At 63.2% G+C, this 56903-nt stretch carries 53 protein-coding genes (2 of these 53 cut by a window edge); 34 read left to right on the forward strand and 19 right to left on the reverse strand.

Going from position 1 to position 56903, the window contains the following annotated elements; genetic code table 11:
* A protein-coding gene (locus tag HCN58_RS08995; RefSeq protein ID WP_171579528.1) for a [protein-PII] uridylyltransferase crosses the window boundary here: on the reverse strand, positions 1–1140 show its 5' end (the start). The gene continues 1659 nt to the left of window position 1, outside the view; the window shows 1140 of its 2799 coding nt (coding positions 1–1140); it begins with the start codon at positions 1138–1140; its stop codon lies beyond the left edge, outside the window.
* A 210-nt stretch (positions 1141–1350) separates the two neighbouring features.
* Between HCN58_RS08995 and HCN58_RS09000 the strand changes: the two genes are divergently transcribed.
* Complete coding sequence (locus tag HCN58_RS09000; protein ID WP_171579001.1) at positions 1351–1860, forward strand: OsmC family protein; 510 nt, start codon at positions 1351–1353, stop codon at positions 1858–1860.
* 144 nt (positions 1861–2004) lie between these two features.
* The gene (locus tag HCN58_RS09005; protein ID WP_171579002.1) at positions 2005–2799 is read left to right on the forward strand and encodes a hypothetical protein; all 795 of its coding nucleotides are present in this window, start codon (positions 2005–2007) and stop codon (positions 2797–2799) included.
* Between the two features lie 87 nt (positions 2800–2886).
* On the opposite strand, the gene mutS is transcribed toward HCN58_RS09005, so the two are convergent.
* Positions 2887–5619, reverse strand: a complete 2733-nt coding sequence (gene mutS / locus HCN58_RS09010; protein ID WP_171579003.1) for a DNA mismatch repair protein MutS — start codon at positions 5617–5619, stop codon at positions 2887–2889.
* Between the two features lie 312 nt (positions 5620–5931).
* On the opposite strand from mutS, the gene pcaF reads away from it, so the two are divergent.
* The 15 genes from pcaF to HCN58_RS09085 all read left to right on the forward strand — a co-directional run bounded on the left by pcaF (position 5932) and on the right by HCN58_RS09085 (position 20658).
* A complete protein-coding gene (gene pcaF / locus HCN58_RS09015) occupies positions 5932–7140 on the forward strand; it encodes a 3-oxoadipyl-CoA thiolase (protein ID WP_171579004.1) in 1209 nt (402 codons plus the stop codon).
* Positions 7141–7246: 106 nt separating this feature from the next.
* Entirely contained in the window at positions 7247–7948 is a 702-nt protein-coding gene (pcaH, locus tag HCN58_RS09020) for a protocatechuate 3,4-dioxygenase subunit beta (RefSeq protein WP_171579005.1), read from the forward strand.
* Entirely contained in the window at positions 7949–8554 is a 606-nt protein-coding gene (gene pcaG / locus HCN58_RS09025) for a protocatechuate 3,4-dioxygenase subunit alpha (RefSeq protein WP_171579006.1), read from the forward strand.
* 44 nt (positions 8555–8598) lie between these two features.
* Positions 8599–9537: a LysR family transcriptional regulator gene (locus HCN58_RS09030; protein ID WP_171579007.1), complete on the forward strand. Its 939-nt coding sequence runs from the start codon at positions 8599–8601 to the stop codon at positions 9535–9537.
* A 128-nt stretch (positions 9538–9665) separates the two neighbouring features.
* Positions 9666–10556 (forward strand): shikimate dehydrogenase, encoded by an 891-nt coding sequence (locus HCN58_RS09035; RefSeq protein ID WP_171579008.1) that lies wholly within the window; start codon positions 9666–9668, stop codon positions 10554–10556.
* A 51-nt stretch (positions 10557–10607) separates the two neighbouring features.
* Entirely contained in the window at positions 10608–11744 is a 1137-nt protein-coding gene (locus HCN58_RS09040) for an ABC transporter substrate-binding protein (RefSeq protein WP_171579009.1), read from the forward strand.
* 257 nt (positions 11745–12001) lie between these two features.
* A complete protein-coding gene (locus tag HCN58_RS09045; RefSeq protein WP_171579010.1) occupies positions 12002–12877 on the forward strand; it encodes a branched-chain amino acid ABC transporter permease in 876 nt (291 codons plus the stop codon).
* Positions 12874–13872 (forward strand): branched-chain amino acid ABC transporter permease, encoded by a 999-nt coding sequence (locus HCN58_RS09050; protein WP_171579011.1) that lies wholly within the window; start codon positions 12874–12876, stop codon positions 13870–13872. The genes HCN58_RS09045 and HCN58_RS09050 overlap by 4 nt, the downstream gene beginning before the upstream one ends.
* Entirely contained in the window at positions 13869–14612 is a 744-nt protein-coding gene (locus tag HCN58_RS09055; RefSeq protein WP_171579012.1) for an ABC transporter ATP-binding protein, read from the forward strand. Before HCN58_RS09050 ends, HCN58_RS09055 begins: the two co-directional genes overlap by 4 nt.
* An 11-nt stretch (positions 14613–14623) precedes the next feature.
* The gene (locus HCN58_RS09060; RefSeq protein ID WP_171579013.1) at positions 14624–15364 is read left to right on the forward strand and encodes an ABC transporter ATP-binding protein; all 741 of its coding nucleotides are present in this window, start codon (positions 14624–14626) and stop codon (positions 15362–15364) included.
* Positions 15361–17232 carry a bifunctional sugar phosphate isomerase/epimerase/4-hydroxyphenylpyruvate dioxygenase family protein gene (locus HCN58_RS09065; protein ID WP_171579014.1) on the forward strand — a complete coding sequence of 624 codons (1872 nt, stop codon included), beginning with the start codon at positions 15361–15363 and terminating at the stop codon, positions 17230–17232. Before HCN58_RS09060 ends, HCN58_RS09065 begins: the two co-directional genes overlap by 4 nt.
* A gap of 44 nt (positions 17233–17276) precedes the next feature.
* Entirely contained in the window at positions 17277–19106 is a 1830-nt protein-coding gene (locus tag HCN58_RS09070; protein ID WP_171579015.1) for a tannase/feruloyl esterase family alpha/beta hydrolase, read from the forward strand.
* 192 nt (positions 19107–19298) lie between these two features.
* Entirely contained in the window at positions 19299–19622 is a 324-nt protein-coding gene (locus tag HCN58_RS09075; RefSeq protein WP_171579016.1) for an ArsR/SmtB family transcription factor, read from the forward strand.
* Positions 19623–19635: 13 nt separating this feature from the next.
* On the forward strand, positions 19636–20118 hold the full coding sequence (locus HCN58_RS09080; protein ID WP_171579017.1) for an SRPBCC domain-containing protein: 483 nt from the start codon (positions 19636–19638) through the stop codon (positions 20116–20118).
* Between the two features lie 72 nt (positions 20119–20190).
* Positions 20191–20658, forward strand: coding sequence for a GyrI-like domain-containing protein (locus HCN58_RS09085; RefSeq protein WP_171579018.1), 468 nt, complete (start codon positions 20191–20193; stop codon positions 20656–20658).
* Positions 20659–20666: 8 nt separating this feature from the next.
* Here the strand turns inward: HCN58_RS09085 and HCN58_RS09090 are convergent, their stop codons facing one another.
* The 3 genes from HCN58_RS09090 to HCN58_RS09100 are packed head-to-tail and all read right to left on the reverse strand — an operon-like array spanning position 20667 to position 23872.
* Entirely contained in the window at positions 20667–22226 is a 1560-nt protein-coding gene (locus HCN58_RS09090; RefSeq protein ID WP_171579019.1) for an MDR family MFS transporter, read from the reverse strand.
* A gap of 4 nt (positions 22227–22230) precedes the next feature.
* Positions 22231–23400: an HlyD family secretion protein gene (locus HCN58_RS09095; RefSeq protein WP_171579020.1), complete on the reverse strand. Its 1170-nt coding sequence runs from the start codon at positions 23398–23400 to the stop codon at positions 22231–22233.
* Positions 23393–23872, reverse strand: a complete 480-nt coding sequence (locus HCN58_RS09100; protein ID WP_171579021.1) for a MarR family winged helix-turn-helix transcriptional regulator — start codon at positions 23870–23872, stop codon at positions 23393–23395. The genes HCN58_RS09095 and HCN58_RS09100 overlap by 8 nt, the downstream gene beginning before the upstream one ends.
* A gap of 157 nt (positions 23873–24029) precedes the next feature.
* On the opposite strand from HCN58_RS09100, the gene HCN58_RS09105 reads away from it, so the two are divergent.
* Positions 24030–24515 carry a Fur family transcriptional regulator gene (locus HCN58_RS09105; protein WP_171579022.1) on the forward strand — a complete coding sequence of 162 codons (486 nt, stop codon included), beginning with the start codon at positions 24030–24032 and terminating at the stop codon, positions 24513–24515.
* Between the two features lie 51 nt (positions 24516–24566).
* A complete protein-coding gene (locus tag HCN58_RS09110; protein ID WP_235983508.1) occupies positions 24567–25505 on the forward strand; it encodes a DMT family transporter in 939 nt (312 codons plus the stop codon).
* Positions 25506–25639: 134 nt separating this feature from the next.
* On the opposite strand, the gene HCN58_RS09115 is transcribed toward HCN58_RS09110, so the two are convergent.
* The gene (locus HCN58_RS09115) at positions 25640–26515 is read right to left on the reverse strand and encodes a sulfurtransferase (protein WP_171579023.1); all 876 of its coding nucleotides are present in this window, start codon (positions 26513–26515) and stop codon (positions 25640–25642) included.
* A gap of 265 nt (positions 26516–26780) precedes the next feature.
* Between HCN58_RS09115 and ispG the strand changes: the two genes are divergently transcribed.
* From ispG to HCN58_RS09135, 4 genes are all read left to right on the forward strand, one after another.
* Positions 26781–28064, forward strand: coding sequence for a flavodoxin-dependent (E)-4-hydroxy-3-methylbut-2-enyl-diphosphate synthase (gene ispG / locus HCN58_RS09120; protein ID WP_171579024.1), 1284 nt, complete (start codon positions 26781–26783; stop codon positions 28062–28064).
* A 225-nt stretch (positions 28065–28289) separates the two neighbouring features.
* Entirely contained in the window at positions 28290–29183 is an 894-nt protein-coding gene (locus HCN58_RS09125; RefSeq protein ID WP_171579025.1) for a TauD/TfdA dioxygenase family protein, read from the forward strand.
* A 308-nt stretch (positions 29184–29491) separates the two neighbouring features.
* A complete protein-coding gene (locus HCN58_RS09130) occupies positions 29492–30832 on the forward strand; it encodes a Rieske 2Fe-2S domain-containing protein (RefSeq protein ID WP_171579026.1) in 1341 nt (446 codons plus the stop codon).
* A gap of 116 nt (positions 30833–30948) precedes the next feature.
* Positions 30949–31692, forward strand: coding sequence for an N-acetylmuramoyl-L-alanine amidase family protein (locus HCN58_RS09135; RefSeq protein WP_311966790.1), 744 nt, complete (start codon positions 30949–30951; stop codon positions 31690–31692).
* 40 nt (positions 31693–31732) lie between these two features.
* On the opposite strand, the gene HCN58_RS09140 is transcribed toward HCN58_RS09135, so the two are convergent.
* Both HCN58_RS09140 and HCN58_RS09145 read right to left on the reverse strand, forming a co-directional pair.
* Complete coding sequence (locus HCN58_RS09140) at positions 31733–33340, reverse strand: Na+/H+ antiporter (RefSeq protein ID WP_171579028.1); 1608 nt, start codon at positions 33338–33340, stop codon at positions 31733–31735.
* Positions 33341–33741: 401 nt separating this feature from the next.
* On the reverse strand, positions 33742–34116 hold the full coding sequence (locus tag HCN58_RS09145) for a nuclear transport factor 2 family protein (protein ID WP_171579029.1): 375 nt from the start codon (positions 34114–34116) through the stop codon (positions 33742–33744).
* 317 nt (positions 34117–34433) lie between these two features.
* Between HCN58_RS09145 and HCN58_RS09150 the strand changes: the two genes are divergently transcribed.
* A complete protein-coding gene (locus tag HCN58_RS09150; protein ID WP_171579530.1) occupies positions 34434–36182 on the forward strand; it encodes a caspase family protein in 1749 nt (582 codons plus the stop codon).
* Between the two features lie 54 nt (positions 36183–36236).
* Here the strand turns inward: HCN58_RS09150 and HCN58_RS09155 are convergent, their stop codons facing one another.
* Complete coding sequence (locus HCN58_RS09155; RefSeq protein ID WP_171579030.1) at positions 36237–36917, reverse strand: DUF1345 domain-containing protein; 681 nt, start codon at positions 36915–36917, stop codon at positions 36237–36239.
* Between the two features lie 17 nt (positions 36918–36934).
* Positions 36935–37855, reverse strand: coding sequence for a polyprenyl synthetase family protein (locus tag HCN58_RS09160; RefSeq protein WP_171579031.1), 921 nt, complete (start codon positions 37853–37855; stop codon positions 36935–36937).
* 176 nt (positions 37856–38031) lie between these two features.
* Here HCN58_RS09160 and mtgA point away from each other — a divergent pair, with 176 nt between their 5' ends.
* The 3 genes from mtgA (at position 38032) to HCN58_RS09175 (ending at position 39882) form a co-directional block, all read left to right on the forward strand.
* Positions 38032–38709, forward strand: coding sequence for a monofunctional biosynthetic peptidoglycan transglycosylase (gene mtgA, locus HCN58_RS09165; protein ID WP_171579032.1), 678 nt, complete (start codon positions 38032–38034; stop codon positions 38707–38709).
* 153 nt (positions 38710–38862) lie between these two features.
* Positions 38863–39045: a 50S ribosomal protein L32 gene (rpmF, locus tag HCN58_RS09170; protein ID WP_028347701.1), complete on the forward strand. Its 183-nt coding sequence runs from the start codon at positions 38863–38865 to the stop codon at positions 39043–39045.
* Positions 39046–39180: 135 nt separating this feature from the next.
* Positions 39181–39882: a hypothetical protein gene (locus HCN58_RS09175; protein ID WP_171579033.1), complete on the forward strand. Its 702-nt coding sequence runs from the start codon at positions 39181–39183 to the stop codon at positions 39880–39882.
* 1 nt (position 39883) lies between these two features.
* Here HCN58_RS09175 and HCN58_RS09180 read toward each other — a convergent pair whose 3' ends face one another.
* Positions 39884–40171 (reverse strand): hypothetical protein, encoded by a 288-nt coding sequence (locus tag HCN58_RS09180; RefSeq protein WP_235983509.1) that lies wholly within the window; start codon positions 40169–40171, stop codon positions 39884–39886.
* A gap of 233 nt (positions 40172–40404) precedes the next feature.
* On the opposite strand from HCN58_RS09180, the gene HCN58_RS09185 reads away from it, so the two are divergent.
* Entirely contained in the window at positions 40405–42093 is a 1689-nt protein-coding gene (locus tag HCN58_RS09185; protein ID WP_171579034.1) for a putative bifunctional diguanylate cyclase/phosphodiesterase, read from the forward strand.
* A gap of 246 nt (positions 42094–42339) precedes the next feature.
* On the opposite strand, the gene phaR is transcribed toward HCN58_RS09185, so the two are convergent.
* Positions 42340–42939, reverse strand: coding sequence for a polyhydroxyalkanoate synthesis repressor PhaR (phaR, locus tag HCN58_RS09190; protein WP_171579035.1), 600 nt, complete (start codon positions 42937–42939; stop codon positions 42340–42342).
* Positions 42940–43259: 320 nt separating this feature from the next.
* Here phaR and HCN58_RS09195 point away from each other — a divergent pair, with 320 nt between their 5' ends.
* The 3 genes from HCN58_RS09195 to yddG all read left to right on the forward strand — a co-directional run bounded on the left by HCN58_RS09195 (position 43260) and on the right by yddG (position 46343).
* Positions 43260–44438: an acetyl-CoA C-acetyltransferase gene (locus HCN58_RS09195; protein ID WP_171579036.1), complete on the forward strand. Its 1179-nt coding sequence runs from the start codon at positions 43260–43262 to the stop codon at positions 44436–44438.
* Between the two features lie 206 nt (positions 44439–44644).
* Complete coding sequence (gene phbB, locus HCN58_RS09200) at positions 44645–45370, forward strand: acetoacetyl-CoA reductase (RefSeq protein WP_171579037.1); 726 nt, start codon at positions 44645–44647, stop codon at positions 45368–45370.
* Between the two features lie 103 nt (positions 45371–45473).
* Positions 45474–46343: an aromatic amino acid exporter YddG gene (gene yddG / locus HCN58_RS09205; protein WP_171579038.1), complete on the forward strand. Its 870-nt coding sequence runs from the start codon at positions 45474–45476 to the stop codon at positions 46341–46343.
* A 78-nt stretch (positions 46344–46421) separates the two neighbouring features.
* Here yddG and HCN58_RS09210 read toward each other — a convergent pair whose 3' ends face one another.
* Positions 46422–46856: a cupin domain-containing protein gene (locus HCN58_RS09210; protein WP_376701162.1), complete on the reverse strand. Its 435-nt coding sequence runs from the start codon at positions 46854–46856 to the stop codon at positions 46422–46424.
* Positions 46856–47623: a hydroxyacylglutathione hydrolase gene (gloB, locus tag HCN58_RS09215; RefSeq protein ID WP_171579039.1), complete on the reverse strand. Its 768-nt coding sequence runs from the start codon at positions 47621–47623 to the stop codon at positions 46856–46858. The genes HCN58_RS09210 and gloB overlap by 1 nt, the downstream gene beginning before the upstream one ends.
* A 120-nt stretch (positions 47624–47743) precedes the next feature.
* Between gloB and HCN58_RS09220 the strand changes: the two genes are divergently transcribed.
* Positions 47744–48490: a methyltransferase domain-containing protein gene (locus HCN58_RS09220; protein ID WP_171579040.1), complete on the forward strand. Its 747-nt coding sequence runs from the start codon at positions 47744–47746 to the stop codon at positions 48488–48490.
* 145 nt (positions 48491–48635) lie between these two features.
* Here HCN58_RS09220 and HCN58_RS09225 read toward each other — a convergent pair whose 3' ends face one another.
* The 5 genes from HCN58_RS09225 to HCN58_RS09245 all read right to left on the reverse strand — a co-directional run bounded on the left by HCN58_RS09225 (position 48636) and on the right by HCN58_RS09245 (position 55884).
* Complete coding sequence (locus HCN58_RS09225; protein WP_171579041.1) at positions 48636–49373, reverse strand: DUF4167 domain-containing protein; 738 nt, start codon at positions 49371–49373, stop codon at positions 48636–48638.
* 490 nt (positions 49374–49863) lie between these two features.
* Positions 49864–50745: a peptide chain release factor N(5)-glutamine methyltransferase gene (prmC, locus tag HCN58_RS09230; RefSeq protein WP_171579042.1), complete on the reverse strand. Its 882-nt coding sequence runs from the start codon at positions 50743–50745 to the stop codon at positions 49864–49866.
* 163 nt (positions 50746–50908) lie between these two features.
* Complete coding sequence (gene prfA, locus HCN58_RS09235; RefSeq protein ID WP_171579043.1) at positions 50909–51988, reverse strand: peptide chain release factor 1; 1080 nt, start codon at positions 51986–51988, stop codon at positions 50909–50911.
* A gap of 56 nt (positions 51989–52044) precedes the next feature.
* A complete protein-coding gene (gene ptsP / locus HCN58_RS09240) occupies positions 52045–54312 on the reverse strand; it encodes a phosphoenolpyruvate--protein phosphotransferase (protein WP_171579044.1) in 2268 nt (755 codons plus the stop codon).
* 318 nt (positions 54313–54630) lie between these two features.
* Positions 54631–55884 carry an aspartate kinase gene (locus tag HCN58_RS09245; protein WP_171579045.1) on the reverse strand — a complete coding sequence of 418 codons (1254 nt, stop codon included), beginning with the start codon at positions 55882–55884 and terminating at the stop codon, positions 54631–54633.
* A 176-nt stretch (positions 55885–56060) separates the two neighbouring features.
* Between HCN58_RS09245 and HCN58_RS09250 the strand changes: the two genes are divergently transcribed.
* Positions 56061–56540, forward strand: a complete 480-nt coding sequence (locus HCN58_RS09250; protein WP_171579046.1) for a PH domain-containing protein — start codon at positions 56061–56063, stop codon at positions 56538–56540.
* 3 nt (positions 56541–56543) lie between these two features.
* A protein-coding gene (ubiG, locus tag HCN58_RS09255) for a bifunctional 2-polyprenyl-6-hydroxyphenol methylase/3-demethylubiquinol 3-O-methyltransferase UbiG (protein ID WP_171579047.1) crosses the window boundary here: on the forward strand, positions 56544–56903 show its beginning. 408 nt of this gene lie beyond the right edge of the window; 360 of the gene's 768 nt are visible here — the first part of the coding sequence; the start codon lies at positions 56544–56546; its stop codon lies beyond the right edge, outside the window.

The raw sequence follows: 56903 nt of genomic DNA on the forward strand, positions 1-56903 counted from the left end.
CCGCTTGGCGCTGCCCGGCCGCAGCCGCGCCACCATCCGGCTCAGGACCGGCGCCGGCTTGGCCTGCTCGTCCTCCAGCTTGGCGCACAGGATCGCGGTGAGATCGCCGACGTCTTTCGCCACGAGGAAGTAGTGCTTCATGAAGCGTTCGACATCCTGCATGCCGGGATGCGAGGTGTAGCCGAGGCGGACTGCGATCTCGCGCTGCATGTCGAAGGACAGCCGCTCCTCGGGGCGGCCCGAGACAAAATGCAAATTGCAGCGGACCGACCACAGGAAATCGGCGCAGCGGCGGAAGGTGCGGTATTCCTGCGCGTCGAATACGCCGCGCTCGACCAACTCCCCGGTCTCGCGCACGCGATAGACGTATTTGGCAATCCAGAACAGCGTGTGCAGATCGCGCAATCCGCCCTTGCCGTCCTTGACGTTCGGCTCGACCAGGTAGCGCGATTGCCCGGCGCGGCGGTGACGCTCCTCGCGCTCGGCGAGCTTTGCGGTGACGAAATCGGAGGCCGTGCCCTGCACCACGTCCTTGTCAAAGCGTGCGACGAGTTCGTCATAAAGCGGCTGGTCGCCGGTCAGGTAACGTGTCTCGAGAATCGCGGTGCGGATCGTCATGTCGCCGCGCGCCTGGCGGATGCACTCGTCGACCGAGCGCGTGGCGTGGCCGACCTTCAAGCCCATGTCCCAGAGGCAATAGAGAATGGCTTCGGCGACCTGCTCGCCCCAGGCCGTCTGCTTGTAGGGCAGGATGAACAACAGATCGATGTCGGATTCCGGGGCCATCAGACCGCGGCCGTAACCGCCGGTGGCGACCACGGCCATGCGCTCGGCGCCGGAGGGCACATGCGAACGATAGAGATGTCGCGTCGCGGCCGAATAGAGGATGCGGATGATTTCGTCCTGCATGAAGCAGAGCCGCTCGGCGCAGCGGCGGCCGTGGCGATCCCTCAGCAGCACGACCTGCGCAGTCGCCCGCGCCGCGATCATCTCGGCCTTGAGCAATTGCGCCAGCGCCGAGCGAAACACGTCCTCGCGGCCGGCATGTTTTTCGGCCAGCGCATCGACCGCCGCGGTGATCCGCGCGGTATCGAAACGGTCATCCGCCTCGGAGCGGTCCTCTATCACGATGCTGTCCATGATCTCCCCGATATCGGACGGCGCAGGGGCTGTCACGGGCGATTGCAATGCAAACCCCAAGCTATGCCGCGGCCCGGCCGAATTCCAGTCCTAACCTGTTGAAAAGGCTAATGTTGGAGAAGCGTATAGGTGCCCGCGCCAGGCGCGATGATGACATCGCGTCAATCGCCGACTATACCGGGACGCAAAATAAAGTCGGGAGAGAGAAGAATGGACGCCGCCGAACTTCGCGCGCTGCAGGCCCCGATCAAGGAACGCTACAAGTCCGATCCTTCGGCCGCAGTCATTACCCTCAAGGCCAAAGGATCGATCGATAATGAAGGCATCGCCTGCAAGGTCGAGACCGGCCGCGCGCTGGCGGTTGCGGGCCTCCACCCCGCCACCGGCGGCTCCGGACTTGAGCTGTGCTCGGGCGACATGCTGCTCGAAGCACTCGTCGCCTGCGCCGGCGTGACGCTGAAATCGGTGGCCACCGCCATCGAGGTGCCGCTCAAAAGCGGCCACGTCATCGCCGAGGGCGATCTCGATTTTCGCGGCACGCTCGGCGTCGACAAGGAAGCCCCGGTCGGGTTCGAGGAGATCCGCCTGCGCTTCGAGGTCGCAAGCGACGCGCCGCAGGACAAGCTTGATCTGCTGCTGAAACTCACCGAACGCTATTGCGTGGTCTACCAGACCATCAGGAACGGCCCGAAGGTTACGGTGTCGATGAAGCGGGTGTGAGATCCAAACGCCGATGTCGTCCCTGCGAACGCAGGGACCCATAACCACCGAACTGCATTGGTGTGGCAAGTACCAGCCCGCACCGCCCAAAAAATCGAGACGCCGCGGCGTATGGGTCCCTGCTTCCGCAGGGACGACGGATGGATGTCCCACGAACTCGCCTTCATCCTGACGCTCGGCCTGCGCATGGCGATTACCGCGGCGTTCGTGGTGACAGCGTCCATCGTCACCGAACGCGCAGGTCCCGTAATCGGCGCGCTGATCGCGACGCTGCCGATCTCGGCGGGGCCGTCCTACGTGTTCCTCGCGCTCGATCACGACGCGGCCTTCATCGCCGAGGGCGCGCTGGCGAGCCTGCCGATCAATGCCGCAACGATCTTCCTCGGGCTGACTTACGTCGTGCTGGCGCAGCGCCATGGCGCGCTGCTCAGTTGCCTTGCGGCGGTAGCGGTGTGGCTCGCGCTCGCCACCGTCATCCACTCGGTGCAATGGTCGCTCACAGGCGGGCTGATCGCGAATGTCATCGCCTACGCCATCTGCGTGCCGCTGCTTGCCCGGTATCGCCACGCCAAAATGCCGCCGATCCGGCGCCGCTGGTATGACATCCCCCTGCGGGCCTCGCTGGTCGCGACGCTGGTGGCGACGGTCGTCACCACCTCAAGCTGGGTCGGCCCCAAGGTCAGCGGCATGATCGCGCTGTTCCCAGTTGTGTTCACGTCGATGATGCTGATCCTGCATCCCCGCATCGGCGGCCCGCCGACGGCTGCCGTGCTCGCCAACAGCGCCTGGGGATTGATCGGATTGGGAATTGCGATTGCGGTGCTGCATGTCGCCGCACTGCAGTTCGGTTCGGCAATCGGGCTGAGTCTGGCGCTGGCGACGTGTGTGGGATGGAATCTCGGCCTGTGGTGGCTCGGGCGAAGGAAGGTGGCGCGCTGACCGTCATTCCGGGGGATGCGTGGCATCGAACCCGGAATCTCGAGATTCCGGGTCTGGTGCTGACACACCATCCCGGAATGACAGCGACTATTTCGGCAATTTCGCCTTCAGCGCATACAGCGCTTCCAGCGCCTCGCGTGGCGACATCTCGTCGGGGTGCAGCGCCCGCACGGCTTCCATCAATAGCTCCGCCTCACTCGGGGCTGCGGCTTCGGCGGCGGCGCGGGAGAGGACGGCGAACAGCGGCAAGTCGTCGGCGAGCGCGCGCGCCGTCTGGCCCCGATCCTGCGCCTCGAGCTTCGCCAATACCGACTTGGCGCGGGCGATCACCGCGGGTGGCAGGCCGGCGAGCTTCGCGACCTGAATGCCGTAGGAACGGTCGGCGGAACCGGGCAGCACCTCGTGCAGGAACACGACATCGCCCTGCCACTCCTTGACGCGCACGGTAGCGTTGAACATCCGCGGCAGTTTTGCCGAAAGCGCGGTCAGCTCGTGATAATGCGTGGCGAACAGCGCGCGGCAGCGATTGGCCTCATGCAGATGCTCGATCGCGGCCCACGCGATCGACAGGCCGTCGAAGGTCGCCGTGCCGCGGCCGATCTCATCGAGGATGACCAGCGAACGCTCGCTGGCCTGGTTCAAAATCACGGCGGTCTCGACCATCTCCACCATGAAGGTCGAACGTCCCCGCGCGAGATCGTCGGCCGCGCCGACGCGAGAGAACAGCCGGTCGACGACGCCGATCCGGGCGCGTGACGCCGGCACATAGGAGCCGATCTGCGCCATCAGCGCGATCAAGGCGTTCTGCCGCAGGAACGTCGATTTGCCCGCCATGTTAGGACCGGTGATCAGCCAAATCTGGCCGGATTTTTGCCCCGGCCCCGGCGAGAGATCGCAGGCATTGGCAATGAACGGCTGGCCGTCGCGCTTCAGCGCCTGTTCGACGACGGGGTGCCGGCCGCCCTCGACGGCGAAGCCGAGCGAGCCATCGATCTCGGGCCGCACGTAATTGTCGTCGACGGCCAGCTTCGCCAGCGCGGTCGCGACATCGAGCAGCGCGAACGCATGCGCCGCCGCGCGCAGGTCGTCGCTGGCGGCGAGCGCCATCGCAGAGAGCCGCTCAAAAATTTCCAATTCCAGATTCAGCGCGCGGTCACCGGCATTGGCGATCTTGGCCTCGATCTCGCCGAGCTCGGACGTGGTGAAACGAACCTGGCCGGCCAGCGTCTGGCGATGGATGAAGGTCACGTTCAGCGGCGGCGCCATCAGTCTGTCGCCGTGCTGCGCCGTCACCTCGACGAAATAACCGAGCACGTTGTTATGGCGGATCTTGAGCGCCTTGATGCCGGTGTCCTCGGCGTAACGCGCCTGCATCGCGGCGACCACGAGGCGGGAGGCGTCGCGTAAGTTTCGGCTCTCGTCGAGCGCGGCTTCATAGCCTTCGCGGATAAAGCCGCCGTCGCGCTTGATCAGCGGCAGTTGGTCGGCGAGCGCTCGCTCGAACTCGCGCGCCAGATCGCGCGATGGACGGGACAGCGCCTCTATCACGGCCACAATTTCAGATGGCGGCGCTTCGAGCTGTGCGAGCCGCGCCAGCGCCTGATCCGCAGCAAGGATGCCGTCGCGCAGGCCTGCAAGGTCGCGCGGGCCGCCGCGTCCGACCGACAGCCGTGCCAGCGCACGCGACATGTCTGGCGCGGCGCGCAGCGTGGTCCTGATATCGTCACGCGTGGCGCTATCGGCAACGAAGGCTGCAATCGCATCCAGCCGCCGTGCAATCGCCGCGCTGTCGGTGAGCGGCGCCGCGAGACGCTGCGCCAATAGCCGCGAGCCGGCGGCGGTGACGGTGCAGTCGATCGCATCGAGCAGCGATCCGCGTCGCTCGCCGGCGAGCGTCCGCGTCAATTCGAGATTGGCGCGGGTGGCCGGATCGATCGCCATCGTGGTGCCCGCGGCCTCCCGCGACGGCGGCGACAGCGGCGGACGTTTTCCGACCTGCGTGCGATCGATATAGGTGACGGCGGCGGCAGCGGCAGTCGCCTCCAGCCGCGACATCGCGGAAAGCCCGTCCATCGTCGCGACCGCGAAATAATCGCACAGCCGCCGTTCGGCGGTGGCGCCGTCGAAGACGTCGCGGGTCAGCGGCGTTACCGAGGCTAGTTCGCGCAGCAACGGTCCGAGATCAGGATCGCCATAGAGCGCATCGGTGACGATGGCCTCGTTCGGATTGATCCGCGCCAGCGTCGCCGCCAGTTCGGCCGCTGAGCATTCCGTCACCATGAACTCGGACGTGGAAATGTCGATCCATGCCAGCCCGATGCGGTCGCCGCCGGAGGAAGCGCGGGCGCGCGCGATTGCCAGCAGGTAGTTGTTGGTGCGGGCGTCCAGCAGCGTGTCTTCGGTCAGCGTGCCCGGCGTCACCAGCCGCACCACGCCGCGGCGGACCACGCTCTTGTTGCCGCGGGCGCGCGCGGCGGCGGGGTCCTCGGTCTGCTCGCACACGGCAACGCGGTGGCCGGCATTGATCAGGCGATGCAGATAGTCCTCGGAGCGCTCCACCGGCACGCCGCACATCGGGATATCCATGCCCTGATGCTTGCCGCGCTTGGTCAGCACGATGCCGAGCGTCTTCGAGGCGATTTCGGCGTCCTCGAAGAACAGCTCGTAAAAATCGCCCATCCGGTAGAACAGGAGCAGCCCGGGATGGGCGGCCTTGATCTCCAGATATTGTTCCATCATCGGCGTGACGCGGGAAGTTGCGTCGGTCGCAGGCGTGGCCTCGGGTGCCGCGGGGGCGGGGATGGATTGCTGGATCGTCATCAGAGCGTTTTCAAGTGAAGTGGGTACCGGTTCGCGTGAAGAAAACGCGTCAAAACGAGAAGCTGGAGCCGGCCGAGGCTCCAGGGGCCGCAAACTACAGAATTTCGCCGCCCGGTCCTATTCCCATACCTGCGTTGTCAGAGTTTTCCACGCCCGGCGCCGCTCGATTGATTATTCGCCCTGAGCATGCCGGCCCTTCCGCGAAAGTGCCGCGCGGCGGGCATGCCTCAATTGACCTGCCGCGGGCGCGCTCCTAAAACTCGCATCAATTCTGGGTCACCGCCTAAAGCACGGCATTCAGGGAGAGATTCTATGCGTGATGTATTCATTTGCGATGCCGTCCGGACCCCGATCGGCCGTTTCGGCGGCTCGCTCGCCAAGGTGCGCGCCGACGATCTCGCCGCCACTCCAATCAAGGCGCTGATGGCGAAGCATCCCAATCTCGACTGGTCGCAGGTCGATGAGGTGTTTTTCGGCTGCGCCAACCAGGCCGGCGAGGACAACCGCAACGTCGCGCGGATGGCGCTGTTGCTCGCGGGCATGCCGGAGCAGGTTCCCGGGCAGACCCTCAACCGCCTCTGCGCGTCGGGCCTCGACGCGGTTGGCGCAGCAGGGCGAGCGATCCGCGCCGGCGAGATCGATTTCGCGATTGCCGGCGGTGTCGAATCCATGACGCGCGCGCCGTTCGTGATGGGCAAGGCGCCGGAGGCGTTCGCGCGCTCGGCGGAGATTTACGACACCACCATCGGCTGGCGCTTCATCAATCCGCTGATGAAGGCACAGTATGGCGTCGATGCGATGCCGGAGACCGGCGAGAACGTCGCCGAGGAATTCCAGGTGTCGCGCGCCGATCAGGATGCGATGGCGATCCGCTCGCAGCAGCGCGCCGGCGCGGCGATCGCTTCCGGCTATTTCGCCGAGGAGATCACGCCGATCCAGGTGCCCGGCGGCAAGGCCGGCCCGATCACCGTCGACAAGGACGAGCATCCGCGTCCCGAAACGACGCTCGAAGGATTGGCAAAACTGAAGCCGATCGTGCGCAATCCCGGTACGGTCACCGCAGGCAATGCCTCCGGCGTCAATGACGGCGCGGCGGCGATGATCCTCGCCTCCGAGGCCGCCGTGAAGAAGCACGGGTTGACGCCGCGGGCGCGTATTCTCGGCCTCGCGTCCGCCGCGGTGCCGCCGCGCATCATGGGCATCGGTCCGGTGCCGGCGACGAAGAAACTGATGGAGCGGCTGGGCATCAAAATCAGCGATTTCGATTTGATCGAACTCAATGAAGCCTTCGCCTCGCAAGGCATAGCCTGCCTGCGGCAACTGGGCGTCAAGGACGATGCCGACTTCGTCAACCCGCATGGCGGCGCGATCGCGCTCGGCCATCCGCTCGGCATGAGCGGCGCGCGGCTGGCGCTGACGGCGGTGCACGGCATGGAGAAGCGAGGCGGCAAGCTTGCCTTGGCAACCATGTGTGTCGGCGTCGGCCAAGGCGTTGCGGTCGCGATCGAAAAGATCAACTAAGACAACAATTTGGGAAGGCGAAAAATCGCGCTTTCCCAAATTAGTTATGTCATATAATGATCCGGGTGGCGCGGCTCACGAATGCGTTGCGAGGGAGGAATTCGTCATGACATTGGTCTATCCAGTGCAATCGCTCGCGGCGCATCCGCCGCGGCTGTCTCCCGCCTACAAGAGCACGGTCAAGCGTTCGCCCTCGAAGCCGCTGATTCCGATGCGGCATACGCTGTCGGAACTGACGGGGCCGGTCTATGGCCACGAGACGGTGCGCGCGAACGATCACGACCTCACGGTTCATGGCAAGGGCGAGCCGATCGGCGAGCGCATCATCGTGCATGGCCACGTGCTCGATGAAGACGGCCGCGGCGTGCCGAACACGCTGGTCGAACTCTGGCAGGCCAATGCCTGCGGACGCTATGTCCACGTCGTCGACCAGCATCCCGCGCCGCTTGATCCGAATTTCACCGGCGCCGGCCGCGCGCAAACAGACGCGCAAGGCTATTACCGTTTCATCACGATCAAGCCCGGCGCTTACCCCTGGGGCAATCACCACAACGCCTGGCGGCCGGCCCACATCCACTTTTCGGTGTTCGGCCACTCCTTCGTCTCTCGCCTGGTGACGCAGATGTATTTCCCGGGCGATCCCCTGTTCCCGTTCGATCCGATCTTCAATTCGGTCACCGACGAGAAGGCGCGCAACCGGATGATCTCGTCGTTCGATCTGGAGAACACCAAGCCGGACTGGGCGCTGTGCTATCGCTTCAACATTGTGCTGCGCGGGCGCAACGCCACGCCGATGGAGAACAGTTAAGTGCCACAGACCAAGCCAGACGGCGTCACCCCGTCGCAGACCGTCGGTCCCTATTTCGCTTACGGCCTTACCCCCAATGGCAAATACGACTGGAACGACGCCTTCAACAATAATTTGGTGACGCCGGACACTTCGGGCGAACGGATTCGCATCGAAGGAGAGGTATTCGACGGTGACGGCGCGGTCGTGCCGGATTGCATGCTGGAGATCTGGCAGGCGGACGCGCAGGGCAGATTCAGCGATCCGCAGGACAAGCGGGCAGTGCCGAATACATCGTTCAAGGGGTTTGGCCGGATCGGCACCGATGCCAAGGGCGGCTACGCGTTTGATACCGTCAAGCCGGGCGTGGTGCCCGATCCCGACGGCAAGCCGCAGGCGCCGCATATTGTGCTCGCCGTGTTCGCGCGCGGCATGCTCCTGCATAACTACACACGAATCTATTTCGATGGTGAGGCCGCCAATGCCGCCGATCCGGTGCTGGCGCTGGTGCCGGCCGACCGCCGCGCCACGCTGATCGCGACACGCCAGCCGGGCAGCGGAAATGCGGTCTATCGTTTCGACGTACATCTGCAGGGCGACAACGAGACGGTGTTTTTCGAAGTGTAGCCGCTACTGCATGCAGAGGCGGCGCGACAGGCAAGACTTCGCACATGATGACGCTTCGCCAGGTCGAGGTGATCCGCGCCGTGATGGTAACCGGCACGATCGGCGGCGCGGCGAGGCTTCTGAACGTGTCGGCGCCCGGCGTCAGCCGGCTGGTGAAATACACCGAAAAGTCCCTGGGAGTCCGCTTTTTCCAGCGCCAAAACGGACGCTATTTTCCGACGCCGGAAGCCCGCAACATCTTCGAGCAGATCAACGGCGTCTACGAGAAGATGGATGATCTCTCCGAGATCATCTCCAAGATCGGCCGCGGTAATCTGTCAGAACTGCGGATCGGCTCGGTGCCGAGCATCTCGCAGGTGATGGTGCCGCGCGCGATCGAGCGGGTCCGCCGCCGCTATCCCGAATTGCGGATCGACATCAACATCCTCAAGATCGAGGAAGCCGTCGACTATCTGTTGCTCGGCCGTGGCGATTGCGTCGCCATGAGTTATCGGCTCGAGCATCCCGGTCTCGACTTCCTGCCGCTGGCGTCGGGCGAGTTGTTCTGCATCGTCCCGGCGGGGCATGAGCTTGCCGGGTGCAAGCAGGTCTCGGCCAAGGAGATCATCCGCTATCCCCTGATCGGCATCGATCCCAACGATCCCTATGGACGGATCGTGGCGGAAATCTTTGCGCGCAACAAACTCGACTACGACATCACCATCCGGGCCCGCTTCGGCACCACGGTGTGTGCGCTCGTCAAGGCCGGTCTCGGCATTGCCGTGATCGACCAGTTCACCGTCGCTCATGGTGGTTATCCCGGAATTGAGTTGCTGCGGATCGTCGAGCCGACCAGGTTCGACACGTATATTGCGGTGAAACGCGGCGCGCCGCTGTCGCTGCACATCGAGTACTTCATCGAATGCCTGCGCTCGGAAATGCAGGCGGTGGAACCGGGCAGGACGGCACCGCGCAAGCTCGATTCCAAGTCTCGCATCAGATAACATGATGTTATCTATCCAGCATAAATGGGTAATTGTGTTAGGTCGGCAAAACGCTATCGTTTCGGCGGATCGGGGCGTATCCCCGACCGACCACTGACGCTAATCCGCATTGCGCCGATGACGAGATCATGAGCCCTGCCGCCCGTCCCATTGCTCCGGCCGATCGCCGCTTCCTCACCGGCCTGATCGGCGCGCCGATCGCGCATTCGGCGTCGCCAGCGATGCATGAGCGGGCTGCCGAAGCGCTCGGCGCCCATTGCCACTACCAGCTCATCGAGGTCGCGGGCGCGGACCGCCAGGAATTGCGGCTGCTGCTGGATGGCGTGCGGCGTCTTGGATTTGCGGGCGTCAACGTCACGTTCCCCTACAAGGAAGCGGTGGTTTCCCTGCTCGATGAATTGTCGCCCGGCGCACGCGCGATCGGCGCGGTCAACACGGTCGTGGTCAGGGATGGCCGGCTGATCGGATACAACACCGATACGACAGGGTTTGCCCGGGCGATCACCGACCTTGTCCGGGATCCCGCGCAGAGCCGTGTCGCCGTGATCGGCGCAGGCGGCGTTGGCAAGGCGATCGCCTTCGCGCTGGCGGAGACCGGCGTGAGCGAGATCAGAATCTTTGACACCGATCGCGCCAAGACAACACAACTTGTCGGCCAAATCGAGAGCCGCGGCAGCGCAAAGATTGCCGGCAGCGTCGAGGAAGCCATGCGCGGCGCCACCGGCGTGGTCAATGGCTCGCCAGTCGGCATGCTGCCGAACCGCGGCACACCCGTTCCCGACGCGCTGCTTCACAAGAACATTTGGGTAGCGGACGCGGTCTACACGCCGCTTTGGACGCCGCTGTTGAATGCCGCCAAGGCGAAGGGCGCCGCCGTCATGACCGGACGCGAACTTGCAATCTATCAGGCCGCGGACGCTTTCGAGCTGTTCACGGGATTGAAGCCGTCGGCCGTCGAGATGGGAAATGCATTCGACGCCGTGATGGCCAAACGCTACGCTAATGTGAATGCAGCGTAACAACACGGCCGGTTACAAGGCCGTTTTTTGAAACAACAAGAGGGGATGGAAATGAAATCTGGAATCTTTGCCGCGCTACTGCTCGTGGCCATGTCGGCCAGTGGCGCATTCGCACAGGGCGCGCCGATCAAACTCGCCGATGTCGCCGAACTGTCCGGCGGCGGCGCCACCGTTGGCAACAACTGGAAAAACGGCATCGACCTCGCGATCGAGGAAATCAACGCCAAGGGCGGCTTGCTCGGCCGCAAGCTCGAAGTCACGCATGCGGATTCGCAGTCGAACCCCGGCGTGGCGCGCGCGCAGGTGCAGAAGGCGCTCGACAATGAGCCCTATGTGCTGCTCGGCCCCGGCTATTCCGGATCGGTCAAGGTCACTTCGCCGCTCGCCGCCGAGGCCGGCATCACGCAGATCATGGGCGGCGAAGCCGCCGAACTGACGCAGGGCGGCAACAAATTCCTGTTCCGCACCTCGTTCGGCCAGCAGTCCTCCATGCCGAAGGTTGCCAAATACGTCAACGACGAGCTGAAGGCGAAGTCGGTCGCGATCGTCTGGGTCAACAACGATTTCGGCAAGGGCGGCCGCGACGTCATGACCAAGGAATTCGCCAAGTACAATATCAAGGTCGCCGCTGACATTTCCACCGAAGCCGGACAAGCCGATTTCGCCGCCGACGTCAGCAAGATCAAAGCCGCGGCGCCCGATGCGGTCTTCATCTACCTCAACGAGGAAGAAAGCGCGCGGATATTGAAAGAGCTGAAGCGCCAAGCGATCGCTGTGCCGCTGGTCGGCGAGACGACGCTCGTCGGCCAGAAGGTCGTCGAACTCGCTGGAGACGCCGCCAATGGCGCGCGCGGCCATGTCGGTCTTACCACCGACGCACCGGTCGATCTGGTCAAGGCGTTCCGGGAGAAGTTCGTCAAGAAGTACAATTATGTCCCTGATCATAACGGACTGAAGGGCTATCTCGCGATCTACATGGTCAAAGCCACCACCGAGAAGATGGGCAAGGTCGATGCCAAAAAGTTCGCTGATACGCTTCACGGCCTCACCATCAAGGCCGCGAGCGAGCCCGGCATCCTGATGGATGTGACCTTCGATGAGAAGGGCGACATCGACCGCCAGGGATTCCTGGTCGAGATCGTTGAGGGCAAGCAGGTCGTCAAGCAGGTGCTGCCGAAGCTGAATTGAGCGTGTTGAAAACCGTGGTCAGATGAGTCGGGCCGCGACGACGCTGCCCTCCCTCTCCCGCTTGCGGGGGAGGGCCGGGGGGTGTCGCCGCAAGTCGCACTGCTCGTGCGGAGAGAGGTTCCCCCACCCGCGTCGCATCTTCGATGCGATGCGACCTCCCCCGCAAGCGGGAGAGGTGGAGCCCGTCGCGCGGTCGACCGATTCCATCTGAGCCGATGGAGTTAGCGGAGCTGATCTCCGCGAGTTGAGGGAGAAGCATGTCCAATCTGCTCGATCTTCTCGTGGCAGGCCTTGCGACCGGGGCGATCTATGCGCTCGTCGCGGTCGGCTTCACGCTGTTATGGCAGACCTCGCAAACCATCAATTTTGCGCAGGGCGAATTCGTCATGCTGCCGGCGTTCCTGATGCTGGCGCTGATGCATGCGGGCGCGCCGTTCTGGCTCGCCATCATCCTTGGCATCCTGCTGTCGCTACTGCTGCTCGGGCTCGGCTTCAAGCTGCTGCTGGTCGATCCGATGCTGCGGCACGGCGTGCTGCCGCTCGCGATTGCGACCATGGCGCTGGCGATCGGCATGAAAGAGGCCGTGAAGCAGTTCTTCAGCGCCGAGGCGTCGCCGTTTCCCTCCATCGTGCCGGCCGGGGACATCTCGATCCTCGGCCGCGTGGTCTCGCTGCAGAGTCTTGGAGTGCTTGCGCTCGCGATCGCCGTGGTGATCGGCCTGACAGCGCTGTTGAACCGCACCTCGATAGGCCACCAGATGCAGGCGACAGCGCAGAACCCGACCGTCGCCCGCATCATCGGCGTGCCCGTCGAGCGCATGATCCTGCTGACCTTCCTGATCAATGCGTTTCTGGTGGCGCTGGCCTCGCTCCTGATCACGCCGATCTATCTGGCGAAATTCTCCTCAGGCGAAGTGCTGGGGCAGGCGGCGTTCATCGCGGCGATCGTCGGCGGCTTCAACCAGGTGCGCGGCGCCATTGCCGGCGGGCTGTTGATCGGCGTCGTGGACAATCTGGCGGCCGCCTATGTGTCAACGCAATACCGCGCCGCCGTGCCGCTGGTTCTTCTGATCGTCATCATCCTGTTCCGTCCGCAGGGTCTCCTCGGCCGGCCCGAGGAGCGCACGGTATGACCGTCAAAGGAAAATATCTGCGCATCGCGCTCGGCATCGTCGTGATCGGGGCCTTGATCATCGTGCCGATGAACTTCAACCGCTACGGCCTGTATATCCTGAGCCAGTGGGCTGTCATGACCATCGCCGCGATGGGACTCAATCTGACGCTGGGTTATGCCGGCCAGGTCTCGCTGGCGCAGGGCGCCTTCGTCGGCATCGGCGCCTATGCGGCGGCGATCATGACTACGCAGGGCATGCCGCTGATTGCAGCGCTGAGCGTTGCGGTCGTGCTGTGCTTTGCGATCGGATGGATTCTCGGCTACCCGGCGCTCCGCGTGCAGCACCACTACCTTGCTTTCGTGACTCTGGCGTTCTCGACGCTGGCGTTCCTGGTGTTCCGCAACGAGGACTGGCTCACCAAGGGCATCTACGGCATCTCCAATATTCCACGGCCGAACGTGATGGGCTTCGCCACCAACCGGCCGCTGCCGTTCTACTATTTCTGCCTCGGCTCGCTCGGCATCGTCTCGCTGGCGATGTGGTGGCTGATCCGCTCGCCCTGGGGGCGCGCCTTCATCGCGCTGCGCGAAAATCCGGTTCGGGCGCTGTCACTCGGCATCGACACGCGGCGTTATACGTTGATGGCGTTTGCGATCGGATCGGCGCTCGGCGGCGTCGCCGGCACGCTCTATGCGCCGCTGACACAATATATCGATCCCGTTCCCTTCAATCTCTCGCTCTCGCTCGATCTGTTGATGATGGTGATCGTCGGCGGCTCCGGATTCTTCTTCGGACCGTTCCTCGGCGCCATGATCGCGGTGCTGTTGCCGGAATGGCTGCGCTTCACCCAGGGCTATTATTTGATGCTCTACGCGGTAGCCGTGATGCTGCTCTTGATCTATTCGCCGACCGGCATTCTCGGCATTCTCGACCGCTATCTGGCGGCGCGGCGCACCAAGGCGGCGTCGGCGCTGCGCGCAGTTACGAAATCGAAACTGGAGACCGCCTCATGAGCGCGGTGCTCGAAGTCAGCGACATCAAGAAGAGTTTTGGTGGTATCAAGGCGGTCGACGGTGTCAGCTTCGACGTGCAGGAGGGTGAGATTCTCGGGCTGATCGGGCCGAACGGCTGTGGCAAATCCACGCTCTTCAACTGCATCCTGGGCCAGCTCATGCCGACCGATGGCGAGGTGAAGGTTGATGGCAAGGTCGTCACCGGATTGCGGCCGTCGGAGTTGAATCGTTTGGGCGTCAGTCGCACCTTCCAGCTTCTGCAGGTGTTTCCAAAGCTGTCGGTGCGGGAAAACCTGATCCTCGCCGGCCAGGAGCATCAGGGCAACATGATGTCGCGGCTGCTTGGTCCGTCGGATGCCGGCTTGACGGCGACGGCCGACCAGATGATCGGCTTCTTCAAGCTCGACCATCTCGCCACCGAAGCCGCGGGCGGCCTGTCCTACGGCCAGCAAAAATTGCTCGATGCCGCCATGGCGTTCATGGGCGGGCCGCGGCTGGTGCTGCTCGACGAGCCCGCCGGCGGCGTTAACCTCACCATGCTCGGCGATCTCAAGGAGCGACTGACGGCGATCAACCGCGAGAAGCGCGCCACCTTCGTCGTGATCGAGCACAACATGGAGTTCGTGATGTCGCTGTGCACCCGCGTGATGGTGATGGCGGAAGGCAAGCTATTGGCAATGGGTACGCCGGCCGAAGTCCGTGCCAATCCCGCCGTCATCGAAGCCTATCTCGGTCATTGAAGGACCAGCCCATGAGCGACCCCATCCTGGATGTTCAAGGTCTCGTCGGCGGCTACGGCAAGATGACGATCCTCAACGGCACCAGTTTTTCGGTGCCGGCGGGGTCGATCACGACCGTGATTGGTCCGAACGGCGCCGGCAAATCCACGGTGTTCAAGGCGATCTTCGGTCTGCTCAAATTGCGTGAAGGCAGGATCGTGTTCAAAGGGCGCGACGTCACCGGACTGAGCCAGCGCGAATTGCTGACGTCAGGCATCTGCTACGTGCCGCAGGGCCGCAACATTTTTCCCGAGCTGTCGGTGCGCGACAATATCCAACTCGGCGCCGTCGTCGCGGGGCGCGACATTGCCGATCTGCCCGAGCGAATCGAATCGGCGCTCGACAAGTTTCCGGTGCTGCGCAGGAAGGCGACTCAGCAGGCGTCCACACTATCGGGCGGCGAGCAGAAGCAGCTCGAAATCGTCCGCGGCCTCCTGCTCAACCCGCAACTGGTACTGATCGACGAGCCCTCGATCGGGCTTTCGCCGCTGATGGTGCAGCAGACCTTCAACATCTTGAGGGAACTGCGCGACCGCGGCGTATCGGTCCTGATGATCGAGCAGAACGCGCGCTCGGCGCTGGAGATTTCCGATTACGGCATCGTGCTCGAACTCGGCCAGACTCGCCTTGTCGACAAGGCGGACCGAGTGCTGAACGATCCCCGCATCGGGCAATTGTTCCTGGGCGGCGCCATGACGGAAACTGCGGCATGAACAAGCGCTCGATCGCTACCGTTTCGCTCAGTGGCGCGCTCGACGAAAAGCTGCGCGCGATCGCCGCTGCTGGATTCGATGCTGTCGAGATCTTCGAGAACGATCTGCTGTCGTTCAGCGGCAGTCCGCGGGACGTCGGGCAGATGTGCCGGGATCTCGGGCTCTCGATCTGCGCCTTCCAGCCGTTCCGTGACTTCGAGGGCATGCCGGAGCCGCAGCGTGCCCGGAATTTCGCGCGCGCCGAGCGCAAGTTCGACCTGATGCAGGAATTGCAGACCGACTTGATGCTGATCTGCAGCAATATTTCACCGGTCTCGCTCGGCGGCATCGACCGCGCGGCCGCCGATTTCCGCGAACTGGGTGAGCGCGCCGCCGCGCGCGGCTTGCGTGTCGGCTATGAGGCGCTGGCCTGGGGGCTTCACGTCAACGATTATCGCGACGCCTGGGAGATCGTGCGGCGCGCCGACCACAAGTCGATCGGTATCATCCTCGACAGTTTTCACGCGCTGGCGCCTTCGTTTCCGACGCTGCCGATTCAATCAATCCCCGCCGACAAGATTTTTCTGGTGCAATTGGCCGACGCGCCGAAGCTCGGCCTCGACGTCTTGTCCTGGAGCCGGCATTTCCGCTGCTTCCCGGGGCAAGGCGATCTGCCGGTGGCCCGCTTCGTGGAAGCCGTGCTAGTGACCGGCTATTCGGGCCCGCTGTCGCTGGAAATTTTCAACGACCAGTTCCGCGCCGGCTCCGCGGTGCGCACCGCGACCGACGGGCTGCGCTCGCTCATCCTGCTCGAGGATGAAGTCCACCGTGCGGCGTCGGGCGCTCCGGCGATGGCGTTGCCGCCGAAGGCGCGCAGCCGCGGCGTCGGCTTCATCGAATTTGCCGTCAGCGAAGACAAGGCTAACGGGCTTGCGGCGCTGTTCGGTCAGCTCGGCTTTCGCAAGACGGGCGCGCATCGCAGCAAGGATGTCGAGCGCTGGTCGCAGGGCCATATCGATCTTGTGATCAATTGCGAGCCGGACGGCTTTGCGCATTCGCACTTTGTCGCGCACGGCCCCGGCGTCTGCGCCTTCGCCGTTGACGTGGATGATGCTGGCAGCACCATGGCACGCGCGGAAGCCTTGAAGGCGCGGACCTTCTACCAGCCGGTCGGGCCGGGTGAACTGGAAATTCCGGCAATCCGGGGCGTCGGAGGCAGTCTGCTGTATTTCCTGGAGCAAGCCGGCAAAAACTGGGAGCTCGATTTCGAGCCGCTGCGCAGCGACGCCACCGGCGATCAGCTGGACGCCCTCGACCACATCTCGCAGTCGATGCCCTACGATGAGATGCTGTCGTGGCTGTTGTTCTATACCGGCATTCTCGATCTGAAGCGCCTGCCGCAGTTCGAGATCGCCGATCCGGTCGGCCTGGTGCAGAGCCAGGCGCTGATCAACGGCAACGAAAACCTGCGGGTGGTTCTGAACGGTTCATCGGCGACGCGCACGCTGTCGGCCCGTTTCATCCACGAATTCTTCGGCTCCGGCGTCCAGCACGTCGCATTCTCCTGCCGCGATATTTTTGCTGCCGTGGCCGACATGCGCGCACGCGGCGCGGACTTCCTGAAGATTCCCGACAATTACTACGACGACATCGAAGCCAAATACGGCCTCGACACCGCGACCATGGTCGCGCTCCGCGACAACCAGATCCTCTACGACCGGGAAGGCGAGGGCGAGTTCTTCCAGGTCTATACCCACGCGTTCGACGAACGCTTCTTCTTCGAAATTGTCGAGCGCCGCAACTATCACGGCTTCGGCGCCGCCAACGCCGCGATCAGGCTCGCGGCGCAGACCCGTGAGTCGCGGCCGCTGACGATCCCCAAGGCATGACACTTCGGAATGGACAACAAGAAGACTGAAGGGGGAGCGAGACGATGTCGATCACGAAAGGGCAGGCCTTTGGCGCGGCATTTCTGCTTGCAGCGTGCGGCCATCTAACGCCGGCGCTCGCCGATCCGCTTCCCTGCGATGAAGGCATCAAGATGGCCTTTCGTCCGGACGCCGACACGTCGGTGGTCGCGGTTCGGCTGGTGAAGAAGGGCGAGGAGCTGAAAGCGCCTGACGCGCCGCAGCCGGTGACGGCGGCGGCCGATCTGTGCCTTGTCAAATTGCTGGTCGGCCCCGGCGCCACGGCGGAAACGGACAAGAGCGCGCGCTCCTATGCCGAAGGCATCGGCATCGAGGTCTGGTTGCCGACGCCTGCCAACTGGAACGAACGAATCCGCAATTACGGTGGCGGCGGATGGGTCGGTGGCGGTCATCGCTATCCGGACAAGATCGGCAGCAAGGTGCCGGCGATCGTCAACGCCAATATCGGATATGCATCGGGCACCACGGATGCGGGCCAGCCTTGGTATCAGGACGGCTCGTTCGCGTTTCTGTCCAACGGCAAGATCAACGTGGAATCGCTTCGCGACTTCTCGGTGCGGGCAATGGTGGAACAGGCCGTCAAGACCAGGGCACTGGTCAACCTCTACTACGGCAAGACGCCGAAATACGCCTACTATGACGGCCATTCGCAGGGTGGCCGGCAGGGTATGAAGCTCGTGCAGGAATACCCTGAACTGTACGACGGCTACATGATCGCGCAGCCGGCGCTGAACATCGCGAAATTCGGAGCGGCGGGATTGTATCCCCAGATCGTAATGAAGACCGAGCTCGGCTTCACGTCGGCGAACAGGATCGAAGCCGCAGCCTTTGCCACCAAGGTCGCCGCCGCCAACAAGCGCGCCGTAGCCGCCTGCGACAAGGCGGGCCTCGGTTTCCTGCTCGACCCCTTTGCCTGCGACTACAATCCCGCGTGTGACGCTGAGACATTATGCGCGGGCGAGGCTGGAGAGGGCGTCACCGGCAGCAACCCCGACGCCGCGACTTGCATGAACCTCAAGGAGGCGAATGCGCTGAACCGGATTTGGTACGGAGCCACCAGCGACGGAAGTTTTGATGTTGCCCAGAGCGCCGACGCGCGATCCGGCAAATCGCTCGGCAAGAACCAGCTCTGGTGGACGTTCACCAAGAGCACTGCCATCGGCACCCTGATCACCAGCGCCTCCTCATACGGCGTCGCCTTGGCGCTTCAGGACGTCAGCTACGCGCCAGATGCCAGCACGTCCTCAGGCGAACCGATCACGAACGGCTCGACGAATGTGCGGAACAAGTGGATGGAGCTGGATTATGCCGGGCTTGCCGATGCCATGAACAAGGGCGTGGCGTTACAGCCGACGCTGTTCAGTGACCTCATCGCCGACAAAGCGGACCTTGGCAAGCTGCGCGATCTCGGCCGCAAGGTCATCGTCTATAGCGGCTTGGTCGACGACGCGATCCCGCCGGCCGGCAACATCAATTATCATGAGCGCGTGGTGGCGGCGATGGGTGGGCACGCCGAGGTGCAGAAGTTCATGCGGATGTATCTGTTGCCGGGCTCGGCGCACTCATCGCAAGGCCGGGCCTACACCGTCGACGGCAAGAACGACAGTGTGCCGTTACCAAGGCTTCCGGGTAACGCCAACCAGATGCCGACGCGCGAGCAGGATCAGTTCTTCACCGCACTGGTGGATTGGGTCGAGAAGGGAACGGCGCCGGGCGAAATCACGCTGACATCGCGCGACAACAGCGTCAGCTATCCCGTCTGCGTCTATCCGCTGCGGACGACGTGGAACGGCAATGGGAATGCAAAGCAGGCTTCGAGCTTCGGCTGCCGCTGATTCGCGGGCTCCTCGGGGGCTAAGTCACCTCGCTGTCTCAGACCGCATCCGCTGCCACCGCGGCCCACAATAGACTGTGAAGCCAAGGTTGGCCGGGAATGGCCTTTGCCGGAAAAAGAGCTGCAAAATCGGGTTGATTATCTACGGCCGGTTATATAACAATATCGTTATATAAATCGCTTGAGATGTAAAATGCCAAACCTCGATGCTGCGTTCTCCGCATTAGCCGATCCGACTCGCCGTGCGATCCTGGCGCGTCTCGCGCTGGGCGAAGCCACAGTCATGGAACTGGCCAAGCCGTTCGAGATAACGCAGCCCGCCATTTCCCGCCACCTCAAGGTGCTCGAGGGCGCGGGGCTCATTGTTCGTCGCGTCGAGGGCACGAAGCGGCCGTGCCGGCTGGCGCCGAAGGCCGTCGCCGAGATCGATCAATGGCTTGGAATGCTGCGGCAGACGCTCACCGCAAATTACAACCGGTTGGACGACGTGCTGGCCGAAATGAAAACCAAAGAGTGAAAGGCCCAATCCCATGAGCAAGTTGACGCTTAAGACCGAAGGCGACACGCACGTCGTTGTTGTCAGGCACTTCGCCGCCACGCCCGAGGCCGTGTTTCGTGCGCATACTGAGCCGGCGCTAATCCAGAAGTGGCTGCTCGGTCCGGAAGGCTGGACGATGCCGGTCTGCATCAACGAGGCGCGGCCGGGCGGCAAGATCCGGTACGAATGGAGTAACGGCCAAGGAGGAGGCTTTCACATCACCGGTGAATTCATCGAGGTGGTGCCCTTCAGCCGGCTTGTACATGTCGAACGGATGCATCTGCCGGACCCGACACCTGATAATCATGTCGAAACCAACTTCGCGCCGGACGGAGCCGGCACGTTGATGACCATGCGGATGACCCTGCCCGATGCCGCAGCGCGGGCTGCCATGCTGTCGAGCGGCATGGAGCAGGGAATGGAAGCGAGCTACGTCCGGCTCGAGAGCTTCATCAATTCGTTCCCTCGCGCCTAGCTGTCGACGAATCGGTGCGCCAGCGCCAGCGAGCAGCGCTGTTCACCCCACAACATTCCAATGGAGACTCACGTGATCGAACCGCTTCGCGTCATCAAAACCACGCCGCAGCTCACTGCATTGATTCCGATCAGCGTGCCGCGCGAAGACGTTCGCAAGGTAATGGGACCAGGGCTTGCCGAATTGAAGGTCGGGGTCGCCGCACAGAACGTCGCAGTCGTCGGGCCATGGTTCACACACCATATCCGCAATCCCGGCGAAGTCTTCGACTTCGAAATAAGCCTGCCGGTTGCGACGCCTGTCGCGCCGGCAAATCGCATGAAGCCGGGGCAATGGCCTGCCATGAGCATCGTGCAAACCACCTATCATGGCGGCTACGAAGGTCTTGGCAGCGCCTGGGGCGAATTCATCGGCATCATCAAGACCGCGGGACACAGAGCTGCCGACGGCCTTTATGAGTGCTATGCGGTAGGTCCCGACATGAGCGCTGACCCCTCTGCGTGGCGGACGGTGCTCAGCAAGGAATTGCTGGCGTCCTAGCCTAGGTCTTACTCGATCACAGCATGATCCGGCGCGGCCGATTGGGCGCGCAGCGTGGCCTTGGTCGAGCCGATCATGATGGCGAGCGGGATCGCGCAGGCGGTGAAAATCATCACCATCTGATAGTCATGCGAAAACGCGATGATCTGCGCTTGCACCTTGACCATCATATCGGCCATGGCGCGGCCCTTATCGGTGGCGAGATCGATCATGCCGCGCACCGCGGGCATCTGCAGAGCGTGATTGAAGGGATTGATATGCTCCGAGAGGACTGCATAGGTGTAGCGCGAGCCTTGCGTCAGTTGCGCGATCACGAGCGAGATCCCGATCGAGCTGGCGACATTGCGCATCAAGGTGAGCATCGAAGTGCCGTCGGTGCGCAGATGATTGGGCAGCGTCAGGAATGCCACCGTGGAAAGCGGCACGAACACCAGGCCGAAGCCAAAGCCCTGCACCACGCTGATGATCACGATCTCGGTGACGCCGGTCTGGTCGGTCCAGCCGGTCATGTAGAACAGCGACAGGCAGGTGATGCCGAGGCCAGCGACGATCAGCGTCCGTGCCTCGATATGGCGCATCATGCGGCCGACCAGCATCATCGCCACGAACGTGCCGCAGCCGCGGCTCGCCAATAAAAGCCCGGCGGTGATGATGGGATAGCCGATCACGTTTTGCAGGAACGGCGATGAAAGGGCCATGGTCGAGAACAGCACCAGGCCCATCACGGCCATGAACACGCAGCCGCCGACGAAATTCTTGTCCTTGAACAGCGCGAACTGGATGAACGGACGCGATGTGGTCAGCGAATGCGCCAGGAAATAATAGAAGCCGATGGCGGATATGATGAACTCGGCAATGATTTCGCTGGATTCCAGCCAGCCGAGCTGCTCGCCGCGGTCGAGCGCGAGTTGCAGCGCGCCGATGGCGATTGCGAGTGCGGTGAAGCCGAACCAGTCGAACCGCAGCTCAAGGTCCTTCTTGGTCTCGTCCATGAAGATCACGAGACCGAGCACGGTGATGATGCCGAACGGCAGGTTGACGAAGAACACCCAGTGCCAGGAATAGGTTTCCGTCAGCCAGGCGCCGAGCGACGGGCCCATGATCGGTCCCATCATCACGCCCATGCCCCAGATCGCCATCGCCTTGGCGCGTTCCTGCAGCGTGTAGGAGTCGAGCATCACCGCCTGGGACAGTGGCACCAGCGCGGCGCCGAACACGCCCTGCAGCAGACGGAAAAACACCATCTGGCCGATGTCCTGCGCCAGCCCGCACAGCACGGAAGCGATGGTGAAGCCGGCCGAGCAGATGATGAAAATGCGCTTGCGGCCGAAACGGTTGGCGATCCAGCCGACCGGCGCCGTCATGATCGCGGCAGCGACGATATAGGACGTCAGCACCCAGTTGATCTGGTCCTGCGACGCCGACAGCGTGCCCTGCATGTAGGGCAGCGCGACGTTGGCAATCGTCGTATCCAGCGCCTGCATGATGGTCGCCGTCATGGCGCAGATTGTCACCATGTTCCGGCGCAGGCCGGGAACGGATGCCGATGATGGGCCCGGCGTCGTCATGGCGCTAATCGTGGTCCTGGTTGGCCGCCGCCGGCGACAGGCCAAGCAGGGCAGACAGCGAGCGGCGATGGTTGGTGTCGATCGTGGCGTAGACGCTCATGCCGGCCTTCAGCTTGCGGACGAACTTGTCGTTCTTGTCGAAATAGATCCGCACCGGGACGCGCTGCACCACCTTGACGAAATTGCCCGACGCGTTCTGCGGCGGCAGGATCGCGAACTGCGCGCCGGTGCCGGGCGAGAGCGAGCCGACCGTGCCCTTGAACGGGTGATTGGGGAACGCGTCAACCTCGAGCGTGACGGACTGGCCGACCGCGACATAGGTGAAATCGGATTCCTTCGGATTGGCGTCGACCCAAGGGTTCGCGGTGTCGATAACGCTGAATACCGGCGTGCCGGCCGTGACGAAGCGGCCGAGCTGAATCTGTTCGACCTGCGTTGCGATGCCGGCCATCGGCGCGCGCATCACGGTGTGGTCGAGATTGCGCTGGGCCTGGTCGAGCGCCGCCTTGGCCTGGGCGTAGGGCGGGAATTCCTCGAGCGGCAGATCGGGATTGCCGAGCAGTTGGGCCTTTGCGGTCGCGATCTTCTGCTGCAGCAGTTGATACTGCGCGCTCGCGGTCACGAGGGCGGTCGAAGCATTGTCGAGGTCGAGCTGCGAGCCGAAATTGTTCTTCACCAGCGCCGACTTGCGCTCGACATCACGTCGCTTCAGGTCCATGCCCTGCTGCGAAAGCTCGCTCATCTGGCCGTAGATCTTGAGGTCCGCAATCAGGTTGTCGTAGGTGACCTTGGCTTGCGCGAGGTTGGCCTTGGCTTGTGCGAGCGCCAAGCGGAACGGCACCGGATCGATTTCGAACAGCACGTCGCCTGGATTGACCTGCTGGCCCTCTTTCACCACGACCTTCTCGATCTTGCCTGAGATGTCGGGCGTGATCAGAACCTTCTGCGCGCCGACATAGGCGTCGTCGGTGGTCACATAGCGGCCGCCGTTGAGATAGAACGTCACGCCGGCGACCAACGCGACCAGCGGCAATACCACCAGCAGCAGGAAACGGCGGTACCGGCGCATACCGGCCATCAGCCGGCGGCGCGGCTCGGCCGCGAGTTTCGGCCGTGACGGCGTCGCGGGAGCGCCCTTCTGCTCGGGCGGGAATTTGAGCACGGGATCAGCCATAGCGTTGCTCCTTTCTGGGAGGTTCGCCGGCCGGATTCTGGATCGCGTTGCGAACGTTTTCCTTGATTAGATCGAGTTGGTCGAGAAGGCGGTGGGCATCAGTGGGATTGATGCCGTCGAGCGCGGTCGCCGTCAGTTCGGAGCGTAGCCCGGCCAGCTTGCCGAGCAGCGGCCGCGCGGCCTTGCGCAGATAGAGCCGGTTGACGCGGCGGTCATTCTCGTCGCCGCGGCGTTCAATCCAGCCATTGTCGCAGAGCTTGTCGATCAGCCGCGTCAACGTGATCGGCTGCATCTCCATCTGTTCGGCAAGTTCCGACTGCTTGAGGCCTTCGGTGCGCTCAACCTTGGCCAGCACCGCCCATTGCGCGCGGGTGATACCATAACGCGCCGCCTGCCGGTCGGCATAGGCGCGCACCATCCGCTGCACCTCGCCGAGCGTAAACAGAAAATTCATGTCCACGGTACCGCGCATTGCCCTTCGCCTCCCATAAGCTTGGGATATAATAAGCTTGCTTATGATTTCTGGATGGCGCGTTAACGGCGGTCTGACCCGCTTCCAGCACATGGCTGGGAACTAACAGGTGACCGGGCTTTGGGATTGGCCGCCGAAATGCTAGAAAATATCCGACATGAGCCTGGCAAAGCCGACCTTTCCTGCCCCTGACCACGATCACGGCCGCTGCACTGCGGAAGCGATCGCGCATGCCGAACAGGTCTGCGCGAAACGGGCGCAGAAATTCACCCCGATTCGGCGCCAGGTGCTGCAGGCGCTGCTTTCGAGCCACCGTCCGCTCGGCGCCTATGAGGTGATCGACGAACTCGCCAAATCGATGCCGCGGCCGGCGCCGATCACGGTCTACCGCGCGCTCGATTTCCTGATGGAAAACGGGCTCGTCCACCGCATCGAGAGCCGCAATGCGTTCCTCGCCTGCGCGCATGACCATGACGAGACCTCCATGGTGGCGTTCCTGATCTGCGAGCTCTGTGGCTCTGTCGGCGAAATTCCCGCAGCCCCCGTGGCGCAAAGCCTCAACGCGGCGGCGCGCGCATCGGGATTTGCGCCAAAACTCTCCGTTGTCGAGATCGCCGGCATCTGCGCGCATTGCCAGAAATAACGCATTGCCAGAAATAACGAGAACACGGCGCCAGGCCGGCCACGAGGATCGATGTCGTCCAAGCCAGTAGAACCTTTTGCCGGGCGTGCGCTCACCCCGGGCGCCATCGCCTTGATGCTGATGTTGTGCCTGAGCTGGGGTTTCAACCAGATTGCGGTGAAGCTAACGCTGCCCGACGTGCCGCCGATGCTGCAGGCCTTGATCCGCTCGGCCGGCGCGTTGCCGGTCATGCTCTTTGCCGGCTGGCTGCGCGGCGTAAAATTCTTCGAGCGTGACGGATCGCTCCGCCCCGGCCTGCTGGCGGGCACGTTGTTCGGCATAGAATTCGTGCTGATATTCACCGGGCTGGTGTTCACATCGGCGTCGCGCGCCGCGGTGTTCCTGTACACCGCGCCGTTCTTCGTCGCGCTCGGCTCCTATCAGTTTCTTGGCGAGCGCCTGAGCATGATGCAATGGGGTGGACTGGGCCTGAGCTTTGCCGGTGTCGCGCTGGCGATCGGCGTGCCGCAGGCGAATGTCGATGCAAAAGTGTTGCTTGGCGACCTGCTGGTGGTCGGCGGCGGCGCGCTGTGGGGCGCAACCACGCTGATTGCCAAGGGCACGAAACTTCGTAACGCCGCGCCGGAGAAGGCGCTGGGCTATCAGGTGGCCGTATCGATCCCGATTCTGGGCTGTGCATCCCTGCTGTTTGGCGAGAATATCGCCCACATGCCGAGCGCATTGTCGATCTCGCTCCTGGCCTATCAGGCGATCTGGGTCGTGGGCTGCACTTTCGTGCTGTGGTTCGCGCTGGTAAAGACCTATTCGGCAAGCAAGCTGTCGTCGTTCACCTTCGTCACGCCATTGTTCGGCGTCGTCGCCGCCTATTTCATCCTGCACGACACGCTGACGATTGCCTTCGGCGTTGCAGCGCTGCTGGTCATCGCGGGGCTTTATCTCGTCAACAAGCCGGATCCGAAGGTGGTACCGGATCCGAACGTGCCGGCGTGAGGGCCGCGACTCCCGTCATTGCAAGGAGCGACAGCGACGAAGCAATCCATCTCTCCTCAGGCGCGGATGGATGGATTGCTTCGCTCGCTCGCAATGACGTGGAGAGAACGTGCACCACATTGCGGGTCTGCGATCTATCCCGTCTCGATCGGCAACGACGCATCCTTCGCCCATTCGCCCATCGAGCCGTCGTAAAGCGTGAGGTTGTCGTAGCCGAGCCGGTGCAGCAGGAACAGGTCGATGGTCGCCGAGATGCCGCCGCCGCCGTAGGCGACCACGCGCTTGTCTTTTGTGATGCCCTGCGCCTTGAAGTTGGCTTCGGCCTCCGCAAGCGGCACGAAGGCCTTGGTCTTGGGATCGACCAGCGTCGCGGCGGAGACATTGCAACTGCCGGGAACGCGGCCGGGCCGGCCGTAGCGGCTGGGCTCGAGACCCTTGTGAAACTGCGGGCCGAGCGCGTTGACGACGACGGTATTGCGTTCGGCGGTGGCGGCGAGCGTCTCGTGCTTGTCGACGAAAAATCCGTCCCTCGGCTTCGCCGTGAAGGTCGCCGGCGGATATCCCTTCGCGGGGCCGGTTTCGAGCGGGCGGCCTTCGAGCTTCCATTTGTCGAGACCGCCGTCGAGCACCGAAACGTTCTCGAAGCCCAGCGATTTGAGCATCCACCAGAACCGTGTCGCCCACATCGGCGTGCCGATGCTGTACAGCGCGACCCGGCTTTCGTTGGATACGCCGTGACGGCCGAACGCCCGCTCGAGATGAGCAACGTCCGGCATCATGAAGCGAAGCTCGGTATTGGGATCGCAGAACTCGCCTTGCAGATCGAGAAAATCTGCACCGGGAATATGCCCGGCCTCGAATGTGTGCCGTCCGGGAACGGTGAGATAGGGCTGGCTGCTGCCTTCGGGCGCGGGTTCGAGATAGGTGGTGCAGTCGAACAGCCGCAGGTCGGCCTGACCCAGAATATCTGCGAGTTCCGCCGTAGCGATGAGCTCGTTACACCCCGACATTGTTGGCTCTCCCGTTATTCTACCGATGCTAGGGCCCGCATCGGGCCATGAAAAGGCGGCTGGGAAGTGCGCTCGCTCTTTCAATTCGGCGATTCCTGTCCAATATAGCGGTTAACGGAAGACGAGGTTTTTTGCCCTGCTTTTGGTCGCTACGTCTGACCTAAGCCATTGAATCTGCAAAATAAAAATCCGAAACGTGACGAGGCGCACACTGCCTTCGTCGCCCCCTTGGTACATGTCATCAAAACCTGATATTCGAGGCCCCATGAACAAGCCCGAAATAATCCCGCAAGACGACGTCGCCGGCCCCAAGGCCAGGCATAAAACCACCCAGGTCATGGTCGGCAATGTTGCCGTCGGCGGGGGTGCGCCGATCGTCGTGCAGTCGATGACCAACACCGACACCGCCGATGTCGAAGGCACGATCGCGCAGGTCGCGGCGCTGTCGCGCGCCGGCTCGGAAATGGTGCGCATCACCGTCGATCGCGAGGAGGCGGCTGCCGCCGTTCCGCATATCCGCGATGGCCTGCGCAAGCGCGGCATCACCACGCCATTGATCGGCGATTTCCACTATATCGGACACAAGCTGCTCGCCGAATATCCGGCCTGCGCCGAGGCGCTCGACAAATACCGCATCAATCCCGGTAATGTCGGCTTCAAGAACAAGCGCGACACGCAATTCGCCGACATCATCGAGATCGCCAACAAGAACAACAAGCCGGTCCGCATCGGCGCCAACTGGGGCTCGCTCGACCAGGAGCTGCTGACCAAGCTGATGGACGAGAACACGGCTTCGCCCAATCCGCGCGACGCGCGCGCGGTGACACGCGAGGCCATGGTGCAGTCGGCGCTGCTGTCGGCCGCCCGCGCACAAGAGCTCGGCATGCCCAAGAATCGCATGATCCTGTCGGCCAAAGTCTCCGCCGTGCAGGACCTGATCGCGGTCTATCAGGAACTGGCGCGCCGCTCGGATTACGCGATCCATCTCGGCCTCACCGAAGCCGGCATGGGCTCGAAGGGCATCGTGGCTTCATCTGCTGCGCTCGGCATCCTCTTGCAGGATGGCATCGGCGATACCATCCGCATTTCGCTCACTCCCGAGCCCGGCGGCGACCGCACGCTGGAAGTGCAGGTCGCGCAGGAATTGCTGCAGACCATGGGCTTCCGCACTTTTGTGCCGCTGGTCGCGGCATGTCCGGGCTGCGGCCGCACCACCTCGACCACCTTCCAGGAACTGGCGCGCTCGATCCAGGACTTCATCCGCGACGAGATGCCGAACTGGAAGACGCAATATCCCGGTGTCGAGCAGCTCAACGTCGCGGTGATGGGCTGCATCGTCAACGGCCCCGGCGAATCCAAGCACGCCAATATCGGCATCTCCCTGCCCGGCACCGGCGAAGCGCCGGCCGCGCCCGTGTTTGTCGACGGCAAGAAGTTCCGCACCCTGCGCGGCCCGACGATTGCGGCAGATTTCAAGGCGCTGGTGATCGATTATATCGACCAGCGCTATGGCGCAGGTGCCAAGACGCCGGTTACCGCGGCGGAGTAATATTTCTCCGGTCGTCCCCGCGAAAGCGGGGACCCATAACCACCGGATTTTGTGGTTATGGCGGGCTGTCATCTCAAGTCTTCGCAAAATTAGAGCCGGTGGTTATGGGTCCCGGATCGCACTCGCTGCGCTCGCTTGTCCGGGACGACGGATAAATTCCGCGCATTGCGCTTCGCGCCATCCGGGCTACGATGATCCCAATCAAGAACGATTGGGAGAACGCCCATGTCTTCGTTGTCCGGCAAGCAGGGTCCGCGTTATCGGCACGTCGCCGGCGAAGCCGAGCCTTACGAGACCATCGCGGTCGAGAAGCTGACGCCGATCATCGGCGCGGAAATCTCCGGCGTCGATATCGGCAAAATCGTCTCGGACGATGCCCGCTCCAATCGCCAGATGGACGAAATCCATCGCGCGCTCGCCGAAAACCTCGTCATCTTCTTTCGCGACCAGCACATCACCCCGCAACAGCATCTGGCCTTCGGCCGCAAGTTCGGCGAATTGCACGTGCATCCGGCGGCGCCCAACGAGGGCGATCCCGCGCTGATGAAGATCTATGCCGATAAGGATTCACCGCGCGCCAATGGCGAAGGATGGCACAGCGACGTCTCCTGCGATCTCGAGCCGCCGATGGGGTCCATCCTCTACATCAAGCAATGTCCCCCGCGCGGCGGCGATACGCTGTTCGCCAATATGTACGCCGCCTATGAGGCGCTGTCGGATCGGATGAAGGCCTATCTCGACGGGCTGACTGCATTGCATGATGGCGAGCAGACCTATCGCGGGCTCTACACCAATTACGGCGTTGCCGACCGGGTAGAATATCCACGCGCCGAACACCCCGTGGTGCGCACGCATCCCGTCACGGGCAAGAAGGCGCTCTACGTCAATCGCGGCTTCACCCGTCACATCATTGGCATCCCTCGCGACGAGAGCGACGCCATGCTGGCCTATCTCTACCAGCACGCGGAGAACCCGCTGTTCCAGTGCCGCTTCCGCTGGACGGAAAACGCCGTCGCCTTCTGGGACAACCGCTGCGCCCAACATCGAGCGATGTGGGACTACTGGCCGCATACGCGGTCAGGCACGCGGGTGACGGTGAAGGGCGAACGGCCGGTGTAATTTCGTAGGGCGGATGAGCGAAGCGTAATCCGCCGTCTTCGCGCAAAGGCATAGAGTTACGCTGCGCCAACTTTGCTGCGTCATAAGCCCCTCATGGTGAGGAGCGCGAAGCGCGTCTCGAACCATGAGGCCCTCTCTACAGCCTGCATCCTTCGAGACGCCCGCTCTGCGGGCTCCTCAGGGATGAGGGGTTTGCGCAGCTATGACGCAGTAGAACTAATCCGCCCAACGATGTTGTATCCGCGTTGACGCATGGCGGCGCCTGCGCCAAGCTCCGTTAAAAGCAAAACAAGATCCGGAGGACGCCGATGCTCCGCGCCGAAGACAACAGATTCCTCACCGAGAGCGGTCCTGGCACGGGAATGGGCGAATTGCTGCGCCGGTTCTGGATTCCCGTGTTGCTTTCCGAAGAACTGCCGGAAGCCGACGGTCCCCCAAGAAAGATCGTAGTCATGGGCGAGGAGCTGCTCGCTTTTCGTGACACCCGCGGCATCGTTGGGGTCATCGATCAGTACTGCCCGCATCGCGGCGCCAATCTCTGGCTGGGGCGCAACGAGGAATGCGGCATTCGCTGCGTCTATCACGGCTGGAAGTTCGATACCGACGGCCGCTGCGTCGACATGCCGACCTCCTATCCCGACCTCAACGCAAAAGACCTCATTCGTATCAAGTCGTATCCGGTGCGCGAATGGGGCGACATGATCTGGGCCTATATGGGTCCGGCGGATCAGGTCCCCGAGCTGCCTGCGCTGGAAATGGCGCTGGTGCCGCCCTCGCACCGCTACGTCTCGAAGAAATGGCAGGACTGCAACTGGGTGCAGGCGCTGGAAGGCTCGATCGACACCGCGCATTTCACCTTTGCGCATCTCTCCTTTGAAAAGGAAGAAAACGAAATACTCGACATCAAGAAGCATTTCGTGAATCCGCTGACGCGCGTGGCCACCGACCACATGAGATGGATCGCCGAGGACCCGCGCCCGGTAATTAAGATCAATCCGCATGAGGCCGGCCTGACGGTCGCCGGCGGACGGCTCACCGGCAGCGACAATATCTACTGGCGTATCGCCCAGTTCCTGATGCCGGTTCACGCCTATGCGCCGAGTTCCATGCCGGGCGAGAATATCTTCGGCCAGAGTTTCATTCCGGTGAACGATACGAGCTGCTGGATCTTCACCTATGCCTGGAATCCGGAACGCCCGCTGACACAGGCGGAGCGCGATGGCTACGACCGCGGCAACGGCGTGATGTCGGAGGTCGACGAGAATTATATTCCGCTGCGAAACAAATCGAACGACTATCTGATCGATCGCAAGCTGCAGAAGACCAACAGCTACACCGGCATCAAGGGTGTATCCGAGCAGGACGCGGCCGTGCAGGACAGCCAGGGCCCGATCGCCGACCGCACGCGCGAACATCTCGGCCCGACCGACCTCGGCATCATGCATTTCCGGAAGCTCGTGATGGATGCCGCCCGGGCGCTGCAGAAGGGCGAGGCGCCGCCGCACCTGAAGCATCAGGACCGCTACGCCGTGCGCTCCGGCGCCTGCGTCACCAGCAAGGCCAAGGATCTCACCGCTGTCATGATCGAGCGGTTCGGCGATGCGGCCGGCTATGTTGGCGGTCCCGGCAGGAACGCGGCGGCGGAGTAGGGGATCTGTCTACAAGGGGCACACGCGTCGCGTCTGGTTCTGGCTTGTGGCCCCGAAGTCGCACCATTGTCGCGGTGATCCTCGCATCATCGCTGGCGTGGATAGATCTCTGCAGCGTGGCGTGGCCGCGAGAAGCCGCCAAGGTGGCGCAGAAGTCGCGCGTTCCCAGGAAAGGCACCGTGGGCTGCGATCGGTCCAAATTCCGGATCGTCCTGGATGTCGGACATACCGCCGAAGCGCCCGGCGCGATGAGTGCGCGCAATGTCCGGGAGTTCGACTTCAATCTGGGGCTGGCGAAACGAATCGAGGAGAAATTGAAGGCTGACGGCTTTGCGGAAACCAGCCTGCTGGTGACGGAAGGCAAGGCAAAGCCGAGCCTGTTCAAGCGGGCAACTGCCGTCAATGATTCAAGCGCCAAACTCGTCCTGTCGATTCACCATGACGCCGTGCCCGAATCATTTCTGGAGGAGTGGGAGTTTGAGGGCAGGAAGAGCCACTTCAGCGACAGATTCAGCGGCTATTCGATTTTTGTGTCCCGTGAAAACCGGAAATTTGTGTCCAGTCTGAATTTTGCCCGGCTGCTCGGTCTCAAAATGAAGAAGCAGGGTCTGCAATTTGCGCGTCAATACTCGCAGCCGTTCATGGGCCGATACCGGCGAAAACTCCTCGACAAGAATGCAGGCATCTATCAGTTCGACCATCTCGTCGTGCTGCAACGTGCCCGAATGGCGGCCGTTCTGTTCGAAGCCGGTTCGATCATCAACCGGGACGAAGAGCTGGCGATGAGCTCGCCGGAGCGCCAGGATATGATCAGCGCGGCCGTGACCGAGGCTATGCAGGAATTTTGCAAGTTGCGCTAACGCGCTCGACGATGAGGGCCGCGCCCGCGCCTTGAGATGACTACAACGCGATCTTCCGATACTCCCGGTTGCTCAAACTTGCTTCCTCCAGGTCGAGGTCGCGCTCAATCCGCCGCCGTGTTTCGTCGGTGATCTTGCCGTCGCGGAGCAGGACGTGAATGAATTTTCGCTCGGTCGCAATCAATTCCCGCGTCAGCTCGGCGCCGGCAGCCGTGATGTCATGCGCGTCGGGTTCAAGTGAACTGGGTAGCTGGCTGGTGCGTATTTCGTGCCGTGCACGCAACAGTTTGACGACTTCGTCGGAGAGTTCGCGGTCGTCGGTGATGGCGTCGAGCGACTTCAGCGCGGCATCGAGCGCTTCGCGCCGCGCCGCGATCTCGGCTTCATGCTCGGCCAGATGCTCGGTGCGGCCATCTCTGGTGACGCCCAGCCATCGGGCCACCGGCGGCAATCCGAGCCCCAATCCCACCAGCGTGATGAAGATGACGCCGAAGGCGACGAACAGGATCATGTCGCGGTAGGGAAACGCTTCGCCGCCAGGCAGCGCGAAGGGCAGGGCCAGCGCGGCGGCCAGCGACACCGCGCCGCGCACGCCGGTGAAGGCCACTATAAAGACGGCCTGCCACGATGGCGACGGATCGCGTTGCCGGGTTCGCTTGCTGAGCAGCCGCGGCAGATAGGTTGCCGGGTAGACCCAGGCAAAGCGCGCGACGATGACGATGACGGCGACCAGCGCGGTTGCGAGCAGGATGTCCTGCAGCGGAAACGCCTTCGATTTCTCGAATAATAGCCGCATCTGGAATCCCGTCAGCAGGAACAATAGTCCCTCGACCAGGTAGATCACGAGGTCCCAGAAGAAGATGCCCTGCAGGCGTGTCGCCGATGAAATCAACAGCGGTCCATTCCAGCTTATATAGAGCCCGCAGGCCACGGTCGCGATCACGCCGGAGCCGCCGAGATGCTCGGGGATCCAGAAGGCGAGGTAGGGGGTGATCAGCGACAGCGTGATCTCGACCTGCGGATCCCGCGCGCGATGGCGTGCGCGCAAGGAGAGCCAGCCCACCGCCACACCGAACAGGATCTCGCCGACCACGATGACGGCGAAGGTGCCGGTGGCCTTCGGCAGCGAGAACAGGCCGGTCGAAATCGCCGCCACCGCGAACCGATAGAGGATCAGCGCGGTGGCGTCGTTGGCCAGTCCCTCGCCCTCGAGCACGACGAGAATGCGGCGCGGCATGCCGAGCTTGCGGGCAATCGCCAGCGGCGCCACCACGTCCGGCGGCGCGACGATCGCCCCCAGCAGGAAGCCGACACCCCACGGCAGCCCGATCAGATAGTGTGTCGCGGTCGCGACCGCGAAGGCGGTGAAGATCACGCAGCCGACCGACAGCAGGATGATCGGACGCAGATTGGATTTGAATTCGCGCCAGCTCATGGCGACGCTCGCCGAATAGATCAGCGGCGGCAGGAATACGAGCAGCACGAGTTCAGGCGGCAATTCCACCGTCGGCATGCCCGGAACGAAGGCGAGCGCGATACCGGCGAGCAGCAGCAGGATGGCCGGCGCGACGTTGATCCGTCGCGCCAGCAACGCGGTCCCCGCCAGCACGGCGAGCAGGATCAAAAAGATCTGAAATTTAGCTTCCATGATCGCCCCCATTCGCAGGGAAAAACCGCGAGGTCAATGCGCAACGCGTGCTCACGGATGAAGGGCGACGTGGTTTCAAATCACCCCTGCAAAATTTGTGAGGGCGCATCAGAACCCGCCCGATCATTACCAGCACGGAGCCGGCTTCGGCAGGCGAAGTGGACGGGAGCATTGAGGTGACGCAAATTGGTCGGCATGCCGATTGTGATCGGCGCCAGTATGGGCGATCTTCCTGGCCGTCCGCGCTGTCGGGGCGCCACAACGCGAAACTGGCGATCGCTTTTATCGAGGTCGCCGACCCGGCTGACGCTATCGGTCGTCGTGATTTGGGTGATCCGGGGCGACCGCGGTCCCCGCAGTGGTGGCTCAGAACAGCGCCGGCGGGCGCGCAAGCCTGAGGGTTACTCGCGCAGATCGTAGCGATAGGATTTCGAGACGATCTTCCAGCCGTCGCGCAGCTTCATCGCCACCAGATAGTCAGTAAAATAGCGCGGCGGCAATTGGCAGCGTACCTTGATGAAGGCGGTCTGATCATCCGAGCGGTCGATGGTAACAATGAAATCCTCGCGCGGCTTGCCTTCGGCCTTGGCGGAGGGCCGCTTGCGCACTCGGTCGAGCCAGTCCGGCACAGTCAGCACCTGCAACTCGCCCTTCTCCAGCCAGCGCAAATCGGCGCTTGCATCGAAGATCGCGCCGAGCTTGTCGGCATCGCCCTCGTAGAGGCCATCGAAATAGTTCTGCACCACGGCTTCGACGGTCGATCGGTCTGGATTCACGGCTTTCCTCCCGGGCAAAACAGAAACATCCGAGGTGAATTTAGCCATGGACCGGCTGATCGCGCTATTGAGAAAAGGCACACGCTCGCATCATTGCCTAAGAATGCGTTTGCCCCCTGGGGCTGTGTTGGGAACCCCGGGGCTGAGGCGGCATCGGCGGCGCCGAACCTGTGGGCCTGTTCGCCTGACTAAGGATACAGCGAGAGTGCCAAGTCACATCGGCGTGGTTCGTGACCTAACTCACAAAGCGGTGGTCAGGCTTCTGATAGGCAGACCGGTGTGGTAAAAAAGTACGAGGCTCCGGAGCAGTCATGACGATGTCTGGATCGCTAAAATTGTGCCGATGGGCACTTGCAGCCGCCGCCGTCCTGCTGGCGAGCGAGCCGGCCTTTGCCGAGAAGCGCGTGGCGCTGATCCTCGGCAATTCCGCCTACCAGAACGTCGCACCGCTCACCAATCCGGTTAACGACAGTTCCAAAATCGCGGCGACGCTGAAGGACGCCGGCTTCGATGTCGTCGATTCCCGCCGCGACTTGCCGGCGGCCGAGACCCGCCGCGCGCTGCGCGACTTCGCCGACCGCGCGCGGGATGCCGATATCGCGGTGGTCTATTACGCCGGCCACGGCATCGAAGTTGACGGCGCGAATTATCTGATTCCTGTCGATGCGCGGCTGGAACGCGATACCGACATCTATGATGAAGGCCTCTCGCTCGACCGCATCCTGATTGCGATCGAACCGGCCAAGAAATTGCGGCTCGTGATTCTCGATGCGTGTCGCGACAATCCGTTTGCCCGAACCATGAAGCGTACCGTCGCGTCGCGCGCGATCGGGCAAGGCCTGGCCAAGGTCGAGCCGACCAGCCCGAACGTCCTGATCGCCTATTCGGCCAAGGCCGGTTCGACTGCGGCCGACGGTGACGGCCAGAACAGCCCGTTCACGGCGGCGCTATCGCATCATCTGACCAGGCCCGGGCTCGACGTGCGCCGCGCGTTCGGCTTTGTCCGCGACGAGGTGCTCAAGACCACCAATAATCGGCAGGAACCTTTTGTGTATGGTTCGCTCGGCGGCGAAGACGTGCCGCTGGTGCCGGCACCGCGCGCGGCGCCTGCTGCGGTGGCTGCAGCGACGCCCGCTCTGAGCGCGCAGGCCGAAGCCCGCCGCGATTACGAACTTGCGCTGCAGATCGGCAACAAGAGCGCGCTCAACGCCTTCCTCGCGCAATATCCCGACGGCTTCTATTCGAGTCTCGCAAAACTTCAGCTCGACAAAATCGCGGCCGAAGAGGCGCGTGTCGCGGCGACCGAGAAGGCGCGGCTGGCCGAGCAGGAACGGGCGCGGCTCGCCGCCGAAGGCGCCCAGAAGTCGCAACAGGCAAAGGCCGAGGCGGAAGCCAAGGCCGCCGAGCAGGCGCGCATCGCAGCCGAAAAGGCCAAGCAGGTGGCGCAGGACCAGGCGGCCGCAGCCGAACAGAAGCGCGTCGCCGCCGAAAGCGCCGCTGCCGACAAGGATAAGCCTGTGAATCTGGCGGCCCTCACGCCCGCAACGCAGCAGCCTGATGTTGCCAAGTCAGTCCAGGCCGAGCTGCGCCGCGTCGGCTGCCTGACCGGCAATGCCGACGGCAACTGGAATAGCGCATCGCAGCGCTCGTTGAGCCTGTTCAACCGCTATGCCGGAACCAAGCTCGACACCAAGGTCGCCAGCGTCGATACGCTCGATACCCTCAAGTTGAAGTCGTCGCGGGTGTGCCCGCTGGTGTGCGAGCACGGCTTCAAGGCCGAGGGCGAGCGCTGCACCAAGATCACCTGTGCCGAGGGCTCGTCCCTCAACGACGACAATGAATGCGAGAAGCGCAACGCCAGGAAGCCGGTCGCGAGGCGCGACAGGCCGGAAGCAAGGCGGGTTCCGGAAGCAAGGCAAGGTCGGGAACCAAAGCAAGTTATCGTAACGCGTTCTCATGGACCGACTGGTCCAGGGCTGTCATCGACAGGCCGTCCGCTCACCGGCCTCGAACGCCAGCAGGGCTGCAATGGCTACCAGGCCATCATGTCGGGCGTGTGCCCGTAACGGCGGCCGGTATTAGATCAAGCCCACATTGGCGACGGCGGGGCCAATAGCTTTTCAAATCGCGCTCGCCGCGATGTTCACCATCAGCGCCAGCAAGGCCGTGTTGAACACGAAGGAAATGATGCCGTGCACAGTGGCGGTGCGGCGGATGACTTTGTCGGTGATGCCGACGTCGGAGACCTGCGCGGTCATGCCGATCACGAACGAGAAGTAGACGAAATCCCAATAGTCCGGCTCGGCATGCGCCTCACCGCTCGGAAACTGCAAGCCGCCGGGTTTGCTGCCGCGGTAGAATTCGTGGGCGTAGTGAAGCGCAAAGGCGGTATGCACCAGCGCCCATGAAAAAGCGATCGTCACCGTCGCCAGCATCAGCCCGGCCCGATTGCCTTTCGAGACGCCGAGCTCGAGCAGGATTGCGCCAAGGCTCGCGAGGGCGCCGAACGCGGTCACTAACAGGATCAGGAAACGCCCGTCATCCTGCAGCACCGCGCTGCGCCTGATGTGACCGACGCCGCAGCGCAGCATCATGATGTAGGCAAATACGAGATATAGCGCGGCAAATACGTCCCAGCCGACAACAAGCCGCGTCGGCAGCCGCAGCGTGCCGGGTAGCAGCAGGAACGCGACCATGCCGACCGCGAGTGCGATGAAGGTGCGCGGCCTTCCGTAGACCACACGGACCGGCAGCGGCAGGTTCCGGAACCGAATAAGGTGAGCTTCGAATTCCTTGCTCATCCGTTACCTTAAATGCGCTAGTTCTTGCGCTCCGCGACGAAGCGCGCCGCCGCGCGAAGCACGTCGCCCTTAGCTCCGAAGATCGACAACGCCGAATCGGCGCGCGCCAAGAGATCGCGCACGCGCTGCTTGGCGCCGTCGATGCCGAGCTGGGTAACGAAGGTGGTCTTGCCGAGCGCCGCATCCTGTCCGGTCTGCTTGCCGAGCGCCACCGCGTCGCCCTCGACATCGAGCAAATCGTCGGCAATCTGGAAGGCTTCGCCGAGCGCGCGGCCGTAATCGTCGAGCGCCTGGTATTCCTTTTGCGTGGACTGGCCGAGGATCGCGCCGGCGATGCAGCCATAGCGCAATAGCGCGCCGGTCTTCATCTGCTGCAGCCGCGCCACGTCGACCGGTTCCCGATCGCCGAACCGCCCTTCGCCGGCGAGGTCGAGGATCTGGCCGCCGACCATGCCACCGACGCCGGAGGCGCGCGCCAGCGCCCGCGTCAGGAGCAGGCGCACATTGGCGTCCTCGTGGATCTCGTCGCGGGTGACAATGTCGAACGCCAGCGTCAATAGCCCGTCGCCGGCAAGGATCGCGGTGGCATCGTCGGTCTTCTTGTGCAGCGTCGGCCGGCCGCGGCGCAAATCGCTGTTATCCATTGCCGGCAAATCGTCATGGATCAGGGAATAGCAATGGATGCATTCGAGCGCCGCGCCGACCAGAAGGGCAGCCTCGCGCGGGACACCGAACACGGCGGAACTTTCCACCACCAGAAAGGGCCGGAGCCGCTTTCCGCCGTTAAGGCTGGAATAGCGCATCGCCTCCATCAGCCGCTTCGGCCGCGCGATCTCGTCGGGCAGCAGCGTATCGGACAACAGCTTTGCCAGCAGCGCTTCGGTATCCTCCGCGGTCTGGTCCAGTCGTTTGGCAAAATCGGCAGTGGCGGTCGTCATTAAGAATAGCTCCAGATCAATTTGGCCCGGACAATCGTTGATGGCAGGGGCTTCGTCAATTCCATGACGCAGGTCACAAAACCGCTGGAAAACTCTCGAAATATCATGGAGATGTCACTTGGGTGGGGCCTGTTCACCGGTCCCGGACGGCTTGGGCTGAACCGGAAGCATCCAATTTGCGCGTTGTCCGAATTCTAGTGCTGATCCTGTTGGCAGTGCTGTTGCTGCCCTATCTGGTGACGCCGTTCTACCGCACCGGGCATCCGATCTCGGCGCTGATGGCGTGGCGATGGCTCAAGGGCGCGCCGGTGTCGCGCCAATGGATCGATTTCAATGCGATTTCGCCCTACCTGCCGCGCTCGGTGGTCGGCTCCGAGGACGCCAAATTCTGCAGCCATCGCGGGGTGGATTGGGGGGCATTGCAGGATGCCATCGACGATGCCGAGGACGGTGAGCCCGCCCGCGGCGGATCGACGATTACCCAGCAGGTGGCGAAGAACCTGTTCCTGTGGCCGGGCCGCAGCGTGGTCCGCAAGGCGCTGGAACTGCCACTCGCAATGTGGATCGACCTGGTGCTGCCCAAGCAGCGCATCCTGGAAATCTACCTCAACATCGCCGAACTAGGCCCGTCCGGGCAGTTCGGAGCCGAGGCCGGATCAATGTACGCGTTCGGCCATTCGGCCGCGACGCTTTCCGCGCGTGAGGCGGCCTTGCTGGCGGCGATCTTGCCCAATCCGGTGCGACGGATCGCCCGCAATCCCGGCCCCGGGGTGCGCCGTCTGGCCGCCACCTACATGGCGCGGGCCAATGCCGCGGCGCTGCAGCGCTGCTGGAGCGAGAATCGCGCTCTTTGAGCCAATTTTCGGCCGTTTTTACCGCGGCGTGCCCTAGCTTTACGCCAGCCCATCCTCTATAAGCGCGGCCTTATCGGCATCGCAGCCCGTGCGCAAAGCGCTGGGCGGTCTGGTTTCGGACGGATGCCTCCGACAACACCCTAGAGGACCGTTATGGCCGTTCCCAGAAGAAAAACATCGCCCTCGCGGCGTGGCATGCGCCGCTCGGCGGATGCGCTGAAGAAGCCGACCTACGCCGAGGACAAGGATTCCGGCGAGCTGCGCCGTCCGCACCACCTCGACCTGAAGACCGGCATGTACAAAGGCCGGCAGGTGCTGAAAAAGAAGGAATCCTGATCCGGATAGGGGATAAGGCGCCGCTTCCAGCGGCGTCTGCCCGAATTTGGCCAACGAGTGAGCCAACGGTTCCACAAGGCGAAGCGATGCTTTGCCGGGGGACATTTCCGGTTTTGCTAGCAAGGCGCGATACCCATGGTTGGTTTTCCGCTGCTTCTGATTCCGCTCGCGATCTACAACATCATCGTCTTCCTGATGCCGGAGGTATCATTCACCGATCCGCTGGTGAAGCTGACGCTGATGTCGGGTGCGGAATGGACGGTGACGCTGAGCGACGTGCTGCTCACGCTCGGCATCTTGCTGCTGCTGGCCGAGGTCATCAAAGGCGCGCGTCCCGGCGCGAAATATCTCACCGACCATCTGCTGTCGCTGATCGTGTTCGGCGCGGCGGCGGCTGAATTCGTGCTGTGGCCGAAGTTCGGCACCTCGACCTATTTCCTGATGACGGCGCTGTCGCTGGTGGATTTCGTCTCCGGCCTCGCATTGCGGACGCGACGCCGTGCCGTTCCGGCGGCGGCGCCTCCGTCAAAAAGCGCCGAAAAAGTTGAGGTACCGGCAGCAGCCGAGCCCCAATTCGAGCCCGCGACAGCACCGGCACCCTCGCCCGCTGCGCCATCGGTCTCGCCGGCAGCCTCTGTTGCCGAAGCCGTGTTGAAGGATCACCCCGAACCGAAACCGGTGCAGCCCGCCGCCGCGCCTGAGGCGGCCTCGCCCGCAGCGCCGTCATCGGGAGTGCCTGCACCAGAAGCCGCTTCGCCTGAAATACCGTCGCCGGGATTGCAGCCGGGCTCAGGCTCTCCGCCACCGCCGGATAAGCCTGATACGCCTCAGCGCTGATCTAGATGATTTGCCGTGTCCGGAAGCCGGTTTTGCAACGCCGGATTTGACTGGCGCCATAGGCTGTTTGCGCATCCGCCAGCGAGGCCCGCCTCAGGCCGCGGGTTTGCGGTGTCTGATCGGCGGTCGCGATCAACTGCGCGAGGAAGGTCGGATCGGGTCGCGGCGTCGCCGCTCGCCGTGACCAGTGCAGGGACTGGGTCACCGGCACCAGCTCGACGCAGGCCGGCTCGTCGAGGTTGACGAACTCGCCGTCCAAAATTTCCTCTGATCGATCAATATCCAGCATCGCGCACCGTAGCCGGCTAAACTGTCACGTTTCGGGACGAAACGCCCCACCGCGATCTGACCTCGCAAGGCCTATGCCGCTCCCTTCCGGTTCGTTCCCGGCTGGCGCGGAAAGTCTGTGAAACATGGTTTCCGGATTATTTATCAACTTTGCCTAGCCTCTCGTTCGAAACAGCCACTACCCTTAAGGATAGTGGGAATCACCCGGCCGGTGTCCCGAATCGAGGCGATCTGATGCCCCCTGTCCCGGAAGCCTCCAGCATTCTCGCCTCGCTAGGCCAGGCGGCTTTCGTCTGGGACCTGATAGCGGACACCATCGCCTGGAGCGACAATGCCGGCGCGGTTTTCACCGACATTCCGGCGGAGGCGCTGGCGAGTGGCGCCGGGTTCGCCAGGCTGATCGAGCCCTCCCGATCGATCCGGACGGACGCCCTCGCTCAATCGGTGCCGCCGCGGGCCGGCGAAGGCGTCGCCTACCGGGTCGAATATGGCGTGCGAGCCTCAAGCTCCGCGCCGGTACTCTGGATCGAGGAAACCGGTTGCTGGTTTGCAGGGTCCGACGGCAAGCCAGTGCGTGCGCAAGGCATTGTCCGCATCAACAATGAGCGCCGTGCCCGCGACGAGCAATTGCTGAAGCTCTCGAGGCACGATCCGTTGACCGGTGAACTCAATCGCACGCATCTCGTCGCCTCGCTGGCGGAAGCGATCGAGGAAGCCATGCGTCTCCGATCGACTTGTGCCTTCATGCTGATCGGCATCGATCATTTGGCGCGCGTCAACGACGCCTTCGGCTTCGACGTCGCGGACGCCGTGATTGCCGAAATCGGAAAACGCATCCGCGCCAAGCTGCGCGGCGGCGACGTGCTCGGGCGGTTCTCCGGCAACAAGTTCGGGCTGATCCTGAGGAACTGCACCGTCGACGACACCAATATCGCGGCCGAACGCTTCCTGGCCGGGATCCGCGACGAGGTAATCCCGACCAAATCCGGCCCCGTCTCGGTGACGGCATCGATCGGCGCGATCAGCATCCCCCGTTACGCCCGCAATGCCGATGAGGCCGTCAACCGCGCCCAGGAAACGCTAGATGCCGCCAAGCGCCGCCGCGCCGGATCGTTCTCACTGTGGAAGCCGAACGTCGAGCGCGACGCCCAGCGCCGCGTCAACATCCGCGTCACCGACGAGATCGTCACTGCGCTGAACGAGCGCCGCATCGTCACCGCCTTCGAGCCCGTGGTCGAAGCGCGCTCGCGGCAGCCGGCATTCTATGAATGCTTGGTGCGGATGGAGCAGGAGGACGGGCAGGCGCTGCTGGCGCCCGATATCGTTCCGGTCGCCGAGCGATTGGGCCTGATCCGGCTGGTCGATCACCGCGTGCTCGAACTCGCGGTCGCCGAACTCGCGGCGTCGCCGAACGTGCGGCTCAGCCTCAACATCTCGCCCGACACCACCATGGACCCGGATTGGTGGACCGGAATCGAATCGCTGATGCACGCCCATCCCGGCGCCGGCGAGCGGCTGATTGTCGAGATCACCGAGACGGTTGCGATCCAGGATATTGACGATATCAGGGGCTTCATCACACGACTTAAAAATTTCGGCAGCCAGATCGCGATTGACGATTTCGGCGCTGGCTACACCTCATTTCGAAACCTGCGCAAGCTCGGCGTCGATATCGTGAAGATCGACGGCGCGTTCGTGCAGAACATCGCGCGCTCCGCAGACGATCGCGCTTTCGTGCATACGCTGATCGATCTGGCGAACCGCCTGCAGATCAAGACGGTGGCGGAATGGGTGCAGGACGAGGAAGCCGCCGTGATGCTGCGCGAATGGGGCTGCGATTACATCCAGGGTCGCCTGATCGGGCTGGCGTCGCCGCAACGGCCATGGGCGGTGCCGGATAGCGCGTTGCCCGCGGCGGGCTAGCCGTCGTCCCCGCGAACGCGGGGACCCATATGCCGCGGCCCTGCAATGGTGCAATCGGGTAGACGGCTTCGCTAAACAATCAACAATAGTGGTTATGGGTCGCTGCGCTCGCAGGGACGACGTGTGGAGAGAGTCGCGTAGCCCGGATGGAGCGAAGCGCAATCCGGGGAAACTCAATCCATCTGCGCGGTGGTCCCGGATTTCGCTTCGCTCCATCCGGGCTGCGAGACTACGAGGCTCGAAGCCTTACTCTTCCTTCTTCGGTTCTTTCGACATGCGCTCGAGGCGTTCCTGCATGTCCTTCATCTGACGGCGAAGATCGTCGATATTGTCTTCTTCGGGCGCCGGCTCCGGCACCTTCTCGGATTCGGTCGTGGTCGATCCGGCGCGCGGCGGCACGAACGGCTTGAACATCGAGAACGTCTGCTGAAATAATTCCATGTTGCGGCGGACGTGTTCTTCGAGCGGCGCAAACGGCGTGCCGCTGAACGTGTTGGTGAGCTGCTTGCGGAATTTTTCCTGCTCGCGCGTCAGCGTATCGATCGACTGTTCGAGATATTTCGGCACCACCAGCTGCATGCTGTCGCCGTAGAAGCGGATCAACTGCCGCAGGAAAGTGGTGGGCAACAGATTTTGTCCGGCCTTGTTTTCCTGTTCGAAGATGATCTGCGCCAGCACCTGGCGCGTAATGTCGTCGCCGGTCTTGGCGTCGTAGACGAGAAAATCCTCGCCTTCCTTCACCATCGCGGCGAGATCCTCGAGCGTCACATAGGTGCTGGTGCCGGTATTATAGAGCCGCCGGTTGGCGTACTTCTTGATGGTCGTAGGTTGGTCTGACTTTGCCATAAGCTCACACATCGACACCGAGAGCGGGGAACCCGGCGGCTTCGCCGACGGGCAGACGAGCAACGCAAACGCAGCAAAGTAAGCATTTTCAATGCGGTTCGGCTACCGTTTTGTGCGGCACGGTTAATTCCAAGGCATGGACGCTGCTATGGAAACCCCCACGGGGATCAATTTGAATGCGCCGCGGCAGGAATTTAGGCCTTGGCCGATTGACATGGGTCAATGGGGTTAACAGGATAAGGTGAGAGACAGGCTCGCCATCCGGCCCGCCCGCCGTCGAAGAAACCCTCAAGCCCAAGAAACCCCATAAGGAGATGTCCATGTCAGACGATGTCGTCATCGTCAGCGCCGCCCGCACTCCGGTCGGCAGCTTCAACGGCGCGTTCGCCACCACCCCGGCCCATGACCTCGGCGCCATCGCCATCAAGGCCGCGCTGGAGCGGGCGGGTGTCGAGCCGGGACAGGTATCCGAAGTCATCATGGGCCAGATCCTGACCGCGGCGCAGGGCCAGAACCCGGCCCGCCAGGCCTCGATCAATGCCGGCATTCCGGTGGAGAGCCCGGCTTGGGGCGTCAACCAGCTCTGCGGCTCGGGCCTGCGCTCGGTCGCGCTCGGCTACCAGGCACTGCTGAACGGCGATTCCTCGATCGTCGTCGCGGGCGGCCAGGAATCGATGAGCATGGCCCCGCATGCGCAATATCTGCGTGGCGGCGTCAAGATGGGCGGCCTGGAGCTGGTCGACACCATGATCAAGGACGGCCTGTGGGATGCCTTCAACGGATATCACATGGGCAACACCGCCGAGAACGTCGCCAAGCAGTGGCAGATCACCCGAGCGCAGCAGGACGAGTTCGCCGTCAGCTCGCAGCAGAAGGCCGAGGCCGCGCAGAAAGCCGGCAAGTTCAAGGACGAGATCACCGCCGTCACCATCAAGACCCGCAAGGGCGACGTCGTGGTCGACACCGACGAATATCCCCGTCACGGCGCGACGATCGAGGCGATGGCCAAGCTGAAGCCAGCCTTCGAGAAGGACGGCACCGTGACCGCCGGCAGCGCATCGGGGATTAATGACGGTGCGGCCGCCGTGGTGCTGATGACCGCCAAGGAAGCAGCCAGGCAGGGCAAGAAGCCGCTTGCCCGCATCGTCTCATGGGGCCAGGCCGGCGTCGATCCCAAGATCATGGGTACCGGCCCGATCCCTGCCTCGCGCACTGCGCTGAAGAAGGCCGGCTGGAACGTCGGCGACCTTGACCTGATCGAGGCCAACGAGGCTTTCGCGGCGCAGGCCTGCGCGGTCAACAAAGATCTCGGCTGGGATACCAGCAAGGTCAACGTCAACGGCGGCGCGATCGCGATCGGCCACCCGATCGGTGCGTCGGGCGCGCGTGTGCTGGTGACGCTGTTGCACGAGATGCAGAAGCGCGACGCGAAGAAAGGCCTTGCCACGCTGTGCATCGGCGGCGGCATGGGCATCGCGATGTGCGTCGCACGCGACTGAACCAAAGGCAGAGTGATCGGTTGAATGATGAAAAGATCATCTCGCAACCGCGGCTCGAATTGGTAAAGATGAAATGCCCGGTCTCGCGCCGGGCATTTTCATCTCCGTAAGCGTTTTCAAGAACGCTTCAAACCTGAAGATTGAGCGTCGTCAAAAGACCGGGACAATTCCGGCGTACTAAGAAGATTACCAAGGAGGACTACGACATGGCACGTGTTGCATTGGTTACGGGGGGTACGAGGGGCATTGGTGCTGCAATCAGCAAGGCGCTGAAAGCTGCGGGCTACAAGGTTGCGGCGAGCTACGCCGGCAATGATGCCGCCGCCGAGAAGTTCAAGGCCGAGACCGGCATCCCCGTCTACAAATGGGACGTCAGCTCGTTCGACGCCTGCGCCGAGGGCGTCAAAAAGGTCGAGGCCGATCTCGGGCCGATCGACGTGCTCGTCAACAATGCCGGCATTACCAAGGACGGGGCCTTCCACAAGATGACGCTCGATCAATGGAACGCGGTGATCAACACCAATCTTGGCTCGCTGTTCAACATGACGCGCCCGGTGATCGAGGGCATGCGCGCCCGCAAATTCGGCCGCATCATCAACATCTCCTCGATCAATGGCCAGAAGGGACAGTTCGGCCAGGTCAACTATTCCGCCGCCAAGGCCGGCGACATCGGCTTCACCAAGGCGCTCGCGCTGGAGAACGCCAAAGGCGGCGTCACCGTGAACGCGATCTGCCCCGGCTACGTCAACACCGAGATGGTGCAGGCGGTGCCGAAGGAGGTGCTCGAGAAGAGCATTCTGCCGCTGATCCCGGTCAACCGCCTCGGCGAGCCCGAGGAAATCGCCCGCGCGGTGGTGTTCCTCGCCGCCGATGAGGCCGGCGGCATCACCGGCTCGACCATGACGATCAACGGCGGGCAGTACATGGTGTGATGTTCTCTCGTCATTGCGAGGAGCGATAGCGACGAGGCAATCCATCTTGGCTATACAGGCAAGAAGGATGGATTGCTTCGCTTCGCTCGCAATGACGAAACTCATGCCCCCCCGCACCGCCACGCTGATCGGACTGACCGCGATCCTGATGTGGTCGCTGCTCTCGGTCCTTACGGTCGCGACCGGCAAGATCCCGGCTTTCCAGCTCGCGGCGATGACGTTTGCGATCGGTGCCCTGGTTGCCTTTGCCAGCTTCCTGTTCCGGCCCGCCGCCTTTGGCGCCATGAAGCAGCCGCCAGTCGCCTGGGTCGTCGGCGTCGGCGGATTGTTCGGCTATCACGCGCTGTATTTTCTCGCATTGCGCTACGCGCCGCCGGCGGAAGCCGGCCTGCTGAACTATCTCTGGCCGCTCCTGATCGTGCTGTTCTCGTCTCTGTTGCCGGGCGAGCGGCTGGCGCCACATCACATCATCGGTGCGCTGCTCGGGCTTGCCGGCACGGTGCTGCTGTTCGCCGGCAATGGCGCGAGCTTTGCGCCCGGCCAGATCCCGGGGCTGGCGGCGGCCTTCGTCGCCGCGTTCGTGTGGGCCGCCTATTCGGTGATGTCGCGCAAGCTCAAAGCGGTGCCGACCGACGCGGTGGCCGGCTTCTGCCTTGTCACCGCGCTGCTGGCGGCACTGGTCCATGGCATGGTGGAGAAGACGGTCTGGCCGGAAACGGCCGGGCAGTGGCTTTCCGTCATGGCGCTCGGCGTCGGCCCGGTCGGCGCCGCGTTCTTTGTCTGGGACATCGGCATGAAGCGCGGCGACATCCGCGTGCTCGGAGCCGCGTCCTACGCAACGCCTTTGCTATCGACGTTGTTTCTGATCCTCGCCGGCTTTGCGCAGCCGACCGCCACGATCGCCATTGCCGCGATCCTGATCGCCGGCGGCGGCCTGATCGCGGCGAAGGACATGGTGTGGAAGAAGACGTAGGATGGGTAGAGCGGGAAGCGAAACCCATCACTTTTCACGAGGCGGCGATTGATGGGTATCGCTTCCGCTCCACCCATCCTACGAAGATGGCGACCAGCCCGGTTCGGCGAGCTCAAATTTCGCAAACTCGAACCCGGGCGCGACGGTGCATCCGACCAGCGTCCAATCGCCGTTGCTTGCAGCGGACTGCCAGGCGTGCGGAGGCACAACAGCTTGCGGAACTTCGCCGTCAGCCAGATCTGGCCCAAGTCTGACGCTGCGTCGGCCGCTGTCGTCGGCGATCTGCAGCATCAGGGACGCGCCCGCGTAGTAGTGCCAGGTCTCGACCGCATCGATGCGATGCCAGTGCGAGCGTTCGCCGCGCGCCAACAAAAAATAGATCGCGGTCGATCGCGATCGCCCGGCGGCGTCGACGCTTTCATCGCGAAACGTCTCGCGATAATGCCCGCCTTCGGGATGCGGCTTCAGGTCGAGCCGCGCGATGATCTCGGCGGCTTGTTTCGGCAGCGCCATCAGGACTTGTTCTTGCGCTCGCGCAATTCGCCGAAAACTTCGGCGGCGCCGGCGCCCTTCATGTGCAGCTTGGCCGCCACCGACGGTTCGTCGGCGCGCAGGAACACGTTGGCCTTTTTCTCCTCGCCCAGCAGCACCGGGATCGTCGGCTTGTTGTCCGCGCGCAGCCGCGTTACTTCCTCGGCGCGCGCCCGCAGCGCCGGATTGTCGCCGTCGACCGTGAGCGCGAACTTGACGTTTGCGGCGGTATATTCATGGCCGCAATAGAGATTGAAATCGTCCGGCAGCGCACGGAGCTTCAACAGCGAATCCCACATCATCGGATAATTGCCCTCGAACACTCGGCCGCAGCCGATCGAGAACAGCGTGTCGGCGGCGAACACCGCCTTTTCCGCGTCGAATACGTATGAGATATGGTCAAGCGTATGGCCGGGCGTTTCCAGCACCCGCGCCAGCAGACTTCCCACCTTGATCACGTCGCCATGGGCCGCGCGCAGGTCGACATTGGCAATCTTGGTGGACTTGTCATGCGGAGCAACAACGCGGCAATCATATTTCTGCTTCAGCTCGGCGATGCCGCCGACATGGTCGTGATGGTGATGAGTGACGAGAATATCCGTCAGCGTCCAGCCTTCGCGCTCCAGTGCCTTGATGATCGGGCCGGCTTCCGGCGCGTCGATCGATGCGGTGGCCTTGGTCGCGGGATCGTGGATCAAATAGCCGAAATTGTCGTTGAGACAGGTGAAGGTGCGAATTTCCGCGGCCATGACAGCTCCTGATTTCAGGCTTTCAGCCCCATCAATCCGAAAGAAATATGGCGTTAACGCTCGCGCGGCAATGCCATTTTCGGCGCGCCGCAATGAAACACGGTGTGGTAGATTGCGCTCATGACCATCGACGTCATCGATCTCCGCGACTTCTATTCGCAGCGCCTCGGTATCGTGGCACGGCAGTTGATCAACCGCGGCATCCGGGCGCGCTGGCCCGATGCAGCGGGGCAGCGGGTGCTGGGCCTCGGCTATCCGACGCCCTATCTCGGCCTGTTTCGCGAAGATTCTGAACGCTGCATCGCTTTCATGCCGGCGGCACAGGGCGTCCTGAAATGGCCGACGGGGCGGCCGGCGCTGGCTACCCTGATCGATGAATTTTCGATGCCGCTGCCGGACGCCGCGGTGGATCGGATCCTGCTGGTTCACGCACTGGAAATGTCCGATGATCCGGAGCGCTTGCTACGCGAGGTGTGGCGTGTGCTGGCGCCCTCCGGCCGCCTGATTGCCGTGATCCCGAATCGGCGCGGCGTGTGGACGCGCACCGACAATACGCCGTTCGGTCACGGCCGGCCCTATTCGCGCGCGCAGATCACGCAATTGCTGCGGCAGACCTGGTTCACGCCGGCATCGTGGGGCGAGGCGCTATTCCTTCCGCCGCTCGGCAATAGCTGGTTTCTGCGTTCGGCGATGGCGTGGGAGCGTGTCGGCGCCGCGCTGTCGCTGCCGTTCGCCGGCGTCCATATCGTGGAAGCGACCAAACAGGTCTATCGCGCGATCCCCGCGGGCCGCGAACGCGCGCGATTGATTCCGTCGCTGGAGCCGGTGCTGGTGCCGTCATCGACGGCAACGCGGGACAAGGCGTAATCTCGAGCTGTCGTCCCTGCGAACGCAGGGACCCATAACCACAATTGGCATTTGTCTGAAAAGATCGTCCGCTCGCGTGCATTAAACAAAGGCCGCGGCGTATGGGTCCCTGCGTTCGCAGGGACGACGATTGTGGGTGAACTACTTACTCATTCCCCGGATTGAAATCTTCGCTCGGGGCGGCAGGCGCGGCCATGCTGTCGGGACGCGGGCCATGCGGCCGGCGCCGCCGCCGCGGGAAGCGCTCGCCGCGGCCCTCTTCATACCCGCCGGGCGCGCCGTTCACCTGCGGCTGCGGGCCGGTGATGAAGGAGGGCAGGCGATCGACGCCGCCGGTATCGGCAATCACCGGCTGCGGCTGGGGTTGCGGCTGATATTGCGGCTGCGCACGATGCTCGCGCTCGCGATGGTGTTCGCGCGGCTGCTGATCGCGCTGGTGAGGCTGATTGTCGCCACGCTGTTCACGCGGATTGTTGTCGCGGATGTAGGGCTGCGGCTGCTGCGGGACGAAGCCCGGCTCCTGGCCGAAATGCGAGAAGCTCTCGCCATCATCGTCGCCGTCTTCCGCCGGCTGCATTTCGGTGTCAATGCGTGGCTGCGGCTGGTTCTGCCGGAACTGCTCCTGCGCGGCGGCGATCAGGCGGAAGTAATGTTCGGCGTGCTGGTAGTAATTCTCGGCCGCGACCGGATCGCCGGAAGAGCGCGCGTCGCGCGCCAGCTGCACGTATTTTTCGGCGACATGCGAAGCGGTGCCGCGGATCTTGATGTCCGGGCCGTTCGATTCGAACACCCGGGTCATCGGGTTCTGACCGCGCCGGCCATCGTTCCGGTTACTGCCTTGATTCCGGTTACGCATCCGCTTGTTGTTTTGACCGTTTCTCATGTCTCGCCTTTATTCCAGCCCTGAAGTTATGCAGTTACCGTCGTAGCCTGATCCGATCCGGCGCGCGCTTAGGCGCACCGAATCACGATGCCGTTCAAATTCATGTCGTCGATTTCGCCAACCATCGCGTTCAGCAAAGACGCGTTCCCCACTCGGCGGCGTACATTCGCGCGCCGGATCAAATCATTCAGCCTGCCAAAACCAGCCTAATCGTCTTGCGTGACGGCTTCGCGTGACTGGCTGTTGCGTAAGTCTTCAATCGCAATATCAGGCTTTCGTTCGCTTGGCGGTCGAGAGCAGCACAGCTCCAGCTATTGCGCTCAATTCGACCTGCGTTTTGGAACCTTTCACCCGGCGGGCTCTCGTTTCGAGAACTCTGGCCTCACCCGTACGATCTTACGGGGCCAGCAACCCTGGACCGATGTTGTGAGCGGAACGTAGTCGCTCCGGGGGAATATTCCAAGGGGTTTTTTTGCGTTCCAAAGGGACTTTATCGGGCCATTTTGTGGCCCGCGACCGCCCTCGGAATGCCCGCCAGATCGGCCTTGGGGGCCGTTGCAGGCGTTAACCCTGCGGCCGCCATCAGGGCCCGAATCTGGCTGCTTTGACCTTGACCAGCCTCCACGACCAAAGGTGCGCCCGGGGCGAGGAGGCCAGCCGCCTGTGGAATCAACCCGCGGTAGGCCTCCAGCCCGTCGCAGCCACCATCGAGTGCGACGAGCGGATCGTATTTCCTGACCTCCGCGGCGAGGCCGCCAATGTCCGCTGTGCGGATATAGGGTGGATTCGAGACGATCAGATCGAACGGGCCCGACAGTCCGCTGGCGTAGTCGCAGGCGACGAACGTCGCGCGCGCCGAGAGGCCAGCGCGTGCCGCGTTGGCCGAGGCGGTCTGCAAGGCGGCCTCCGAAATATCGGTCCCGAATCCTTGCGCCGCCGGCAATTCCGACAATAGCGCGAGCAGGATCGCGCCGGAGCCGGTGCCGAGATCGGCGATGCGCAACGCGCGATCAAGGTTCCCCCCGGCGCGCAACAATTCCAGCGAAAGTTCGACCACTGTCTCGGTATCGGGCCGCGGCACGAGCGTTGCGGACGAGAGTTGTAAGGGCAGCCCCCAGAATTCCTTATGCCCGAGAATGCGGGCGACCGGTTCTCCCGCGAGGCGACGGCAGGCGAACTCCTCAAGGCGTGCCGATTCATCCGAGGTGAGCTCGCGCTGTGCGGCCGATATCAAGCCGGTCAGGTCCAGGCCAAGTGCATGGCCTGTCAGAATCCGCGCGTCGAGTTCGGCGGATTCGATGGCTGCGGTTTTGAGTCTCACTGCGAGCGCGCGCCGCGCGGCCTCGACGGTTTGGCTGGCGAAGGAGCTCATGCGGCGTTCTCGCGCAAATCCCTCCACGCATCGTCCCTGCGCACGCAGGGACCCATATGCCGCGGCCTATCGATTAAGGCGGTGCGGGTTAATGGCTTGGGCAACAACGAAGCGCTGTGGTTATGGGTCCCTGCGTTCGCAGGGACGACGGCGAAGTTGTCACTCACGCCGCCGCGCCTTGCGCGGCGAGCTGCGCGGCCTGGTGCTCGGTCGTCAGCGCGTCGATCAATTCGCCCAGCGCTTCGCCCGAAATCACCTGCGGCAATTTATAGAGCGTCAGATTGATGCGGTGATCGGTGACGCGGCCTTGCGGGAAATTATAGGTGCGGATGCGCTCGCTTCGGTCGCCGGAGCCGACCTTCTCCTTGCGGTCGGCGGAGCGCGCCGCGTCGACGCGCTGGCGCTCGGCGTCGTAGATGCGCGAGCGCAGGATATTCATGGCGGAGGCGCGATTCTTGTGCTGCGAGCGGCTGTCCTGCATCATCACCACGATGCCCGTCGGAATATGGGTAATGCGGATCGCCGATTCGGTCTTGTTGACGTGCTGGCCGCCGGCGCCTTGCGCACGCATGGTCTCGATGCGCAGATCCTCGTTCTTGATATCGACATCGACGTCCTCGACCTCTGGCAGCACCGCGACGGTAGCGGCGGAAGTGTGAATCCGTCCTTGCGTCTCGGTGTCGGGCACGCGCTGCACGCGGTGCACGCCGGATTCGAACTTCAGCTTGGCGAACGCGCCGCGGCCCTGCACCTCGGCGATGATTTCCTTGAAGCCGCCCATGGTGCCTTCCGAGGCCGAGATCACCTCGACCTTCCAGCCCTGCAAGGCGGCAAACCGCTCATACATCCGGAACAGATCCCCGGCGAACAACGAGGCCTCGTCGCCGCCGGTGCCGGCGCGGATTTCCAGCATCACGTTGCGGTCGTCCATGGCGTCCTTGGGCAATAACGCCACGCGAATCTTCTGCTCGAGGTCAGCGATGCGGGCCTGCAGCGTTTCGAGCTCGGCTTCGGCCATGCTGCGCATTTCGGGATCGGTGCCGGCGTCAGCCAGGAGCGATTCGGCGCCCGCAATCTCGGCCCGCGCCGTGCGATAGGACTTGACCGCATCGATCAGCGGATTGAGCTCGGCGAGCTCGCGCGTGATCTGGACGTATTTTTCGGAATTCACCTGACCCAGCAGCTCAGCCTCTAGCGAGGCATGATGGGCAAGCAGGATATCGAGTTTGGCTTCGGGCAACATGGCGTATTTCTCAGGCGGCGGATGCGGAGAGGTGGCGTTGTCGGGACAGAGCCTCGCTACAACGACAATCCCTCGGCTTCTGCGAATTCCGTCAGTTTCTGCCGGATCGAGACGCTGCCGGCCGGCGCGTCGAGCAGCGGCATCATGACAGCCTCGGCCTTTTTGGCGTCGAGATCGAGGATCATCGCCTTCACCGGGCCATGCCCGGTGGCGGACAGCGACAGCGAGCGATAGCCAAGCGCAATCAGCGCCAGCGCGCCAAGCGGCTTTGAGGCCATCTCGCCGCATAACGAGGCCGTTTTCTTCGCCGCCTGTGCCTTGCGCACGATGTCGCGCAGCGCGCGCAGGATCGGCGCGGACATGGTGTCGAACCGATCGGAAACCTTTGCGTTGCCGCGGTCGACCGCGAACATGAACTGGAATAGGTCGTTCGATCCGACCGAGACGAAATCGACCTTCTTCAAGAGTTCGTCGAGTTGATAGAGCAGCGCCGGCACTTCCACCATGGTGCCGACGTCGATACGTTCGGGCAGCGCATGGCCATGCTGGCGCAGATAGGTCAGCTCGCGCTCGACGATGGCCTTGGCCTGGTCGAACTCGGCGACATCGGAAATCATCGGGAACATGATCTTCAGCGCACGGCCGCCGCCGGCCCGCAGCAGGGCGCGAATTTGGCCGCGCAGCAGTCCCGGCCGGTCGAGCCCGAGCCTGATCGCGCGCCAGCCGAGCGCCGGGTTTTCCTCGATCACACTCTCCATATAGGGCAACGCCTTGTCGCCGCCAATGTCGAGGGTGCGGAACGTGACCGGCTTGGTGCCGGCGGCGTCCAGCACGGTGCGATAGAGGGCGAGCTGATCGGAAGAGCGCGGCAGGCTCTGGCCGACCATGAACTGCAACTCGGTGCGGAACAGCCCGATGCCGGCGCTGCCGGTGTCGTCGATATGTGGCAGGTCGATGACGAGGCCGGCATTGATCATCAGTTCGACCGGCTGGCCGTCCTTGGTGACGCAGGGCTTGTCGCGCAGCGCGGCATACTGCGCCTGCCGCCGCGCACGAAACCGCACCCGCTCGGCATAGGCCGATTCGATCTCGGCCGAGGGGCGGACATAGATCGAGCCCGAGGTGCCGTCGACGATGATGGCGTCGCCGGGATCGGCGATGCCGGGCGCGTTCGGGATTTCGCCGACCGCAGGGATTCCGAGCGCGCGCGCCACGATCGAGACGTGGGAGTTGGCGGTGCCTTCCTCCAGCACCAGGCCGCGCAGCCGCTTGCGGTCGTAGTCGAGCAGCGCCGCCGGTCCCATCGCGCGCGCGATCAGGATGGCATTCTCGGGAAGCTGCTCGCGCGAGGGCGCGTGATCCTGCCCGACCAGTTGCCGCATCAGGCGATGGCCGAGATCTTCCAGGTCGTGCAGGCGGTCGCGCAAATAAGGATCGGTCGAGCGCAGCATCCGCGCGCGGGTATCGGACTGCACGCGCTCGACGGCGGCTTCTGCCGTGAGGCCGGTGGCGACCGCCTCATGCAGTTTGTGCGACCAGCCGTGATCGTTTGCAAACATCCGGTAGGCTTCCAGCACGTCCCGGTGTTCGCCGCTGTCGGCGACGTCGCCGCGCTCCAGCATGCGGTCGAGATCGGCACGCAGCTTTGTCAGCGCCGCGTCCAGTTTCTTGATTTCCTTCGGAAGGTCTTCGGCGATGTAGTTGGTGATGACGACGCGCGGCTCGTGCAGCACGACATGGCCGAGCGCGATGCCGTCGGAGAGGATCGCGCCGGTCTTGTGCAGGGAATGCCGCGCCGCCGGTTCCGCGCCCGGTTGCGCCAGCGCCGCCAGTTCGCCCGAAGCGATCATCTCCGCCAGCACCATGGCGGTGGTCTGCAGCGCCTCGACCTCTTCCTCGACATAGGTGCGCTTGGCGCGGTTCTGCACGACCAGCACGCCGAGCGTGTTGCCGGCGCGCAGGATCGGCACGCCGAGGAACGAATGGTAGATCTCTTCGCCGGTTTCCGGGCGGAACGAGAACGCCGGATGGCTCTGCGCGTCCGAGAGGTTGAGGGGGCTCGCTTCACTGGCGACCAGACCGACGAGGCCCTCATGCGCGTTCAGCACCGTGCGGTGCACCGCGTCGCGGTTCAGACCCTCAGTGGCATAGAGTTCGAGCGTGTTATCGATGCGCAGCACGTAACAGGAGCAGACCTCGGCCACCATGTTGGCCGCGATCAGCACCACGATCTTGTCCAGGCGTTCCTGCGCCGAGACCTTCTCCGCCATGGTTTCGCGGAGCCGTCTCAACAAGACGCGGGGACCTCCCGACGTGCTCCGCATGTGCTGGTATCCTCCCCCGTGAGGCCAGCCGCCGGGTGGCCGGTAGCTGGCGTGAAACGCACGAAAAACAACAATTTTATTCATTCGGCGCTGCCGCAGGCACGGGATCCCGGCCGAATCGAGATCGCCAAACCGTGGCGCAGTTTGCAGCAACCACCTCACAGGCCGTATAGCCAATCGAGGCTTGCTTTGCCAAGCAAAACGCCTGCCAGAAGCAATAACGTGTGTGTCAGGGCAATGCTGCGCCAGCGAAGCGTGATCTGCCAAACCAGGCCGGTTAGGCGATCCGGCCATGCTAAAATTTAACAGAAAATAGTTCTAAGCTTGGTCGAGTCCGTAGAGCGTGTGCAGCGTGCGCACCGCGAGTTCGGTATAGGCGGCGTCGATCAGCACCGAAAACTTGATTTCCGAGGTGGTGATGGCGCGGATATTGATGTTGCGTTCCGACAGTGCCTTGAACGCCTTTGCCGCGACACCGGCATGGCTGCGCATGCCGCTGCCGATCACCGAGACCTTCGACACGTCGGTGGCGCTGTCGAGCCGGGCGTAGCCGATCTTGCCTTTCGACGAGGTGATGGTGTCGCGCGCGCGGTTATAGTCGGAGGCCGGAACGGTGAAGGTGAGGTCGGTGGTCTTGCCGTCCTCCGAGACGTTCTGCACGATCATATCGACATTGATGTTGGCGTCGGCCAGCGGACCGAAGATCGCGGCGGCGACGCCCGGCTTGTCCTCGATCTGGCGGAGCGAAATCTGGGCTTCGTCCTTGGAGAAGGCGATGCCGGTGACGACGTGGCTTTCCATGATTTCCTCCTCGCTGCAGATCAGCGTGCCCGGCGGCGTGCCGTGCGGGTCGATATCCTCGGGCTTGTCGAAGCTGGAACGGACGAACACGGGCACGTTGTGCACCATGCCGAGTTCCACCGAGCGCACCTGCAGGACCTTGGCGCCCAGCGAGGCCAGTTCCAGCATGTCCTCGAAGGCGATCTTGTCGAGCCGCCGAGCCTTGGGAACCACCCGCGGATCGGTGGTGTAGACGCCGTCAACATCGGTATAGATATCGCAGCGGTCGGCGTGGATGGCGGCGGCGATGGCCACCGCCGAGGTATCCGAACCGCCGCGCCCGAGCGTGGTGATGCGGTTGGTCTGCGGATTGATCCCCTGGAAGCCGGCAATGACGGCGACTTCCTTGCGATCCTTGAAGCGGGTGGTGATCTCGCTGCCGTCGATCTCAAGGATCCGCGCCGAGGCGTGGGCGTCGGAGGTCCGGATCGGGATCTGCCAGCCCTGCCAGGAGCGGGCCTGGATGCCCATGCCCTGCAGCACGATCGCGAGCAGGCCCGAGGTCACCTGCTCGCCGGATGCCACCACGGCGTCATATTCGCGCGCATCATGCAGCGGCGAGGCGTCGCCGCACCAGTCCACCAGCTCGTTGGTCTTGCCGGCCATGGCCGACACGACGACAGCGACGTCGTGCCCGGCATCGACTTCGCGCTTGACGTGACGCGCGACGTTGCGGATTCGGTCGATGTTGGCGACGGAGGTACCGCCGAATTTCATCACGAGGCGGCCCATGACGTCGTGTGCATTCCCTGTGAGGATAAGTAAGGTGACCCGCACGGAAAGTGGAGCGCCCGGGCCGAAAGCGGCGTATACATAGCGGCGCGGTCCGGGGCAAGCACCCCCGGTTCCGTTTTCGACCCAAAAATGGCGCAAATTGCTGTGGTCGCGGGTTAATTCAGGACGAGCGTATGGGGCGTTACATCGATGAAATCCTGCAGCCCGGGGAAAGGGTGCTGTATTCGACCAACGCGCACTGGATGTTCTATCTGCCGGCGATCGGAGCCTGGATCGTGGCGATCGTGTTTCTGGTGCTGGCCCGCATCGTCACTCCCGACGCGCTGATGCTGCTTTGCCTGGCTGTCGCCGCCATCGCCGGGCTTGCAGCGTTGTATTTAACCGCGAAAGCCTGGTTCCATCGCTGGACCACCGAGACCGACGTCACCAATATGCGGATCGTCCACAAGACCGGATTCATCACGCGCAAGACGTTCGAGATGAGCCTCGACAAGGTCGAGAGCGTGGACGTCGACCAGAGCATTCTCGGTCGTATTCTCAACTACGGCAACGTCACGGTTCACGGCGTCGGCGAAGGCGAAGAGACCATTTCCACCATTTCGTCGCCGCTGGCGTTTCGCAATGCCATCACGACACGACCGGTCGGCACCTGAACCATGGCCATCCAGCAGAATTCTCCCGCCGGTTTGTCGGGCAAGGGATCTACCGTCGACCCCGCCGAGGTCGCGAAATTTTCGAAATTGTCGGACGAATGGTGGGACCCCAAGGGCAAGATGGCCCCACTGCACAAGATCAACCCGCTGCGGCTCGCCTATATCAGGGACGCCGCCTGCCGCAAGTTTGAGCGTAACGCCAGAAGTTTGAGTTGCCTCTCGGGCTTGCGGATCCTCGATATCGGTTGCGGCGCCGGCTTGTTGTGCGAGCCGTTGACGCGGCTGGGCGCGCAGGTGATCGGGATCGACCCGTCGGCGACCAACATTGCGGCCGCCAGGCTGCACGCCGACAAGGGCCATCTA

The organism is Bradyrhizobium australiense (assembly GCF_013114825.1).
Classification (GTDB): domain Bacteria; phylum Pseudomonadota; class Alphaproteobacteria; order Rhizobiales; family Xanthobacteraceae; genus Bradyrhizobium; species Bradyrhizobium australiense.

Bases quoted from the DNA above. Each gene is read 5' to 3' on its own strand.
- HCN58_RS09115 (WP_171579023.1), bottom strand. From the start codon at position 26,515: ATGTCGGGGTGTAACGAGCTCATCGCTACGGCGGAACTCGCAGATATT.
- HCN58_RS09150 (WP_171579530.1), top strand. From the start codon at position 34,434: ATGTCTGGATCGCTAAAATTGTGCCGATGGGCACTTGCAGCCGCCGCC.
- HCN58_RS09070 (WP_171579015.1), top strand. From the start codon at position 17,277: ATGTCGATCACGAAAGGGCAGGCCTTTGGCGCGGCATTTCTGCTTGCA.
- rpmF (WP_028347701.1), top strand. From the start codon at position 38,863: ATGGCCGTTCCCAGAAGAAAAACATCGCCCTCGCGGCGTGGCATGCGC.
- HCN58_RS09110 (WP_235983508.1), top strand. From the start codon at position 24,567: ATGTCGTCCAAGCCAGTAGAACCTTTTGCCGGGCGTGCGCTCACCCCG.
- HCN58_RS09130 (WP_171579026.1), top strand. From the start codon at position 29,492: ATGCTCCGCGCCGAAGACAACAGATTCCTCACCGAGAGCGGTCCTGGC.
- HCN58_RS09035 (WP_171579008.1), top strand. From the start codon at position 9,666: ATGAGCCCTGCCGCCCGTCCCATTGCTCCGGCCGATCGCCGCTTCCTC.
- HCN58_RS09210 (WP_376701162.1), bottom strand. From the start codon at position 46,856: ATGGCGCTGCCGAAACAAGCCGCCGAGATCATCGCGCGGCTCGACCTG.
- ispG (WP_171579024.1), top strand. From the start codon at position 26,781: ATGAACAAGCCCGAAATAATCCCGCAAGACGACGTCGCCGGCCCCAAG.
- HCN58_RS09055 (WP_171579012.1), top strand. From the start codon at position 13,869: ATGAGCGCGGTGCTCGAAGTCAGCGACATCAAGAAGAGTTTTGGTGGT.
- HCN58_RS09100 (WP_171579021.1), bottom strand. From the start codon at position 23,872: ATGCGCGGTACCGTGGACATGAATTTTCTGTTTACGCTCGGCGAGGTG.
- pcaF (WP_171579004.1), top strand. From the start codon at position 5,932: ATGCGTGATGTATTCATTTGCGATGCCGTCCGGACCCCGATCGGCCGT.
- HCN58_RS09155 (WP_171579030.1), bottom strand. From the start codon at position 36,917: ATGAGCAAGGAATTCGAAGCTCACCTTATTCGGTTCCGGAACCTGCCG.
- phbB (WP_171579037.1), top strand. From the start codon at position 44,645: ATGGCACGTGTTGCATTGGTTACGGGGGGTACGAGGGGCATTGGTGCT.
- HCN58_RS09180 (WP_235983509.1), bottom strand. From the start codon at position 40,171: ATGCTGGATATTGATCGATCAGAGGAAATTTTGGACGGCGAGTTCGTC.
- gloB (WP_171579039.1), bottom strand. From the start codon at position 47,623: ATGGCCGCGGAAATTCGCACCTTCACCTGTCTCAACGACAATTTCGGC.
- HCN58_RS09220 (WP_171579040.1), top strand. From the start codon at position 47,744: ATGACCATCGACGTCATCGATCTCCGCGACTTCTATTCGCAGCGCCTC.
- prfA (WP_171579043.1), bottom strand. From the start codon at position 51,988: ATGTTGCCCGAAGCCAAACTCGATATCCTGCTTGCCCATCATGCCTCG.
- HCN58_RS09050 (WP_171579011.1), top strand. From the start codon at position 12,874: ATGACCGTCAAAGGAAAATATCTGCGCATCGCGCTCGGCATCGTCGTG.
- HCN58_RS09075 (WP_171579016.1), top strand. From the start codon at position 19,299: ATGCCAAACCTCGATGCTGCGTTCTCCGCATTAGCCGATCCGACTCGC.
- HCN58_RS09005 (WP_171579002.1), top strand. From the start codon at position 2,005: ATGTCCCACGAACTCGCCTTCATCCTGACGCTCGGCCTGCGCATGGCG.
- HCN58_RS09090 (WP_171579019.1), bottom strand. From the start codon at position 22,226: ATGACGACGCCGGGCCCATCATCGGCATCCGTTCCCGGCCTGCGCCGG.
- HCN58_RS09225 (WP_171579041.1), bottom strand. From the start codon at position 49,373: ATGAGAAACGGTCAAAACAACAAGCGGATGCGTAACCGGAATCAAGGC.
- HCN58_RS09095 (WP_171579020.1), bottom strand. From the start codon at position 23,400: ATGGCTGATCCCGTGCTCAAATTCCCGCCCGAGCAGAAGGGCGCTCCC.
- HCN58_RS09195 (WP_171579036.1), top strand. From the start codon at position 43,260: ATGTCAGACGATGTCGTCATCGTCAGCGCCGCCCGCACTCCGGTCGGC.
- mutS (WP_171579003.1), bottom strand. From the start codon at position 5,619: ATGACGATCCAGCAATCCATCCCCGCCCCCGCGGCACCCGAGGCCACG.
- HCN58_RS09245 (WP_171579045.1), bottom strand. From the start codon at position 55,884: ATGGGCCGCCTCGTGATGAAATTCGGCGGTACCTCCGTCGCCAACATC.
- HCN58_RS09125 (WP_171579025.1), top strand. From the start codon at position 28,290: ATGTCTTCGTTGTCCGGCAAGCAGGGTCCGCGTTATCGGCACGTCGCC.
- HCN58_RS09105 (WP_171579022.1), top strand. From the start codon at position 24,030: ATGAGCCTGGCAAAGCCGACCTTTCCTGCCCCTGACCACGATCACGGC.
- pcaH (WP_171579005.1), top strand. From the start codon at position 7,247: ATGACATTGGTCTATCCAGTGCAATCGCTCGCGGCGCATCCGCCGCGG.
- HCN58_RS09160 (WP_171579031.1), bottom strand. From the start codon at position 37,855: ATGACGACCGCCACTGCCGATTTTGCCAAACGACTGGACCAGACCGCG.
- phaR (WP_171579035.1), bottom strand. From the start codon at position 42,939: ATGGCAAAGTCAGACCAACCTACGACCATCAAGAAGTACGCCAACCGG.
- prmC (WP_171579042.1), bottom strand. From the start codon at position 50,745: ATGAGCTCCTTCGCCAGCCAAACCGTCGAGGCCGCGCGGCGCGCGCTC.
- yddG (WP_171579038.1), top strand. From the start codon at position 45,474: ATGCCCCCCCGCACCGCCACGCTGATCGGACTGACCGCGATCCTGATG.
- HCN58_RS09175 (WP_171579033.1), top strand. From the start codon at position 39,181: ATGGTTGGTTTTCCGCTGCTTCTGATTCCGCTCGCGATCTACAACATC.
- HCN58_RS09060 (WP_171579013.1), top strand. From the start codon at position 14,624: ATGAGCGACCCCATCCTGGATGTTCAAGGTCTCGTCGGCGGCTACGGC.
- HCN58_RS09030 (WP_171579007.1), top strand. From the start codon at position 8,599: ATGATGACGCTTCGCCAGGTCGAGGTGATCCGCGCCGTGATGGTAACC.
- HCN58_RS09000 (WP_171579001.1), top strand. From the start codon at position 1,351: ATGGACGCCGCCGAACTTCGCGCGCTGCAGGCCCCGATCAAGGAACGC.
- HCN58_RS09140 (WP_171579028.1), bottom strand. From the start codon at position 33,340: ATGGAAGCTAAATTTCAGATCTTTTTGATCCTGCTCGCCGTGCTGGCG.
- HCN58_RS09250 (WP_171579046.1), top strand. From the start codon at position 56,061: ATGGGGCGTTACATCGATGAAATCCTGCAGCCCGGGGAAAGGGTGCTG.
- HCN58_RS09045 (WP_171579010.1), top strand. From the start codon at position 12,002: ATGTCCAATCTGCTCGATCTTCTCGTGGCAGGCCTTGCGACCGGGGCG.
- HCN58_RS09185 (WP_171579034.1), top strand. From the start codon at position 40,405: ATGCCCCCTGTCCCGGAAGCCTCCAGCATTCTCGCCTCGCTAGGCCAG.
- HCN58_RS09080 (WP_171579017.1), top strand. From the start codon at position 19,636: ATGAGCAAGTTGACGCTTAAGACCGAAGGCGACACGCACGTCGTTGTT.
- ptsP (WP_171579044.1), bottom strand. From the start codon at position 54,312: ATGCGGAGCACGTCGGGAGGTCCCCGCGTCTTGTTGAGACGGCTCCGC.
- HCN58_RS09040 (WP_171579009.1), top strand. From the start codon at position 10,608: ATGAAATCTGGAATCTTTGCCGCGCTACTGCTCGTGGCCATGTCGGCC.
- HCN58_RS09065 (WP_171579014.1), top strand. From the start codon at position 15,361: ATGAACAAGCGCTCGATCGCTACCGTTTCGCTCAGTGGCGCGCTCGAC.